At 70.8% G+C, this 56160-nt stretch carries 55 protein-coding genes (1 of these 55 only partly in view); 27 read left to right on the top strand and 28 right to left on the bottom strand.

Annotated elements, in window-relative coordinates:
• Both AVW09_RS09495 and AVW09_RS09490 read right to left on the bottom strand, forming a co-directional pair.
• Positions 1–39: the 5' end (the start) of a hypothetical protein gene (locus AVW09_RS09495; RefSeq protein ID WP_063257847.1), read on the bottom strand. 390 nt of this gene lie to the left of the window's left edge; 39 of the gene's 429 nt are visible here — the first part of the coding sequence; its start codon is at positions 37–39; the stop codon falls past the left edge of the window.
• Positions 40–113: 74 nt separating this feature from the next.
• The gene (locus tag AVW09_RS09490) at positions 114–989 is read right to left on the bottom strand and encodes an SDR family NAD(P)-dependent oxidoreductase (protein ID WP_063257846.1); all 876 of its coding nucleotides are present in this window, start codon (positions 987–989) and stop codon (positions 114–116) included.
• A 49-nt stretch (positions 990–1038) separates the two neighbouring features.
• Between AVW09_RS09490 and AVW09_RS09485 the strand changes: the two genes are divergently transcribed.
• The gene (locus AVW09_RS09485; RefSeq protein ID WP_197462602.1) at positions 1039–1617 is read left to right on the top strand and encodes a TetR/AcrR family transcriptional regulator; all 579 of its coding nucleotides are present in this window, start codon (positions 1039–1041) and stop codon (positions 1615–1617) included.
• 18 nt (positions 1618–1635) lie between these two features.
• Here the strand turns inward: AVW09_RS09485 and AVW09_RS09480 are convergent, their stop codons facing one another.
• The gene (locus tag AVW09_RS09480; protein WP_063257845.1) at positions 1636–2253 is read right to left on the bottom strand and encodes a GntR family transcriptional regulator; all 618 of its coding nucleotides are present in this window, start codon (positions 2251–2253) and stop codon (positions 1636–1638) included.
• Between the two features lie 320 nt (positions 2254–2573).
• On the opposite strand from AVW09_RS09480, the gene AVW09_RS09475 reads away from it, so the two are divergent.
• Positions 2574–2780 carry a cold-shock protein gene (locus tag AVW09_RS09475; RefSeq protein WP_022879538.1) on the top strand — a complete coding sequence of 69 codons (207 nt, stop codon included), beginning with the start codon at positions 2574–2576 and terminating at the stop codon, positions 2778–2780.
• A 73-nt stretch (positions 2781–2853) separates the two neighbouring features.
• Here AVW09_RS09475 and AVW09_RS09470 read toward each other — a convergent pair whose 3' ends face one another.
• Entirely contained in the window at positions 2854–4917 is a 2064-nt protein-coding gene (locus AVW09_RS09470; protein WP_063257844.1) for a bifunctional lysylphosphatidylglycerol flippase/synthetase MprF, read from the bottom strand.
• A 40-nt stretch (positions 4918–4957) separates the two neighbouring features.
• Here AVW09_RS09470 and AVW09_RS09465 point away from each other — a divergent pair, with 40 nt between their 5' ends.
• Positions 4958–5824 (top strand): N-acetylglucosamine-6-phosphate deacetylase, encoded by an 867-nt coding sequence (locus AVW09_RS09465; protein ID WP_063257843.1) that lies wholly within the window; start codon positions 4958–4960, stop codon positions 5822–5824.
• 9 nt (positions 5825–5833) lie between these two features.
• Here the strand turns inward: AVW09_RS09465 and AVW09_RS09460 are convergent, their stop codons facing one another.
• The 4 genes from AVW09_RS09460 to AVW09_RS09445 all read right to left on the bottom strand — a co-directional run bounded on the left by AVW09_RS09460 (position 5834) and on the right by AVW09_RS09445 (position 9865).
• Positions 5834–6991 carry a hypothetical protein gene (locus AVW09_RS09460; protein ID WP_063257842.1) on the bottom strand — a complete coding sequence of 386 codons (1158 nt, stop codon included), beginning with the start codon at positions 6989–6991 and terminating at the stop codon, positions 5834–5836.
• Entirely contained in the window at positions 6984–7685 is a 702-nt protein-coding gene (locus AVW09_RS09455; RefSeq protein ID WP_063257841.1) for an HAD hydrolase-like protein, read from the bottom strand. Before AVW09_RS09455 ends, AVW09_RS09460 begins: the two co-directional genes overlap by 8 nt.
• Before the next feature lie 233 nt (positions 7686–7918).
• Positions 7919–8614, bottom strand: coding sequence for an endonuclease NucS (nucS, locus tag AVW09_RS09450; protein WP_063257840.1), 696 nt, complete (start codon positions 8612–8614; stop codon positions 7919–7921).
• A 9-nt stretch (positions 8615–8623) separates the two neighbouring features.
• Positions 8624–9865: an MFS transporter gene (locus tag AVW09_RS09445; RefSeq protein ID WP_063257839.1), complete on the bottom strand. Its 1242-nt coding sequence runs from the start codon at positions 9863–9865 to the stop codon at positions 8624–8626.
• Positions 9866–9942: 77 nt separating this feature from the next.
• Between AVW09_RS09445 and AVW09_RS09440 the strand changes: the two genes are divergently transcribed.
• From AVW09_RS09440 to mnhG, 7 genes are all read left to right on the top strand, one after another.
• Entirely contained in the window at positions 9943–10992 is a 1050-nt protein-coding gene (locus AVW09_RS09440; protein WP_063257838.1) for a LacI family DNA-binding transcriptional regulator, read from the top strand.
• Between the two features lie 96 nt (positions 10993–11088).
• Positions 11089–14046: a Na+/H+ antiporter subunit A gene (locus tag AVW09_RS09435; RefSeq protein ID WP_063257837.1), complete on the top strand. Its 2958-nt coding sequence runs from the start codon at positions 11089–11091 to the stop codon at positions 14044–14046.
• Positions 14043–14666: a Na(+)/H(+) antiporter subunit C gene (locus AVW09_RS09430; RefSeq protein WP_063257836.1), complete on the top strand. Its 624-nt coding sequence runs from the start codon at positions 14043–14045 to the stop codon at positions 14664–14666. The genes AVW09_RS09435 and AVW09_RS09430 overlap by 4 nt, the downstream gene beginning before the upstream one ends.
• Positions 14663–16219, top strand: coding sequence for a Na+/H+ antiporter subunit D (locus AVW09_RS09425; protein WP_063257835.1), 1557 nt, complete (start codon positions 14663–14665; stop codon positions 16217–16219). Before AVW09_RS09430 ends, AVW09_RS09425 begins: the two co-directional genes overlap by 4 nt.
• On the top strand, positions 16216–16830 hold the full coding sequence (locus AVW09_RS09420) for a Na+/H+ antiporter subunit E (protein ID WP_022878546.1): 615 nt from the start codon (positions 16216–16218) through the stop codon (positions 16828–16830). Before AVW09_RS09425 ends, AVW09_RS09420 begins: the two co-directional genes overlap by 4 nt.
• Positions 16827–17093, top strand: coding sequence for a monovalent cation/H+ antiporter complex subunit F (locus AVW09_RS09415; protein ID WP_022878547.1), 267 nt, complete (start codon positions 16827–16829; stop codon positions 17091–17093). The genes AVW09_RS09420 and AVW09_RS09415 overlap by 4 nt, the downstream gene beginning before the upstream one ends.
• A 2-nt stretch (positions 17094–17095) precedes the next feature.
• Entirely contained in the window at positions 17096–17470 is a 375-nt protein-coding gene (gene mnhG, locus AVW09_RS09410) for a monovalent cation/H(+) antiporter subunit G (RefSeq protein WP_051038695.1), read from the top strand.
• 381 nt (positions 17471–17851) lie between these two features.
• Here the strand turns inward: mnhG and AVW09_RS09405 are convergent, their stop codons facing one another.
• The 7 genes from AVW09_RS09405 to AVW09_RS09375 form a co-directional block, all read right to left on the bottom strand.
• A complete protein-coding gene (locus AVW09_RS09405) occupies positions 17852–19816 on the bottom strand; it encodes an MDR family MFS transporter (RefSeq protein ID WP_063257834.1) in 1965 nt (654 codons plus the stop codon).
• A 207-nt stretch (positions 19817–20023) separates the two neighbouring features.
• Positions 20024–20566: an SRPBCC family protein gene (locus AVW09_RS09400; RefSeq protein ID WP_063257833.1), complete on the bottom strand. Its 543-nt coding sequence runs from the start codon at positions 20564–20566 to the stop codon at positions 20024–20026.
• Between the two features lie 116 nt (positions 20567–20682).
• Positions 20683–22578 (bottom strand): YhgE/Pip domain-containing protein, encoded by a 1896-nt coding sequence (locus AVW09_RS09395; RefSeq protein ID WP_063257832.1) that lies wholly within the window; start codon positions 22576–22578, stop codon positions 20683–20685.
• Positions 22575–23324 carry a hypothetical protein gene (locus AVW09_RS09390; RefSeq protein WP_197462601.1) on the bottom strand — a complete coding sequence of 250 codons (750 nt, stop codon included), beginning with the start codon at positions 23322–23324 and terminating at the stop codon, positions 22575–22577. Before AVW09_RS09390 ends, AVW09_RS09395 begins: the two co-directional genes overlap by 4 nt.
• Positions 23321–23929, bottom strand: a complete 609-nt coding sequence (locus AVW09_RS09385; protein ID WP_022878555.1) for a TetR/AcrR family transcriptional regulator — start codon at positions 23927–23929, stop codon at positions 23321–23323. The genes AVW09_RS09390 and AVW09_RS09385 overlap by 4 nt, the downstream gene beginning before the upstream one ends.
• A gap of 123 nt (positions 23930–24052) precedes the next feature.
• Positions 24053–25495, bottom strand: a complete 1443-nt coding sequence (argG, locus tag AVW09_RS09380; RefSeq protein WP_063257831.1) for an argininosuccinate synthase — start codon at positions 25493–25495, stop codon at positions 24053–24055.
• Positions 25496–25505: 10 nt separating this feature from the next.
• The gene (locus AVW09_RS09375; RefSeq protein WP_063257830.1) at positions 25506–26243 is read right to left on the bottom strand and encodes a Pr6Pr family membrane protein; all 738 of its coding nucleotides are present in this window, start codon (positions 26241–26243) and stop codon (positions 25506–25508) included.
• A gap of 114 nt (positions 26244–26357) precedes the next feature.
• Here AVW09_RS09375 and AVW09_RS09370 point away from each other — a divergent pair, with 114 nt between their 5' ends.
• Both AVW09_RS09370 and AVW09_RS09365 read left to right on the top strand, forming a co-directional pair.
• Entirely contained in the window at positions 26358–27644 is a 1287-nt protein-coding gene (locus AVW09_RS09370; protein WP_063257829.1) for an adenylosuccinate synthase, read from the top strand.
• A gap of 1 nt (position 27645) precedes the next feature.
• Positions 27646–28845: a lactonase family protein gene (locus tag AVW09_RS09365; RefSeq protein WP_063257828.1), complete on the top strand. Its 1200-nt coding sequence runs from the start codon at positions 27646–27648 to the stop codon at positions 28843–28845.
• A gap of 36 nt (positions 28846–28881) precedes the next feature.
• Here AVW09_RS09365 and AVW09_RS09360 read toward each other — a convergent pair whose 3' ends face one another.
• Positions 28882–29544 (bottom strand): response regulator transcription factor, encoded by a 663-nt coding sequence (locus AVW09_RS09360; RefSeq protein WP_197462600.1) that lies wholly within the window; start codon positions 29542–29544, stop codon positions 28882–28884.
• Positions 29525–30808, bottom strand: coding sequence for a sensor histidine kinase (locus AVW09_RS09355; RefSeq protein WP_197462599.1), 1284 nt, complete (start codon positions 30806–30808; stop codon positions 29525–29527). Before AVW09_RS09355 ends, AVW09_RS09360 begins: the two co-directional genes overlap by 20 nt.
• A gap of 46 nt (positions 30809–30854) precedes the next feature.
• Here AVW09_RS09355 and AVW09_RS09350 point away from each other — a divergent pair, with 46 nt between their 5' ends.
• Positions 30855–31625, top strand: a complete 771-nt coding sequence (locus tag AVW09_RS09350; protein WP_063257825.1) for an FtsX-like permease family protein — start codon at positions 30855–30857, stop codon at positions 31623–31625.
• Between the two features lie 128 nt (positions 31626–31753).
• On the opposite strand, the gene AVW09_RS09345 is transcribed toward AVW09_RS09350, so the two are convergent.
• Positions 31754–32464, bottom strand: a complete 711-nt coding sequence (locus AVW09_RS09345; protein ID WP_063257824.1) for an NYN domain-containing protein — start codon at positions 32462–32464, stop codon at positions 31754–31756.
• Between the two features lie 78 nt (positions 32465–32542).
• Positions 32543–33667 carry an AI-2E family transporter gene (locus AVW09_RS09340; RefSeq protein ID WP_231901813.1) on the bottom strand — a complete coding sequence of 375 codons (1125 nt, stop codon included), beginning with the start codon at positions 33665–33667 and terminating at the stop codon, positions 32543–32545.
• A 65-nt stretch (positions 33668–33732) separates the two neighbouring features.
• On the opposite strand from AVW09_RS09340, the gene AVW09_RS09335 reads away from it, so the two are divergent.
• The 4 genes from AVW09_RS09335 (at position 33733) to AVW09_RS09320 (ending at position 37571) form a co-directional block, all read left to right on the top strand.
• The gene (locus tag AVW09_RS09335) at positions 33733–34038 is read left to right on the top strand and encodes a chorismate mutase (protein ID WP_063257822.1); all 306 of its coding nucleotides are present in this window, start codon (positions 33733–33735) and stop codon (positions 34036–34038) included.
• Positions 34039–34344: 306 nt separating this feature from the next.
• Positions 34345–35682: a quaternary amine ABC transporter ATP-binding protein gene (locus AVW09_RS09330; protein ID WP_063257821.1), complete on the top strand. Its 1338-nt coding sequence runs from the start codon at positions 34345–34347 to the stop codon at positions 35680–35682.
• A complete protein-coding gene (locus tag AVW09_RS09325; protein ID WP_063257820.1) occupies positions 35682–36566 on the top strand; it encodes an ABC transporter permease in 885 nt (294 codons plus the stop codon). The genes AVW09_RS09330 and AVW09_RS09325 overlap by 1 nt, the downstream gene beginning before the upstream one ends.
• A 99-nt stretch (positions 36567–36665) precedes the next feature.
• Positions 36666–37571, top strand: coding sequence for a glycine betaine ABC transporter substrate-binding protein (locus tag AVW09_RS09320; protein ID WP_063257819.1), 906 nt, complete (start codon positions 36666–36668; stop codon positions 37569–37571).
• 24 nt (positions 37572–37595) lie between these two features.
• On the opposite strand, the gene AVW09_RS09315 is transcribed toward AVW09_RS09320, so the two are convergent.
• Positions 37596–38342, bottom strand: a complete 747-nt coding sequence (locus AVW09_RS09315; protein WP_063257818.1) for a YqjF family protein — start codon at positions 38340–38342, stop codon at positions 37596–37598.
• Between the two features lie 80 nt (positions 38343–38422).
• Here AVW09_RS09315 and AVW09_RS09310 point away from each other — a divergent pair, with 80 nt between their 5' ends.
• On the top strand, positions 38423–38650 hold the full coding sequence (locus AVW09_RS09310) for a DUF3253 domain-containing protein (RefSeq protein WP_231901812.1): 228 nt from the start codon (positions 38423–38425) through the stop codon (positions 38648–38650).
• Between the two features lie 51 nt (positions 38651–38701).
• On the opposite strand, the gene AVW09_RS09305 is transcribed toward AVW09_RS09310, so the two are convergent.
• Entirely contained in the window at positions 38702–39421 is a 720-nt protein-coding gene (locus AVW09_RS09305; RefSeq protein ID WP_063257816.1) for a hypothetical protein, read from the bottom strand.
• A 9-nt stretch (positions 39422–39430) separates the two neighbouring features.
• Positions 39431–40348, bottom strand: a complete 918-nt coding sequence (locus AVW09_RS09300; RefSeq protein ID WP_063257815.1) for a hypothetical protein — start codon at positions 40346–40348, stop codon at positions 39431–39433.
• A 186-nt stretch (positions 40349–40534) separates the two neighbouring features.
• On the opposite strand from AVW09_RS09300, the gene AVW09_RS09295 reads away from it, so the two are divergent.
• Complete coding sequence (locus AVW09_RS09295; protein WP_063257864.1) at positions 40535–41800, top strand: TrkH family potassium uptake protein; 1266 nt, start codon at positions 40535–40537, stop codon at positions 41798–41800.
• Positions 41793–42488, top strand: a complete 696-nt coding sequence (locus AVW09_RS09290) for a potassium channel family protein (RefSeq protein WP_063257814.1) — start codon at positions 41793–41795, stop codon at positions 42486–42488. Before AVW09_RS09295 ends, AVW09_RS09290 begins: the two co-directional genes overlap by 8 nt.
• 66 nt (positions 42489–42554) lie before the next feature.
• Here the strand turns inward: AVW09_RS09290 and AVW09_RS17940 are convergent, their stop codons facing one another.
• Together AVW09_RS17940 and purL are read right to left on the bottom strand one after the other, a co-directional pair.
• On the bottom strand, positions 42555–42692 hold the full coding sequence (locus AVW09_RS17940; protein WP_197462598.1) for a hypothetical protein: 138 nt from the start codon (positions 42690–42692) through the stop codon (positions 42555–42557).
• A gap of 39 nt (positions 42693–42731) precedes the next feature.
• Positions 42732–45071 (bottom strand): phosphoribosylformylglycinamidine synthase subunit PurL, encoded by a 2340-nt coding sequence (gene purL, locus AVW09_RS09285; RefSeq protein ID WP_063257813.1) that lies wholly within the window; start codon positions 45069–45071, stop codon positions 42732–42734.
• A gap of 245 nt (positions 45072–45316) precedes the next feature.
• Here purL and AVW09_RS17935 point away from each other — a divergent pair, with 245 nt between their 5' ends.
• On the top strand, positions 45317–46165 hold the full coding sequence (locus AVW09_RS17935) for a hypothetical protein (RefSeq protein ID WP_082822905.1): 849 nt from the start codon (positions 45317–45319) through the stop codon (positions 46163–46165).
• Between the two features lie 70 nt (positions 46166–46235).
• Here AVW09_RS17935 and AVW09_RS09280 read toward each other — a convergent pair whose 3' ends face one another.
• Positions 46236–47249 (bottom strand): hypothetical protein, encoded by a 1014-nt coding sequence (locus tag AVW09_RS09280; RefSeq protein WP_197462597.1) that lies wholly within the window; start codon positions 47247–47249, stop codon positions 46236–46238.
• Positions 47250–47310: 61 nt separating this feature from the next.
• Between AVW09_RS09280 and AVW09_RS09275 the strand changes: the two genes are divergently transcribed.
• Positions 47311–47889, top strand: coding sequence for a TetR/AcrR family transcriptional regulator (locus AVW09_RS09275; RefSeq protein WP_063257812.1), 579 nt, complete (start codon positions 47311–47313; stop codon positions 47887–47889).
• 265 nt (positions 47890–48154) lie between these two features.
• Here AVW09_RS09275 and AVW09_RS09270 read toward each other — a convergent pair whose 3' ends face one another.
• Together AVW09_RS09270 and fdhD are read right to left on the bottom strand one after the other, a co-directional pair.
• Positions 48155–50476 (bottom strand): FdhF/YdeP family oxidoreductase, encoded by a 2322-nt coding sequence (locus AVW09_RS09270; protein WP_063257811.1) that lies wholly within the window; start codon positions 50474–50476, stop codon positions 48155–48157.
• A gap of 57 nt (positions 50477–50533) precedes the next feature.
• Positions 50534–51412, bottom strand: coding sequence for a formate dehydrogenase accessory sulfurtransferase FdhD (gene fdhD / locus AVW09_RS09265; RefSeq protein ID WP_063257810.1), 879 nt, complete (start codon positions 51410–51412; stop codon positions 50534–50536).
• 205 nt (positions 51413–51617) lie between these two features.
• Here fdhD and AVW09_RS09260 point away from each other — a divergent pair, with 205 nt between their 5' ends.
• The 3 genes from AVW09_RS09260 (at position 51618) to AVW09_RS09250 (ending at position 53623) form a co-directional block, all read left to right on the top strand.
• A complete protein-coding gene (locus tag AVW09_RS09260) occupies positions 51618–52199 on the top strand; it encodes a hypothetical protein (RefSeq protein ID WP_063257809.1) in 582 nt (193 codons plus the stop codon).
• 72 nt (positions 52200–52271) lie between these two features.
• Positions 52272–53009, top strand: a complete 738-nt coding sequence (locus tag AVW09_RS09255; RefSeq protein ID WP_063257808.1) for a YcnI family copper-binding membrane protein — start codon at positions 52272–52274, stop codon at positions 53007–53009.
• 2 nt (positions 53010–53011) lie between these two features.
• Positions 53012–53623 carry a copper resistance CopC family protein gene (locus AVW09_RS09250; RefSeq protein WP_063257807.1) on the top strand — a complete coding sequence of 204 codons (612 nt, stop codon included), beginning with the start codon at positions 53012–53014 and terminating at the stop codon, positions 53621–53623.
• A 362-nt stretch (positions 53624–53985) separates the two neighbouring features.
• On the opposite strand, the gene AVW09_RS09245 is transcribed toward AVW09_RS09250, so the two are convergent.
• Positions 53986–54474, bottom strand: a complete 489-nt coding sequence (locus AVW09_RS09245) for a DUF1990 domain-containing protein (RefSeq protein ID WP_063257806.1) — start codon at positions 54472–54474, stop codon at positions 53986–53988.
• A 146-nt stretch (positions 54475–54620) separates the two neighbouring features.
• Here AVW09_RS09245 and AVW09_RS09240 point away from each other — a divergent pair, with 146 nt between their 5' ends.
• Both AVW09_RS09240 and AVW09_RS09235 read left to right on the top strand, forming a co-directional pair.
• Complete coding sequence (locus AVW09_RS09240; protein ID WP_197462596.1) at positions 54621–55835, top strand: molybdopterin molybdotransferase MoeA; 1215 nt, start codon at positions 54621–54623, stop codon at positions 55833–55835.
• On the top strand, positions 55832–56160 hold a 329-nt coding region (locus AVW09_RS09235), incomplete at its 3' end, for an NTP transferase domain-containing protein (protein WP_156496042.1). The genes AVW09_RS09240 and AVW09_RS09235, both read left to right, overlap by 4 nt.

The raw sequence follows: 56160 nt of genomic DNA, 5'->3' as shown, positions 1-56160 counted from the left end.
GTCGTCGTCACGGAGGTCGCGGAGTTCGATGCGGGTCATGACGTCACGGTAGCGGGAGCACCGGGGAGGACGGGATGCCTTGCGCTCGGGGCTTCGAGGCGTCGGGGGGCGGATCACTCCGGAAGGGCCTTCGGGAAGTGGGGGCGGAGGTTCGCGGCGCTGACGCGATCCAGGACGCCGTCCGGCAGGATGCGGGTGAGCCGGGTCATCATCGCGGCGTCCCGGCCGATGGTGTACCGCGCCCGCGGCTTGAGCGTCGTGGCCGCGTCGGCGATGACGACCGCGGCGGCTCGAGCGCTGACCCCACTCGTCGTGAAGGCCGTCGCCTGGTTGATGATCGCCTGCATGAGGGGTGCGTAGCGGCGCCGATGCACGGTGGTCATCTCCGCCACGAACGTCCTCGCTCGTTCGATGCCGTGCCCGGTCATCTCGGTCTGCACGCCGCCCGGCTCGACCACGACCACCTGGAGTCCGTGGGGAGCGAGTTCGCGACGGAGGGCGTCGCTGACCGCTTCCAGCGCGAACTTCGCTCCCGCGTATGCGCCGTACGTCGGCATCGCGATCCTGCCGCCGACCGAGCTGATGTTGACCACGCGGCCCGTGCTGTCGTGGAGGAACGGCAGCAGCGCCTGGGTCATCGCGATGTGTCCGAAGAGATTGACGTCGAACTGCCGCCGCCACTGGTCCAGGGGAAGCGTCTCGACGGGGGCGTTCACCGCGATCCCGGCGTTGTTGACGAGGATGCGCAGCGTGCGGCCGAGGGGGTCCGTCGCGATCCGATCGACCAGCGCCTCGATCTGTTCGGGAACGGTGATGTCGAGGAGGACCGGTTCGACGCGTTCCTCTCGGATCGCGTCGGCGTCCGCGGAGCGTCGGACGCCGGCGAGGACGTGGTACCCGCGCCGGGCGAGTTCGTGCGCCGTTGCGGCGCCCATTCCGGTCGATGCGCCGGAGATGACGATCAGTTCGTTTTCATGTGACGTTGTCATATGGGCACTGTGGACCATTCGTGTGACATTGTCAACTAGGCTTTCGGTCATGGTGACCCGTGCGGACGGTGCTGCGGCGACGCGTGAGGCGCTTTTGCGCGCGGCGGGCGATCTGCTCGACGCCGGCGGACCCGCGGCGGTCACGCTGCGGGAGGTCGGCGGGCGTGCGGGGGTGTCCCGCGGGGCGCCCTACGGGCACTTTCCGGACAAGGAGCATCTGCTGGCGCAGCTCGCCGTCGACGGATGGCGGGACTTCGCCCGGGTGCTTGACGAGATCCCCGGTGCGGGCGGGACCCCGACCGAGAAGGTCGAAGCGGCGTTGCTCGCGCTTCTCCACCTCGCCGCGACGAAGCCGCACCTGTACGCCCTCATGTGGACGCCTCCGGTGGTCGATCCCGCGCCGATCATCGAAGCGGCGGGGCGGTCGCAGGATGCGTTCCTCGCACTCGTGGGCGACGTCGTCGGACGGGAGGACGCTCGCCGGTACGGTGCGCTCCTGATGTCCAGCACCCATGGCATCGCCGGTATGGACCTGAGCGGGCACCTCTCGAAGGAGAAGTGGAGCACGGACGCGCGGACCCTCGTCGCGATGCTGGTGGAGTCGCTCCCGCGCGATCCTCGGTCCTGACGAGTCCGTGCGGCGGCCTCAATAGAGGCCGTGCAGGCGGAGCCAGAGGTGTGCAGCCAGCGCCGTGTCGCGCTCGCGGATGCCGTCGGCGAGGAGGAGGAACAGTTCCTCGCAGTCCTCCACGTGCGCGCACATCCAGCCGCGGAGGTTCCGGCGCACGAGGAACGTCGTCTGCTTCAGCGTCTCGACCAGCACGATGTTCTCGGAAGCCCGGGTGAAGTGGGCGAGGAGGGCGAATCCTGCGTCCACGTAGGCGGGGGAGGAGTTCGCGCGGGCGGCATCCATCAGTCCCGTGAGCAGTCGCGCGCCCTCGGTGACGTCCTCATCGGAGCACCGGGGGAGTGCGAGGTGCATCGTCATCGCGATCATGTGGACCGTGTAGTCCTGCATGTCCGCGATCTCCTTGTCGCTGGGCGCCGTCACGCGGGTGAACCGGTGAGGGGCGATCTCGACGAGTCGGATCGCCGCGAGACGCTGCAATGCTTCGCGCACCGGTGTCCGGGAGATGCCCATGTGGGCGGCGAGTTCGACATCACGGAGCCGGTCGCCGGGCCGGAGACGGCCGTCGACGATCGCCTCGCCGAGAGCCGAATACGCCTCGTCGACGAGGGCGGAAGGCTGGCGCCGCTCGTCCACACGCGGATTCTATGACGCCCGGTTACCACACATCCCCGTCATCCGTGAAGAATTCCCAGCTTTCGTGTCGCGCGAAGGGCATTCGCGGCGGTACAGTTATCGCCGTCACGCCTCGCGTGACATATCCGGGGGGATCCGTCGACGCCCGGGCTTCGAGCTTCTGCTCAGCCCGGGCGTCGTATGGGCTTAAGGGGAAGGATGCCCTCCGTGACGCCGTGCAACGTTTGTGTCACGGGCCGATGCGCCGCCCCGGTCCCTGCCGTTACCGTGGGCACAGATCGGCGCGCTCGGCGCCGACAAGAGCGGGAAACGGCACGTCCATGAGCACGCAGGGCACGGTCAAGTGGTTCAACTCGGAGAAGGGCTTCGGCTTCATCGCGCCCGATGAGGGCGGCCAGGACGTCTTCGCCCACTACAGCGCGATCCAGTCGGGCGGCTACCGCTCGCTCGAGGAGAACCAGCGCGTCGAATTCGATATCGCCCAGGGCCCCAAGGGCCTCCAGGCGGAGAACATCCGCCCGCTCTGACGGTCGCTGCCCCGCTCGTCGCGGCGTCGGGTCCGACGCGGTCGGGTCGCCCGCCTCGCCGCGGGCAGGCGCCTCACTTCTCGGGTCGAACCAGCTCCACGCCCGCGGCGGCGAACTGCCGCAGCGTCGCGTGCGGGAGGAACGCGCGGGTGAGCGCGGCTCCGATACGGGTGAGATCCGCTTCGTCGCGGTAGAGCAGGTACATCGTCTCGTACCGCGGGTGGAACTTCTGCTTGAAGCGGTGCAGGGACGCGAAGCCGTAGACCGGCTCGAGCATCGAGGCCATCCGATCCTGCAGATCGGCGAGGACTCCGGCATCCGCGGGGTACTCGTGCGCGAGCGGGGCGCCGGAGAGTGACATGACCTCGGCCCCCTCGACCGAGAACTGCTGCGCGGACGAACCGATCAGGTACTCCATCACGGGGCCGAAGCCGCCCTCGCGACGCCGCATGAGGTCGAGCGTCCAGCCGCGCACGCGTCCCTCGCCGTAGACCGGCAGCCAGGATAGGAATCCGTCCACGTCGCCGGCGGGCGAGACGGCCAGCGCGATCCGCACCTCCGGGTCCGCCGCTTCGTGCAGGGTGCCGAGGGTGAAGCCCATCTCGGGCAGTCCCTTGTCGCCCACCCAGCTCTCCGAAATGGCGCGCAGCTGCTGCCGCACGCCCCACGTCTCGTCGGCGAGACGCGACAGGCGGAAGGTCATGCCCTCGCGCTCGGCGCGATTGAGCGACGTGCGCACCGCGCCCCACGCCTTCCCCGTGAACTGCAGGCCCGGGAGGTCGACGATCGTGTCGTCGGCCACCACGACGCTCCGCCACCCCTCCGGCACCATCGCGCGGGTCGCCTCGCCGGCACTGAAGAAGCACGGCGCGAGCCCGGCGTTCTCCGCGCGCTCCACGAACGCGCGGACCGTCTCGACTCGCGTCTCCTCGGGCCCGAGCGGGTCGCCCAGGACGAGCGCCACGCGGGAGCGCCGCTGGAACGCCACGATCCCGCGGCCGAACCGCGCGTACGACATGCCCTCCCACGTTGTCATCCACGACAGGGTTCCGCCGCCGGTGGCGCGAAGCTCCGCCTTCACGTCATCGACGGTCGGCGCGGGCGCCTCGCCGAGGGTCGCTTTCGGCCGCGCGCGGAACGCCGCCCGCACGAGGATCAGGTACACCAGCGCGACGACCCACGTCGCCGAGGATGCGAGCGTCACCGACAGGTCGAGGTCTGCGGCGTCTTCGATCCCCCCGAGCCCCACCGCGACGAGGAGCACTGCCGCGAGCACCAGCACGAGGGCGTTCAGGATGCCATACCCCACCAGCAGCACCCACGCCCAGCGTCGACCCCGACGGATGCCGTTCGCCACCGCCAGTACGACCGCGGTGTTCACCGCGACGTCGACCCACGATCCCGACACCGGATCCGAGGAGCCGAAAGGACCTGTCGTGGGGCTGAGGTAGGTGAGGACGTCGATCGCCCCGAGCCCGCAGACCCCCACGAACGCGATGAGCCGCTGCTCGCGCACGGACACGCGCTGGGGACGCAGCGACCGGTCGACGGCGAGCACCAGGGCCACCGCGAGGACGTGCTCGAGGTCGTTGAGCGACCCCCAGTAGAGGAAGGTCACCGAGAGCACCGCGACCATCACCGTCCACGCGCGCAGACGCCACGGCGAAGGGAGCAGCGACATCGCCGCCGCCACGCCCGCGATCACCCCGGGCGACGGCCCCACGTCGAGGGCGGCAGCCTGCTCCTGGGCCCACGCCCACGGGAGCAGGGCCGCGAGCCACAGCACACCGGACGCGAGCAGCACCGCGCCGAGCTGCCCGCCCGCGAAGTACGCGAGCGCGACACGGGAGCCACGGCGGAATTCGAGGTAGCCCAGGCCCGCCAGCCCCACGACGATCGGGGCGTACAGCCACGGCACCGACACGAAGAAGGTCCCGATGACCGGGGTCCACCACCGGCCGGCCTCCAGCGCGGGAAGACCGTAGGCGACCGTGTCGTGCAGCGGCGACGCCGCGAACGGCGACCACAGACCCGCGGATGCCACGCCGACGGCGAGCAGCACCGTGACGAGCGCCGCGGTGACCGGGAGACGGCGGGCGACGGCGACGACGTGACGGAAGGTGGTTCTCTCCCCCATGCGCCTCACGATAGTGCGGAGGGGGACGACAATGAGGGCGATGGATCTCCACTGCCATGGCGCGCTCGGCCATTCCTTCGACGACGCGGATGCCGCCGGGGTGTCGGCCGCGGTCGCGTACCACCGGGATCATGGCAGTGACACGGTGATGCTCAGTCTCGTGAGCGCGCCCCTCGACCGTCTCGTGCGGCGGCTGACGGAGCTTCGCAGCATCCTCTCCGACGTGCCCGGTGCGGCGGGGGTGCACCTCGAGGGGCCGTTCCTCGCCCCCGGGCGCCGCGGCGCGCACGCCGCCGAGTCGCTGATCGCCCCGACCCCCGAGGCGGTGGGCACACTGCTGGCCGCGGGGGATGGCATCCTGCGTCAGATCACCCTCGCCCCGGAACTGCCGGGCGCGCGCGCCGCCGTGCGCACGTTCACCGAGGCCGGCGTCGTCGTGGCGGTGGGCCACACCGAGGCCGACTACGCCATCGCGGGCGCCGCGTTCGACCACGGCGCGCGCCTGCTGACGCACGCCCTCAACGGGATGCCGGGTCTCCACCACCGCGATCCGGGCCCGGTCGGGGCGGCCCTGGAGCGCGACGATGTCGTGCTCGAACTCATCGCGGACGGCGTGCACGTGCATCCGGCGCTGATCCGCACGCTGTTCGCCGCCGCCCCCGGCCGCGTGGCGCTCGTCACGGATGCCATGGCCGCCACCGGACTCGGCGACGGTGCCTTCACGCTGGGGGATCTCGCCGTCGAGGTGATCGACGGCCGCCCGGTCGTGCGCGGCACCGACACGCTCGCGGGCTCGACGCTCACGCTGGACCGCGCCGTGGAGGTGTGCCTGCGCGCGGGCGTGCCCGAGGAGCAGGTGCGCGCCGCGGTCGGTACCGTGCCGCGGCGCGTCCACGGCCTCGCCTGAGCGGGCCGTTCAGGCGTCGGTCACCGCGTGCCAGGCGGCGCGGGCGGATGCCAGGGCCTGGAATGCGTCGTGCGCGGAACGTGCGGCGGCGAGTTCGCGGCGGGCGGCGGCGAGCCGCAGACGTTCCTCGATCGTCGCGGCCTCGGCGAAAGCCTCGGCCGCGGCCACGGCGGCGCGGGCGCACGCGAGCGTTCCCGGGAGGGCGGCGCGGGCGGCTTCGAGCCGCCGTCGCGCACTCGGCGTCTCGCCGAGGACCTCGTCGCGCACCTCGCGCACGCGGGCCACGGTCTCGATCGCCGCGCTCGGGCGGGTCTCGCTCACGGCCCGCAGCTCGGCGGCGGCGACGCTCAGCCGTGCGGCGGCGTCGGGCGCGACGTCGGCGGGCCGCGCCTCCGCGGTCTCGAGGGCCGCCGCGATCTCGGCCTCCGCCGCCGTGACTTCCGCGGCGGCGTTCTCCGCCGCTTGGAGCACGAAGCGGTGCGCCTCCTCGACCGCGCGGAACAGCCGATCCGCCCGCCGGAGGGCGAGGGAGGCCTCGACCAGGTCCGCGTCGGGGGCGTTCAGTGCGGCGTCGGCGCGAGCGAGCGCCGCCCGTGCCTCGCGCGCGGCGCGGTCGGCATCCGTCCACTCCGCGTCGTCGAATCGCGACCGGGCCTCGGCGACGAGTCGGGCGGGGTCGCCCGAGGTCCGCGCGATCTCTTCGCGCCGGGCGCGGGCGGCGGCGATGCGAGACTCGACGCTCCCGTGTGAGCGACCCCAGTCGGAGAGGCGTTCACGGGTCTGCTCGGCCGCGGTGCGACGACGTTCGAGATCGTCCCGCAGACGCACGGCGTCGACCCGCCGCTGCGCCGGGATTCGCGTCGAGGTCGCCAGCGCGGCGACCTCCTCGAAACCGCGGTCGCGCCCGCGCAGTGCGGCGGCCAGCGCGCGGCGGAGGTCGGCCGGGGCCTCGCCGGCATCGGCCGCCTCGAAGGCGACATCGAGCTCGTTCACCGCGTCGTCGAGGCGTGCGAGCGCGGCTTCGGCGGCGGATCGGGCCTCGGATGCCGCAGCGGCGGCGCGCGGCGACCTCCGGCGCGCGCGCACGACGAGCGTGACGACCCCCGTGACGAGCAGTGCCGCCAGCAGGGCGATCGACGCGGGCAACGCCCAGGAGAGGTCAGACACCGTCGGCGGGACCGGAATCCCCGTCGGACACCAGCAGCAGCGCCCGCAGTTCGTCGGCGGTGTCGACCGCCGCCTGGGCGCCATCGGCCTCGTGCGGCCAGCTGAAGCCCCAGCGCACGAAGATCACCGGCACATCGGCATCCGCTCCGCCTTCGACGTCGTGGTGACGATCGCCGACGAGGACGGGGCGCGACGTGTCGTAGCCCCGGACCTCCAGGCGCCGGAGCGCCTCCCGGACGATGTCGGACTTCGCGCTCAGCGTGCGCTCGTCGGGACTCGCGCCGACGATGGCCTCGAGGTCGGGGGCGAGACCGAAGTGGTCCATGAGCGCGACGACCTGCACCTCGGGCTTCGAGCTCGCGGTCGACTGCGGGACGCCGGCGGCGTGCAGGTCGTGCACGATGTCGGCGACGCCCGGGTACAGCTGCGCGCTGCCGGTGTAGCCCTCGTTCTTGTTCAGGGCGCGATAGAACGTGACGGCCTCGGTCGCCTCGTCGGGCGTCATGCCGACGTTGACCTGGAACGACTCGAACATGGGCGGCCCGATCCACCGCGACAGCTCGCCGCGGGTCGGCGGCGTCCGCCCGAAGTGCTCGAGGGTGACGGTGAGACGGCGGAGGATGCCCTCGGATGCATCGACGAGGGTTCCGTCGACGTCCCAGAGGACGCACGACCAGGGGGAGCGTACGGGCATGGACCCCACGCTACCGGCCGTGTCGGGTGCGGGCCGTGGGCTTGCGGGTGAGGGCGGGGTCCGGCCACGCCGGGGGAGGTCGCGGAGCAGCCGAGCCGCGCCGGGGGAGGCTTTTCGCCGAGCGGAGGATCGGGAGGCGACAGGGCCTCCTCCGCTGCCCGTTTTTCCTCCGCTCTTCACGCCGAGCGACGCACAGACCCTCCGCTCTTCCCGCGGACCGACGCGTGCCCGGCTCAGAACAGCCGCGGAGCGCCCGACTCGATGCCCTTCATCTCGTCGTAGTCGAGGGTGAGGCAGCGGATGCCGCGATCGGTCGCGAGCACGCGCGCCTGCGGCTTGATCTCCTGGGCCGCGAAGACGCCGCTCACCGGGGCGAGCAGGGGGTCGCGGTTGAGCAGCTCGAGGTAGCGGGTGAGCTGCTCGACGCCGTCGATGTCGCCGCGACGCTTGACCTCGATGGCCACCGTGCCACCGTTGTCGTCGCGCAGCAGCAGGTCGACGGGGCCGATGGCCGTGGGGTATTCGCGGCGGACGAGGGTGAGACCCTCACCCACGACCGAGACCTGCTCGGCGAGCAGCCGCTGCAGGTCGGCTTCGACGCCGTCCTTGATGAGACCGGGGTCCACGCCGAGGTCGTGCGACGTGTCGTGGATCACCTCGTAGATCTTCACGACGAGCGCATCGCCCGACTTCTTGTGCGTGACGCGCCATTGCTGAGTGACGCCGACGCTCGCGGCATCCTCGTCCGGCTCCTCGACCGTGAGTGTGCACGGCGGGCTCATCCAGTTCAGCGGCTTGTAGGAGCCGCCGTCGGAGTGCACGAGCAACGATCCATCGCCCTTGTGCACGAGCAGACGCGTGGCGAGGGGCAGGTGGGCGTTGAGTCGACCGGTGTAGTCGACGGAGCAGCGGGCGATGACGAGACGCACCCGATGAGCCTAATCGCGGTGGGCGGCTCGCTCGGCCTCGGGTTCGGCGACGACGAGCGGCTTCGCCGCGCCGGAGAAGAGTCCGGATGCCACGATCAACCCGACCACGATGAGCAGCGTGTTGAGCAGGCCGATGTGATCACCGATCCAGCCGAGGATCGGCGGGCCGCACAGGAACGCGACGTACCCGATGGTCGCCGCCGCGGCCACCCGGGAGGCGGCCTTGGCGGGGTCGTCGGCCGCGGCGGACATGCCGATGGGGAAGCCGAGCGAGGCGCCGAGACCCCACAGCGCGGCGCCGAGGTACACGAGCGGGCCGAACGGCGCGACGATGAAGAGCAACAGTCCCGCGGCCGCGGTGATCGCGAGGATCCGCAGCACCCACACGCGTCCGAACCGGTCGACGACGGGACCGCCGAGGAGGCGCCCGGCGGTCATCGCGACCGAGAAGACGGCGAGCACGGCGGGTCCGGCTTCCTCCGGAGCCCCGTGTCCGAACACGACCGCTGAGGGCAGCCAGTCGTTCGCGCTGCCCTCGGCGAATGCCATGCCGAGCATGATCACGCCGAGCGTGTATGTGCGCGGCTCGCGCCACGCAGCGAGCGACGTGCCGAGGCGCTCGCGCCAGTGCGCGCGCTGTTCCGCGGCCGGGGCGTCCATCGCGACCTCGCGGGACGGGACGTTCGCGATCGCGACGAAGGCCACCACCGCGATCACGATCGCCATCGCGAGGCTGTGCGCGAAGACGGGCAGCCCGCCCCGGACGGCGAGGAACCCGATGCCCGCACCGATCACTGTGCCGAAGCTGAAGAACGCGTGCAGCAGCGGCATGACCGTGCGCCCGGTCGCCTTCTCGAGCGCGGCGCCCTCGACGTTCATCATGACGTCGACCGCTCCGTTGCCGAACCCGAACAGCGCGAGGCCCACGAGCGCGACGCCGAAGAGCTGCAGGGTGTCGGATCCGAAGCCGATGATGAACAGCCCGACGGAGACGAGCAGGAGGGCGATGAGCATGCCGCGGCGAGCGCCGACCCGCGCGATGACCGCGGGCGCGACGGTCAGACCGATGATGGATGCCACCCCCATGCCGAGCAGCAGCTGCCCGACGCCGGCGTTCTCGATGCCGAGCGACTCGCGGATCGCCGGGACCCGGGAGGCCCACGTGGAGATGCTCAGGCCGCTTGCCAGGAAGATCGCGCAGATCGCGATGTACCAGCGCACGAGGCGCGAACGGGTGAGCGTGGAATCCATATCGCCACAGTAACGAGGATTCACAAGCGAATCGAATCGATTCGAGAGATCGGTTCCACGCGGGGTACGATCAGGCGGTGAGCACGCGCCGCGCGACCATCAGCGACGTCGCCCGAGAGGCGGGCGTCTCCGTCTCGACGGCATCCGTCGTCTTCAGCGGCAAGACGCCGACGTCGGAGGCGACGCGGGCGCGGGTGCTCGCGGCCGCCGAGAAGCTCGGTTACACCGGTCCCGATCCGCGCGCCGCCTCGCTGCGCCGCGGTCGGTCGGGCATCGTCGGCGTCGTCTTCGACCAGCACCTCGGCACCGCGTTCCTCGACCCCGTGACGACGCACATGATGGACGGCCTCGCCGACGGCGTCTCGCGCCTGGGCGCCGCGCTGCTCCTCCTGCGCGACGACGGCGTGACCATCAGCGAACCGTCGCTGCACACCGCTCCGATCGACGCCGCGGTGCTCATCGGCTGCAGCCCGCGCATGGCCGACTCGCTCGAGATCGTCCGGGGGCGTGGCATCCCGGTCGTCGTCATCGAAGGGGATGCCGGGGACGGAATCCCGCGCGTGCTGCTCGACAACGTCGAGGCGCAGCGCGAAGCAGCCCGACACCTTGCCGACCTCGGGCACACCGACGTCGTGGTCGTGACGCTGCCGGTTGACGTCGAGCGGCGCCGCGGGTGGATCCCCGACGACGCCGCCGTGCACGTCGACATCACCGCCGACCGGCTCGCCGGCGTCCGCGAGGTGTTCCCCGACGCTCCGGCCCTCGCCGCCGCGGCCAGCTCGATCGACGAGGGCGCGATCGCCGGCCGCACGATCTTCGCCGACCCGTCCCGCCGGCCCACGGCCGTGATCGCGCAGAGCGATCTGCTGGCGGCGGGGGTCATCCGCGCCGCCGAGGAGGCGGGGCTCCAGGTTCCCCGCGACGTGAGCGTCACCGGCTTCGACGGCGTCGTCGTGGACGGCCTCGCGCCGCACGTCCTGACGACCCTCGTGCAGCCGGCCACGGCGAAAGGCCGCGCGGCGGGCGAGGCCGTCGCGGCGATGCTCGAGGGCTCGACTCCGGCGGGTCTCGACCTCACCTGCACGTTCCGCGTGGGCACGACGACCGCGGCGCCGCGCACATCCTGAGCATCACCCGACCGGGGAGACGAATGCTCCGGGTAGAATAGATCCGACACCCCGAGAGCCCGGGCACCTGCCCGTCGACCCCGAGGAGGCCCACTCGTGCTGGCATTCCTCGGCGCCTTCGCCCTCGTTCCTCTGCTTCTGCCCGTTCTCGTCGCGTGGATCGGCGCCCGAGCGTTCTACGTCGCCGCCGTCCTCCCCGCCCTCGCTTTCGCGCACGCCATCGTGCTCGCGCCGGCGGTGCTCTCCGGTGCCATTCCGTTCGAGGAATACGCCTGGATCCCCGGTCTCGGCGTCACGCTCTCGATGCGCATGGACGTTCTGGGCTGGCTCCTCACGCTGATCGTGACCGGCGTCGGCGCGCTCGTGATGCTCTACTGCCGCTGGTACTTCCGCGGCAAGACGACGGGCGTCGGGCAGTTCTCCGCGGTGCTCCTCGCCTTCGCGGGGGCGATGTACGGCCTCGTGCTCACCGACGACATCGTCGTGCTGATCATGCTGTGGGAGGTCACGAGCGTCCTGTCGTACCTGCTGATCGGGTACTACCACGGACGTGCCGCCAGCCGCCGGGCTGCGCTCCAGGCCCTCCTGGTGACGACGCTCGGCGGGCTCGTCATGCTGATCGGCGTCGTGCTCATGGTCGTCCAGGCCGGCACCACGAGCCTGTCCGCGATCCTCGCCGACCCGCCCGTCGGGCCCGTCGTCGACGTCGCCGTGCTGCTCCTCCTCGTCGGGGCGCTGAGCAAGTCCGCGATCTTCCCGTTCCACTTCTGGCTCCCCGGCGCGATGGCCGCCCCGACGCCGGTGAGCGCCTACCTTCACGCCGCGGCCATGGTGAAGGCGGGCATCTACCTGATCGCGCGCCTGGCCCCCGGCTTCGCCGACACCCCGTTCTGGCGCCCCACGCTCATCACGCTCGGCGTCTTCACGATGCTGCTCGGCGGCTTCCAGGCGCTCCGCGAACGCGACCTCAAGCGCATCCTCGCCTTCGGCACGGTGAGTCAGCTCGGCTTCCTCACCGTGATGCTCGGATACGGCACGCGGGATGCCGCTCTCGCCGGCATCGCGCTGGTCCTCAGCCACGCACTGTTCAAGTCGTGCCTCTTCCTCGTCGTCGGCGTGATCGACCGCCAGCTCTCCACGCGTGACATCGGCGAACTGTCCGGCGTCGGTCGCCAGGCACCCGTCATGGCGACCGCCGCGTTCATCGCGATCGCCTCGATGGCCGGTGTCATCCCGGCCTTCGGTTTCGTCGCGAAGGAGACCGCGCTCACCGCGCTCTGGCACGAGGCGACCGAAGGCGCGCCGTGGGGCATCGTCGCGCTGATCGGTGTCGTGGCCGGATCGGCTCTCACGGCGGGGTATGGCATCCGATTCCTCTGGGGGGCGTTCTGGACCAAGAAGTCCATCGAGCGCACCGAGTGGCCCGACCCGCCGATCGGATTCCTCGCCTCGCCCGTGCTGCTGTCGGCGGCGACGCTGGCGCTCGGTTTCCTCGCTCCGATCGTCGACGGATGGCTCGCGCCGTACGCCGACACCGTCCCCGAGGCGACCGCGGGCGTCCCGGCCCCGGAGTACCCCTACCACCTGGCGCTCTGGCACGGCCTCGAGCCGGCGCTGTTCCTCTCGCTCGGCACGCTCGCGCTCGGCGCCGGGATCTTCTGGCTCGTGCGCCGCACGCAGCTGCACAAGCGCAAGCGGATGCTGCCCTTCACGGCGAACGACGCGTACAACGGCGTGCTGCGCGCGATCGACCGGTCGTCGGAGTGGACGACGGCGCGGTTCCAGCGCGGTTCACTGCCGTTCTACGTCGGGACGATCTTCGTCGTCCTCGTCGTGGCCGAGGGCACGGCGCTGCTCGCGTCCGACGAATGGCGTGCGCAGCTCGACGCGTGGCAGTCGCCCGCGCAGCTCCTCGCCGCTCCGGTGATGATCGCCGCCGGCATCCTCGCGGTCCGCGCGCCCAAGCGCTTCACGGGCGTCGCACTGGTGTCGGTGACCGGCCTCGGCATGGTCGTGCTGTTCGCGACGAGCGGCGCCCCCGACCTCGCGCTCACGCAGGTGTTGATCGAGACCATCACGCTCGTCGTGTTCGCGCTCGTGCTGCGGCGTCTGCCCGCGCGCATGGGCGAGCACAACGCCTCGGTCGCCCCGATTGCGCGCGCCGCGCTCGGCGTCGGCGTCGGCCTCACGATGGCGCTCGTCGCCGTCGTCGCGACCGGCGCGCGACAGGACGCGCCCATATCGCTCGAGTGGCCGCCCCTGGCGTACGAGATCGGTCACGGCAAGAACGTCGTCAACGTCGCGCTCGTCGACCTCCGCGGCTGGGACACCATGGGCGAATTGTCGGTGCTCATCCTGGCCGCCACGGGCGTGGCATCCCTCGTCTTCATCACCGACCGCAGCGACAACCTCTCGCGCCGGCGCTCGGGCACCGCCCGCAGTCGCGTGGGCCTCGGACGTCGGCGACCGCTGGTCGAGACCGACAGCGGCGTGCGCGCGCAGCGTGCGGGAGAGACCGACGCGCCGCGGGCCTGGCTCGTGTCGGGCGCGAAGGTGCAACCCGAGAATCGGTCGATCCTGATGGAGATCATCATCCGCGTGCTGTTCCACGCGATCATGCTCATCTCCCTCTACCTGCTCTTCGCCGGGCACAACCTCCCCGGCGGCGGCTTCGCCGGCGGCCTCGTCGCGGGTATGGGCCTCGTCATGCGGTACATCGCGGGCGGACGCTGGGAGCTCGGCGCCGCAGCCCCCACCGACGCCGGACGTCTCCTCGGCGCGGGCATGTCGCTCGCAGTGCTGTGCGCGATCGTGCCGCTGTTCTTCGGCTACGCGCCGCTGCAGAGCTTCACGTTCGAGGGCGAACTGCCGCTCATCGGGCACTGGGAGTTCGTCACCAGCACGATCTTCGACGTCGGCGTCTACCTCGTCGTGATCGGTCTCGTGCTCGACGTCCTCCGCAGCCTCGGCGCCGAGGTCGACCGGCAGTCGAAGGATGCCGCCGACATCGCCGCCGACGCCGGGACCGACACCGGGACGGTGACGGTGCCGTGAGTATCTCATTCGTCCTCATCATCGTCATGGCGGTGCTCTTCGCCTGCGGCGTGTACGCGATGCTGGAGCGCAGCCTCACGCGCGTGCTGATCGGGTTCCTGCTGCTCGGCAACGCGGCGAATCTGCTGCTGCTCATCGTCATGGGACGGCCCGCGCTCGCGCCGTTCTACGACGACGGGAAGACGGATGCCGCGGACATGGCCGATCCCCTGCCTCAGGCGCTCGCGCTCACGGCGATCGTCATCACGTTCGGCATCTCCGCGTTCCTCCTCGCGCTCATCTACCGTTCGTGGCAGCTCGGCCAGGCCGACACCGTCGTCGACGACGCGGAAGACGTCGCGATCCGCGCCCGCACGGCCGCCGAGCCGGAGGATGCCATGGACGAGGAGTCGCGCTCGGACGACACCGACGTCACCACCGACTTCATCGGCGACGCCGTCTCACCGATCCGGGTGCTGCACGCGGGCGACCTCTCGCAGCTCGTCGACGACGCCCCGGTCGACCGCGTGGCCGTCGGCCGCGACCGGCCGCAGGGCGACACGCGGCGACCCGAGGGATCCGCCGAGCCCGTGGCATCCGAGGACGACACCCGAGACCCGGAAGACGGTGATCGCGCGTGAGCGCCCTGGTCCCCCTGCTCGTCGGCATCCCGCTCTTCGGCGCGGCGATCAACCTCATCTTCGGCCGCCGGAAGAAGACGCAGATCCTGGTGTCGGTCGCGTCGTTGACGACGGTGCTCGTGCTCGGCGCGATCCTGCTGGTCGCGGTGGACACGAGCGGTCCGATCGCGGTGGCGATCGCGGCGTGGCCGATTCCGCTCGGCATCGTCCTGTACGTCGACGTGCTCGCGGCGCTGCTCGTGGTGGTCACCGCGATCGTGCTGCTCGCGGTCCTGCTGTTCTCGATCGGTCAGGGCGCCGCCGACAACGACGAGGACACCCCGGTCTCGATCTTCTACCCGGCGTACCTCATCCTCGGCGCGGGCATCTTCAACGCGTTCATCGCGGGCGACCTGTTCAACCTCTACGTCGGTTTCGAGATCCTGCTCGTCGCCTCGTACGTGCTGATCACCCTGGGCAGCACCGAGTCGCGCATCCGCACGGGCGTGGTCTACATCGTCGTGTCGCTGGTGTCGTCGATCCTGTTCCTCGCGGCGATCGCGATGGTCTACGGCGCCCTCGGCACCGTGAACATGGTGCAGATCAGCGAGCGCATGGCCGAGCTGCCGCAGGACGTGCAGACGATCCTGCACCTCATGCTGCTGCTCGCCTTCGCGATCAAGGCGGCGGTCTTCCCGCTGTCGTTCTGGCTGCCCGACTCGTATCCGACCGCTCCGGCGCCGGTCACCGCGGTGTTCGCGGGGTTGCTGACCAAGGTCGGCGTCTACGCGATCATCCGCACCGAGACGCAGCTGTTCGTCGCGAACGATCTCAACTTCGTGCTGATGATGGTCGCGCTCGCGACGATGATCGTCGGCATCCTGGGCGCCGTCGCGCAGGCCGAACTCAAGCGCATCCTGTCGTTCACGCTCGTCAGCCACATCGGCTACATGGTCTTCGGACTCGCGATCAACACCCCGCTCGCGGTGGGGGCGACGATCTACTACATCGTCCACCACATCATCGTGCAGACGACCCTGTTCCTCGCCGTCGGCCTCATCGAGCGCCGCGCGGGCAGCACGTCGATCCTCAAGGTGAAGGGCCTCATGCGGGCCGCGCCCGTGCTCGCGGTGCTGTACTTCATCCCGGCCATCAACCTCGGCGGGCTCCCGCCGTTCTCCGGGTTCATCGGCAAGTACGCGCTGTTCGACGCCGCCGCGCAGGTGGGCACGCCCGTGATGATGGTGCTGATCGTCGGCGGCATCGTGACCTCGATCCTGACGCTCTATGCCCTGATGCGCGCGTGGAACCTGTCGTTCTGGCGCGAGGAGAACGACTCCGCCGAGACCACGGAACGCATCGCCTACCTCGGCAACGCGCCCGCGGCCGCGATCTCGACCGAACGGCGCACGATCCCGAAGATCATGACCGCGGCGACGGCCGGCATGGTGGTCGTCACGCTGTCGCTGACGGTGTTCGCGGGACCGCTGCTCGACCTGTGCCTGCGCGCGGGCGATCGCATCACCGAGGGAATCACGCTGGTGCAGCTGCAGGACGAGGGGGCCGAGCGATGAGCCCGTCCCGCCGGTCGCAGGTCGGCTTCTTCCTGCAGCAGCTGCCGTTCTTCGTCGTCCTGGTGGCCCTGTGGATGCTGCTGTGGGGCCAGCTCACGTGGCTCGCGTTCGTCACCGGCATCCTCGCCGCGGTCTTCGTGACCCGCGTGTTCCGCCTGCCGCCGGTCGACCTGTCGGGACGCCTGAACCTCTGGTACGGCCTCGTCTTCGTCGTGACGTTCTTCGCCGCGGTCGTGCGCGGTTCGCTCGTCGTCGCGTGGCAGGTGCTGGACTTCCGGCGCCCGCCCGGAGCGGCCATCATCGCCGTCCCGCTCCGCGTCGACGACGACGTGATCATGGCGCACACGGCGGTCACGGCATCCCTCATTCCGGGTTCGCTCATCGTCGACGTCGACCGCGAGGGACGCACGCTGTTCCTCCACACCATCGGCGTCCGCAGCGACGCGGACGCCGAGCACCAGCGCCGCGTCGTGCTCGGGTGGGAGGCTCGCATCACGCGTGCCGTGGGGTCGCGCGCGCAGCTCGCCGACCTCCGGCGGCAGATCGCGGATGCCGACGACCACGCGCACCGCGCAGCCGAGACGCCCCGCGACGGACGGACCCCGATATGACCGCCCTCATCGTCGTCATCCTGGTCGTGTTCGCCGTCGCCGCGGTGCTCGCGCTCATCCGCCTCGTGATCGGGCCGTCGATCCTCGACCGCGCGGTCGCCGCGGACGTGCTGCTGACCGAGGTCGTCTGCATCCTCGGCGCCGACATGGTCATCAACCACCACACCCGGTCGCTCCCGGCGATGCTCATCATCGCGGCGGTCGGTGTGTTCGGATCGATCGCCGTCGCGCGGTTCGTGGCGCGGAAGGAGAACCCCCGGTGACCCTGGAATCGGTCCTCGACGTCGTCGCGCTCGTGCTCGTGCTGATCGGCGCGGTGCTGTGCCTGACGGCGACGATCGGTCTGCTGCGCTGGCCCGACGTCCCCTCGCGCCTGCACGCCGCGACGAAGCCGCAGGTGCTGGGCGTGCTGCTGATCGTCACCGCGGTCGTGCTGGCGGTGCGCACGTGGGAGGCGTTGGCTTTCGGCATCCCGATCGTCCTCATCCAGTTCGCCACGGCCCCGCTGGCCGCGCACATGGTCGGCCGCGCCGCGTACCGCAACCGGACGATGGACGAAGCCGGCCTGTACGTCGACGACCTACAGCACCGCACCGAGGAGGGCGGCTCGATCGCCGCCCCGTCCCGTCCCGAGAGCTGACGCGCGGGCCGCATTGCGGCGGCGCTGCGCCGTCGCGGCCGACGCCCATGGCTGCATAAACGCTCGCGCTCGGCAGAAACGCTCGGCGAGGGCGTTTCTGCCGAGGCCGAGCGTTTACGAGGGGACCCGGATGCCACCCGGCCCGGATGCGACCGGGGCAGGGGCCGGGGCAGGGGCCGGGCGTGGGGCCGGGGACGGGCGCGGGGCCGGGGATGGGCGCGGGGTGATGCGCGCAAATCGTGCCGTGGCATCCACCGCTCCCACCCATAAACGCTCCCCCTCGGCAGAAACGCCCGGACAGAGCGTTTACGCCGAGGGGAAGCGTTTATGGAGCGGGACGGTGGGGCCGCAACGCGGGAGCGCCGCGACCCCACCCGAGCCTCAGCCGAGCGCGATGGCCTCGGCGGCCTTGCGCTCGGAGTCGGCCGACTCCTGCAGCGCCGACTTCGCACGCAGCGGGGGCGTCCGGAAGAACAGCGTCAGGACGAAGGCGATGAGCGCGACTCCCATCGCGACCCAGTACACGCTGACGCTCGACTGGTTGAACGACACCAGCAGGGGCTTCGTGAGGCGGGGGTCGGCGCCGTTCAGGAACGACGTGTCATCCATGGTGCTGTTGTCGAACGACGAGTCCGACGAGCTCGACATGTTGTCGATGATCTGCGGAACGGCCTGGTCGACGAAGGCCCGGCGCGCGGTGGCATCCGAGAAGTCCAGCGTCACCGTGCCGTCCGCCGCGATCTTCGCGACGAGCAGCTTCTCCTGGATCGCCGTGGCGGCCTGCTGGATCGCCTGCTGCTCGGCGGCGGCCGTGACCTGCGCCTGCGCGGCGGCGGGGATCGTCCCGGCCGCGACCTGCTGCGCCACGGCGGCGGAGGCGGCGTCCTTCGCCTGCTGCACGCCGTCCTGCGCACCCGTCAGCGCCGCGTCGGTGAGCTTCTCGACGAACGGGTCGTAGACCTTCGACATGATGCCCGCGTTGGCCGGAGCGGCCGCCACGGTCGGGTCGAGCGCGGCATCCAGGGCGTCCGTCAGCGTGCCCTGGTCGCGGAAGTTCGTCTGGAGGTTCAGCGGGACGAGCGTGAACAGCAGCGACAGCAGCACCGCGGTGCCGAGCGTTCCACCGATCTGACGGAAGAACGTCGAGCCCGAGGTCGCCACACCGATGTCGCGCGGACCGACCGAGTTCTGCGACGCGATCGTCAGCGTCTGCATCAGCTGGCCGAGACCGAGGCCGATGAGGAGCATCGCGCCGGCGATCAGCCAGTACGACGTGTCGTACTTGATGAAGGTGAGCGTGAAGAAGCCCAGCGCCATGAACGCCGTGCCGATGGTCGGGAAGATCCGGTAGTGGCCGGTGCGCGAGATGATCTGGCCGCTCACGATCGACGAGATCATGAGGCCGAGGATCATCGGCAGCAGCTGGAAGCCGCTCTCGGTCGGGTTCGAGCCGAGCACGAGCTGCAGGTACAGCGGGAGCGTGAGCATCGCGCCGAACATCGCGAAACCGACGAAGACACCGATGATCGTCGCCATCGAGAACGTCGAGGAGCGGAAGAGCTTCAGCGGGATGAGCGCGTCGTCCTTCATGCTGCGCTCGATGAGGATGAACGCCAGGATGCCGAGGGCCCCGACGATGTAGCAGGCGACGGCGATGGGCGAGGTCCAGCCCCACTCGCGGCCCTGCTCGGCGACGAGCAGCAGCGGCACCAGGGCGATGATGACGGTCGCCGCGCCGAACCAGTCGATGCGGACGGCGCCGTGGGGGTGACGCGGGATGTGGAGGAACCGCACCACGATGGCGAGGGCGACGAGGCCGATCGGCACGTTGATGAGGAACACCCAGCGCCAGCCGGCGAGGAAGAGGATCTCGGGCGCGCCCGCGAACAGGCCGCCGACCAGCGGGCCGACGACCGACGAGATGCCGAAGACCGCGAGGAAGTAGCCCTGGTACTTGGCGCGCTCGCGGGGAGCGAGGATGTCGCCCATGATGGCGAGCGGCATCGACATCAGGCCACCGGCGCCGAGGCCCTGGATCGCACGGAACGCGGAGAGCTCGATCATCGAGGTCGAGAAGCTCGCGGCGATCGAGCCGACGATGAAGATCACGATCGCGATGATGAACAGCGGACGGCGGCCGAAGATGTCGGAGAGCTTGCCGTAGATCGGCGTCGCGATCGTCGACACGATGAGGTAGGCGGTGGTCACCCACGCCTGCTGGCTGAGTCCGTTGAGGTCGTCACCGATCGTGCGGATCGCGGTTCCGACGACGGTCTGGTCGAGCGCGGACAGGAACATTCCCGCCATGAGCCCGAAGATGACGAACAGGATCTGGCGGTGAGTCATCACCGGGGTGCTTCGAGTGGTCGGGGTCGACACGGCAGCAGTGGTCACGTTTCCTCGATACAGAGAGGGCCGAACAGAGAGTGCCGCGTGAAGGGTCATACGCGGCGCGAGGCGGGTCGGCGGACGGGCGTCGCCGACACCGGAGAAAGTTGTGTTTTGTCAACTATAAGGCCGTCGAGCGGCTTCGCATTCCCGTTTGCCGCAGGTTCAGATATCCGATTCCTGTGCGTCGCTCTCGGCCTGCGGCGACGCTGCGCCGTCCGCGGGGTCGGGAGTCACCGGCCGCGCTTCGAGCTCGCCCCGCTCGCGCTCCTCCCGTCGGCCCTCCGCGAGGAACGCGAGGCGGTTCAGACATTCGTGGTTGCGCAGGACCAGCAGGGGGCGCCACAGGATGCCAGGGAGCACAGCCGGCAGCCCCGACACCGGTTCCTCGGCGATCGTGACGGCGATCCCGTCCCCGTGCGGGCGCACGTCGAAGCGGATCACGCCGCGGCCGAGCGGCCCTGCCTTGGGTCGCAGTCGGACGCGGCGCGGCGGGTCCCACTCGACCATCTCGGTGGTGTCGTGCACCATCACGGGCCACACGCCCAGCGAGTGGTGGATCCGGGCGCCTTCTTGCGGCCACTCCGGGTCGACGTCGCGCATCCGCGCGGCCCCCACGACCCACACCGGGTACAGCCAGCCGTCGGCGAGCACGGCGAACAGGTCGTCGGGCGTGCAGCGCATCAGGCGGGTGTTGCGGGCGGCCATGGCATCCCTTCGCGATCGTCGTGGAACGACCCTACGGCGCGGTGCGTGCGGGCGCACGGTCTTGACGCTGCGCGAGCCGCCCGCGACCGCGCCGAGAAGGAGGCCGCCCGCCCGCGTCAGCCGATCAGGCTCGGTTGCAGGTCGCGGAGCGTGCGGTGGTGCGTCATGCGCGTGACGCCGATCGCCGCGAGCAGCACACCGCCCACCAGCCACGCGCCGAGCACGGCGAGGTCGGTCCCGACGCGGCTGATGTCGCCTCCGTACATCACCTGCCGCATGGCATCCACGACGTATCCCATCGGCAGCACGTGGTGCAGCGCCGCGAGCGGCCCGGGCAGCGTCTGCCACGGGAACGTGCCGCCGGCCGTGACGAGCTGCAGCACCATGAGGACGAGCCCCAGGAACTGGCCGACGGATCCGAGCCACACGTTCAGCGCGAGGACGATCGCCGCGTACGTCGCCGAGGCGAAGATCAGGATGCCGAGGGCGGCCCACGGATTCGCGAACGAGAACTGCAGTGCGAACGCGAGGATCGTGAACAGCCCGACCATCTGGACGGCGCCGAGGCCCGCAGGGGTCAGCCACCCCGCGAGCGTCACGCGGAACGGCGACCGCAGCGCCGTGACCGCGCGCTTGGACACCGGCTTCACGATGAGGAACAGGGCGTAGATGCCGATCCAGCCGGCCAGCGCCGCGAAGAACGGGGCGAGGCCCGCGCCGTAGTTCTGCGCCTTGGTGATCGAGGTCGACCCGACGTTCACCGGGTCGGAGATCGTGTCGGCCTGCGCCTGCCGGGTCCGGTCGTCGGAGTCGGGGATCTGCTGCACACCCGACGCGAGGCCGTCGCGCAGCTTCGTCGCTCCGTCCGACAGCTGCCCGAGGCCGCTGTCGAGCTGGCTCGCGCCGTCGCGCAGCTGCGCGGCTCCGGTAGCCGCCGACGCGGCGCCGTCCGCGAGGGCCGACGCGCCATCCGCGGCGGTGGAGGCTCCGGATGCCACCTGCGCGCTGCCGGAGGCGACCTGACGCGCCCCGTCGTCGAGCGTGTTGATCTGCTGGACGGTGTCCTGCACGCGCGTGTTCGCCGCCTGCAGCCGGTCGCCCACCGGGTCGAGGCGCGAGAGGATCTGGTCGATCTGCGCCTGCGTGAGCCCGGCGTCCGCCAGAGCCTTCGCGATGTCCGCGCGAGCCTGGGGCAGCTGGGCCGCGGCATCCCCGGCGATCGAGCCGACCTGTCGCGCGGCGGCGTCGATGCGATCCACGCCGCCCGCGACCTGCTGCGCGCCGTCCGCGACGCGGGCCGAGCCGTCGCGCAGCTGGGCGGTTCCGTCGCGCAGCTGCGCGGCGCCGTCCGACAGCTTCGCGGTGCCGTCGGCGAGCTGTGCCGAGCCCGAGGCCAGCTGCGACGACCCGGACTTCGCGGTGCCGAGGCCGTCGACGAGTTGGGTCGCCCCGGTCGTGGCATCCACGAGGTTCATCCGGATCGTGTGCAGCGCATCGAGGAGCGTGAGGCCGGCCTCGTCGGTGACCTTCTTCGCCACCGATTCCTGGATGCGCGCGACGGCCTGCGAGCCGATCGTCGAGGCGAGGTAGTTGTTCGCGTCGTTCGTGCGCAGCTCGATCGAGGCCTGCCGAGGGGAGTCGCTCGAGAGCGAGGCGACGGCGTCGCTGAAGTCGGCGGGGAGCGTCACGATGAAGTCGAAGTCGCCGCGCTCGAGTCCGGTCGCGGCCTGGTCGGCGTCGACGCGATGCCACTCGAACGTGTCGCTGTCGAGCAGTTGGTCCGCTGCCTCATCGCCGAGGTTGCGCTGTTCGCCGTTGATCTGGGCGCCGCGGTCGTCGACGACGAGCGCGACGGGGACCTGTGACAGGTTGCCGTACGGGTCCTGGTTCGCCCACAGATACAGCCCGCCGTACACGATCGGCACGGCGAGAAGCGCCACGAGGGCGAGGATCGACATGCGGGTCGACGTGAGGCGGCGCAGCTCCGCCGCGATCATCTGCGGGATCTTCACCGGGCGTCCTCCTGACGGGTGTCGGCCTCGGGGGCGGGGTCTTCGGCGGGGTCGGGGTTCTCGACGGGTTCCGCGGCCGGGTCGTCGGCGGGTGCCGGCTCGAGCGCGGGTTCGGCGGCGACCACCGGCTCCAGCGCCCCGTCGCCCTCGATCGCACCCTGCGCCTCGAGCGCCGTGAGCGAGGCGTGCCCCGCGATCACGAGCACCGCGTACCCGCGCTCGGCGAACTCCTCGGCGATCCGCCACCAGGCGGCCGGTTGGCCGCCGTGCCGGTCAGGCGCGACGAGCACGAGCCCGTCGACGCCTTTCCGCAGCGCCGCGAGTTCGAGCAGCAGGCGGATCCGCTGCGGCGCATCGACGTTCCCGATCGGGAGGGATGCCACCGACTCCAGCCCGAGTCCCTCGAGCCACCGCTGCGCGGCGAAGGGCGTGGGCGCCTGTCCGGCGAACATGAGCTCCTCGGCGACCACGCCCGTGACGGTGACGTTCGACGAGGGTTCCGACACGACGGGCGCATCGACGAGGGCGACGCGGCGGCGGAGCTGACCGGCATCCGTCCGTCCGTCGATCGTGACGGACCCGCCGTCGATCTTCATCCGACCGGATGCCACGAGCCCGAGGACCGTGGGACGCTGCTCGGTCTCCGCGACGACGAGCGTCGCCCGCCCGGTCTCGAAGGAGGTGGAGGTCTCGGGGAGGGCGCGCTGCGCGCGTCCTTTCGTGACCGCGTCGAGGACGATTCTCACTGCGCCTCCAGGTCGGGGTGCTGAGCCATGAGCTGCCGGGCCTCGGTCCACGAGAGGCCGGCGATACCGAGGACCGCCGTGACGGCGATCTCGCGGGCCGCGGTCGATTCGGCGTCGACGCGGGTCACGACCATGCGTCCGGTCTCTTCGAGGAGGCGCGACAGGGTCGGGGCGGAGAGGTCGGTCCGCAGCTCGCCGGCGTCCTGGCCGCGGCGGACGATCGCGTCGATGCGGCGGCGGAGGGGAGCGAGGGATGCCGCGGTCTCGGACACGTGTGCGTCGTCGAGCGCAAGGGAGGCCGCGGCCTGCACGTGCGCGGCCTCGCGCCACAGCTCGGACACGAGGCGCGCGAGCGCGAGCCGCGAGTCGGGGTCGTCGATGCGGTCGGCGATGGCGTTGAAGCGCGCGGCGCCCGCGGCGATGACCTCGCGGACGATGGCATTGCGGTCGTCGAAGTGGCCGTACAGGGCGCGGCGCGAGAGGCCGGCGCGCGCGGCGATCTCGGCGATGGAGGCGTGGGGGTCGTGGCCGATCGCCGCGGTGGCGGCATCGACGATGCCGGCGCGGTTCTCCACGGCGTCACGACGGGTGGCGGGCGTTCTCACGTCACCCGACTATACGCCTATCTTGCACGCCCGTGTGCACTTTCCGTTCGTGTGAGGGGTCAAAAAGTGTCGCCTACGGCCGGAAGAAGCGACAGAAATTGACCCCTCGCGCGCTGGGCTGGGTCAGTCGGTGCCGGCGTCGAACGCGGCGGACTCTCCGGCGGCATCCGTTGCGTCGGCGAGACGCTCGTCCGCGGCGCCGACGGGAGTCGCGGGCTCGATGATCTCGCGGGCGCCGCCGACGGCGACGTCGCCGACGAGCTCACCGGTCGGGCCTCCGATGAGGCCGAGTCCCGCGTACTGCTCGAGGCGGGCGCGCGAGTCGGCGATGTCGAGGTTGCGCATCGTGAGCTGGCCGATGCGGTCGACGGGGCCGAATGCGGCGTCGCCGACGCGCTCCATCGAGAGCTTCTCGGGCGAGTACGACATCCCGGATGCCACGGTGTCGAGGATCGTGTAGTCCTCGCCACGGCGCAGGCGCAGGGTGACCGAACCCGTGATGGTGGAACCGACCCACTTCTGGATCGACTCGCGCAGCATGAGCGACTGCGGCTCGAGCCAGCGGCCCTCGTACATGAGGCGCCCGAGGCGGCGACCCTGCTCGTGGTAGGTGGCCAGGGTGTCCTCGTTGAGGATGCTGTTGACGAGGCGCTCGTACGTGATGAACAGCAGCGCCATGCCGGGCGCCTCGTAGATGCCGCGCGACTTCGCCTCGATGATGCGGTTCTCGATCTGGTCGCTCATGCCGAGACCGTGACGGCCGCCGATCGCGTTCGCCTCGCGAACGAGCGCCACCGGGTCGTCGAAGCGCGTGCCGTTGATCGCGACCGGGCGACCGGCCTCGAACTCGACCGTGACGTCCTCGGTCTCGATCTCGACCGCCGGGTCCCAGAACCGCACGCCCATGATGGGCTCCACCGTCTCGAGCGAGACGTCGAGGTGCTCGAGCGTCTTCGCCTCGTGCGTGGCGCCCCAGATGTTGGCATCCGTCGAATAGGCCTTCTCGGCGGAGTCGCGGTAGGGGAAGTCGTGCGCGACGAGCCACTCGCTCATCTCTTTGCGGCCGCCGAGCTCGGTGACGAAGTCGGCGTCGAGCCACGGCTTGTAGATGCGCAGCGCCGGGTTGGCGAGCAGTCCGTAGCGGTAGAACCGCTCGATGTCGTTGCCCTTGTACGTGGAGCCGTCGCCCCAGATGTCGACGCCGTCCTCCTTCATCGCGCGGACGAGGAGGGTGCCGGTGACGGCGCGGCCGAGGGGCGTGGTGTTGAAGTAGGTGCGTCCGCCCGAGCGGATGTGGAACGCGCCGCACGCGAGGGCGACGAAGCCCTCCTCGACGAGGGCGGTCTTGCAGTCGACCAAGCGCGAGATCTCGGCGCCGTACTGCGTGGCGCGACCGGGGATCGAAGCGATGTCGTCTTCGTCGTACTGCCCGAGGTCACCGGTGTAGGTGCAGGGGACGGCGCCCTTGTCGCGCATCCACGCGACGGCGACCGAGGTGTCGAGACCCCCCGAGAAGGCGATGCCGACGCGCTCGCCGACGGGAAGGGACTGCAGGACCTTGGACATGCCCTCGATTCTATTCGGGACGGATGCCGGCCCCCGAAACGCCCGAACCCGGGGCCACCGCCCGGCGTCGCCCGCGGAGGCGCCCGACCCCGATCGCGATCGCGCCGAGTCCGAGGATGGCGATCGCGATGCCGACGGAGTAGAGGGCGACGCCGCCGTAGCCCCACGGCTGCACGTGGGGGTTCAGGAACGGGTACGGGTACCACCACGCGTTGCCGGTGCGGAAGTCGAGGGTCAACGGTCCGCGCACGAGCGTGTAGACGAGCCACACGATGGGGAAGACGGCGATGGTGCCGATGGTCGTCCAGGGCAGGGCCCGTCGGCGCGGGGCGAGCAGAAGGTCGAGCAGGAAGAACAGCGGTGCCCAGACGTGCAGGATCTCGTTCGACCACGGCACGGTCGACCCCTGGGGGAGAGGGATGTTCCGCAGCAGCAGGTTGTAGACGATCCCGGTGATCAGCATGTAGGTCGTGACACTCACGAGGACCGTCGCGAAGACGCGGGAGTCGACCGTTCCGGGCCGCAGCAGGAGGACGGCGCCGATCACGAGCACCACCATCGAGGTGGCGTTGGACAGGATCGTGAAGAAGCTGAAGAAGTCGACCACCGTCTGGGCGATCGGCCAGCCCTTCTCGGCCGAGATGCTGATGGATCGGACGAGCTGGCCGATGATCGCCGCGGCGATCGCGCCGGCCGCGCCGAAACGCAGGATGCTCCAGACGATCGTGCCGGCCCCGGTGTCGCGCATGAGGAGAAGATATCGGGCGCTGCGCGCGAGGGCCACGGGGCGGAGCCGGACGGTCGTGTCGTACCCCCCTCGATAGGATGGGGTGTACCGCCGGATAACACGCGAGGAGCGCACATGCCCGGAATCGTGATCGTCGGCGTCCAGTGGGGCGACGAAGGCAAGGGCAAGGCCACCGACTTGCTCGGTGAGCGCACCGACTGGGTGGTGAAGTTCAACGGCGGCAACAACGCCGGTCACACCGTCGTCATCGGCGACGAGAAGTACGCGTTGCACCTGCTGCCCAGCGGCATCCTGTCTCCCGGGGTGAACCCGGTCATCGGCAACGGCGTCGTGATCGACCTCGAGGTGCTCTTCAACGAGCTCGAGGCGCTGAACGCCCGTGGCCTCGACACGAGCCGGCTGCGGATCAGCGCGAACGCGCACATCATCACGCAGTACCACCGCACGCTCGACAAGGTCACCGAGCGCTTCCTCGGCAAGCGCATGATCGGCACGACCGGTCGCGGTATCGGCCCGGCCTACGCCGACAAGATCAACCGCGTCGGCATCCGCGTGCAAGACCTGTTCGACGAGAACATCCTGCGGCAGAAGGTCGAGGGCGCTCTCGACCAGAAGAACCACCTGCTCGTGAAGATCTTCAACCGCCGCGCGATCACCGCCGACGAGATCGTCGACGACCTGCTGTCGTACGCCGACCGCGTCCGCCCCATGGTCAGCGACACCTCGCTGCTCCTGAACGACGCCCTGGATGCCGGCGACGTCGTCGTCTTCGAGGGCGGCCAGGCCACGATGCTCGACGTCGACCACGGCACCTACCCGTTCGTCACCTCGTCGTCCGCCACCGCGGGTGGCGCCGCGACCGGATCGGGCGTCGGACCCAACCGCCTCGACCGCATCGTCGGCATCGTGAAGGCGTACACGACCCGCGTCGGCTCCGGCCCGTTCCCGACCGAGCTGTTCGACGAGAACGGCGACTACCTGCGCTCGCGCGGCTTCGAGTTCGGCACGACGACGGGCCGCCCTCGCCGCGTCGGCTGGTACGACGCCCCCATCACGCGCTATGCCACGCGCATCAACGGCATCACCGACCTCGTGCTGACGAAGCTCGACATCCTCGGCGGTCTCGAGCAGATCCCGGTGTGCGTCGCGTACGACGTCGACGGGGTTCGGTTCGACGACCTGCCGGTGAACCAGACCGACTTCCACCACGCCAAGCCGATCCTCGAGTACCTGCCCGGGTGGAGCGAAGACATCTCGACCGCGCGCACCTTCGAGGAGCTGCCGCAGACGGCGCAGGACTACGTCCTCGCTCTCGAAGAGATGAGCGGCACGCGCATCTCGGTCATCGGCGTCGGTCCGGCCCGTGACCAGGTCATCGTCCGTCACGACCTGATCGACTGACGTGCGGTTCTGGGTCGGCGCCTACGCCCCCGACGCGGGCTCGGCCGAGGGCATCGGCATCCTGCAAGCGGGTGACGTCGACTCGGTCTGGGCGTCCGGTCCCCTCGGCATGGTCGGCACCGCCGTCGCAGCTCCCGGTTCGCCGTCGTGGGTCGCGTCGCACCTACAGCTCGACGTGCTCTATGCCGCCCTGGAGTCCGAGGGCACGGTGCAGGCGTACCGCCGCACCGGCGAGACGAGCCTCGCGCCGCTCGGCGCCCCGGTCCCGGCCGGTGCCGCCGTCTGTCACGTCGCCGTCGCCCCCGACGGAACGTTCCTCGTGGCGAGTTGCTGGGGCGACGGTCGCGTCGTCCGGATTGCCCTGGATGCCACCGGCCGTCCCTCCGCTCCGGTGATCGCCGCGGCAGCGAACGACCCGTACGGCTCCACCGACGATCCGTTCGTCGTCGACACCGGCGCGGCCGTCTCCGGCGCTGCGGTACCCGACCTCGCGGCCGCCGCGCGGGCGCTGCGCGAAGCCGCGGGCGAGGAGTACGGGCACCTCGTGCCGGAGTACGACGCTCTGCCCGAGACCGACGCCGAGTCCGAGGAAGCCGTCGTCGGCGCCCGCGTCTCACGCGCGCACGAGACGATCGTGCTGCCGCGCGGCCTCCTCGCCACGACCGACATGGGACTCGACCTCGTCCGCTTCTGGCGCTCGACGGATGCGGGTCTGCGCCTCACACAGGAGGTCGTGCTGCCGAAGGGCAGCGGACCGCGGCACGGGGTGTGGCATCCGTCCGGCCATCTCTACGTCGTGACCGAGCTCAGCCGCGAGGTCTTCGTCCTGACCCCGGATGCCGAGGGCCGCTGGCGCGTCGTCTCCGGTGAGCCGCTGCTCGGCACACTCGAGGGCGACACCGCCGCCGAGCTGAGCACGAGCCGCGACGGCACGACGCTCTACGCGGGCGTGCGGGGCAGCGACACGATCGGCGTGCTCGCCGTCCGCGGTGCGGGCGAGGCGCTGCAGTTCACCGCGCTCGCGGAGGCCGGAACGCACTGGCCGCGGCACCACGTCGTGGTCAACGACACGCTGCTCGTGGCCGGTCAACTCGCCGACGAGATCGTGTCGCTCCCGCTCGACGCCCGCACGGGCGTCCCGGGCCGCGTGCGCCACCGCACCGCGTCCCCCTCCCCGACGCGCCTGTTGCCGATGCGCTGAGCGGGGTGCGGACGGCCGAGCCGCGGTCGCGCGGTGTCACGGTCGTGCAGCCTGGAGATAGGTCAGGACTGCTCGGACGCGGCGGTTCTCCTCGACCGGGCCGAGGCCGAGCTTGGCGAAGATGTTGCCGATGTGTTTGCTCACGGCGGCATCGGTGAGGAAGAGAACGCCGGCGATATCGGTGTTCGACCGTCCGTCGGCCATGAGCGCGAGCACCTCCCGTTCCCGCGCTGTGAGGCCGTCGAGCGGTCCCGCGAGGGATTCGCTGAGAAGGTGCTGCACCACATCGGGGTCGATGACCGTTCCACCCGATGCGACGGTCTCGAGCGCGGACGCGAAGTCCCGGATGCGGTTCACGCGGTCTTTCAGTAGGTAGCCGATCGCGCCTTCGGGGAGGGTGAGGAGCTCGCGGGCATAGGTGTCGGCGATGTACTGCGAAAGAACCATGACGGGCTGGGACGGATGAAAGGTCCTGATCTCGAGAGCGGCGCGGAGCCCATCGTCGCCGTGGCCCGGTGGCATCCGCACATCGGTGAGGACGAGGTCGGGCGGTTCCTCGGATTCGGTGAGCTGGTCGAACGCCTCGAGGAGTCCAGGCGCGCTCTGCGCCGTTCTGGCGATGGTGTGGCCCAGCCGTTCCAGGAGAGCGATCAACGCTTCGCGCAGCAGCGCGGAGTCCTCAGCGAGCAGAAGACGCACGCTGCTCACCGCTCTCGGTGAGGACCGGGAGCCTAGCGTTCAGAGTCGTCGGTCCTCCTTGTGGGCTGACGATCGTGAACTGTCCGCCGAGGGTGTCGGCGCGCTCACGCAATCCGCGGAGTCCGGTACCGGCTTGCTCGTCCGCGCCGCCCTGCCCGTCGTCGGTGACGGTCACGGTGAGCGTCTCCTCCTCGACACGGGCGTGGACGATCAGCCGGGTCGCATCGGTGTGCTTGGCGGCGTTGCTGATCGCCTCGGTGACGAGGTAGTACGCGGCAGTCTCCACCGACGACGGGAGCCTGCCGAAGTCCGCAACGTCGAGGCTGAGGGGGACCGGGGTGCGGTCGGCCAGTTCGGCCAGGGCGGGGCGGAGCCCGTGATCGGTGAGGATGGCGGGATGGATGCCGCGCACGGTGTTGCGCAGTGTGGCCATCGCGCGCTCCGCTTGGCCCTGCGCCGCGTCGAGGGCATCGCGGGCCGAACCGGTGGCCGTGCCACGCGCGGCGAGGTCGTCCAGTTCGAGGCTGACCATGCCGAGCCGGGCGGCGAGGGTGACGAGCTCCTGCTGCACGCCGTCGTGCAGGTCCCGTTCGATGCGTCGGCGCTCGGCCTCGAACGCTGCGACGAGCGTCGACCTCGACTGGACGAGTCGTTCCACGTTGCGGGCGAGTTCCCGGTGGCGGGGACCGCACAGCATCCGGAGGAGCGTTGCCTGCGCGGCGGCGAGCACCGCATTCAGATAGGCGAACACGAACAGGGCGAACAGAGCGATCGGGACGACCAGCCACCAGTTGTCGGGTCCCACGACGATGCGCACATCGGCGAACAGGGTGATGCGGTTGGGGCCACGGGCTCCCGAAAGACCGACGAAGACGAAAACGACCAGGCACACTCCCTGAACGAACAGAACAGCCAGTGCCACCCAGCCGAGCACCAGATCGATCACCAGCCCGGCTGACTCCCGCCAGGTGGCCCCTTCGTTCACGCGCACGGCGAGCCAGATGTGACGTTGCTCGCGCGTGAGAGGCACGTGCCCCGACGTCTGGCGAGGGAAGCCGAGGAGGCGGGTGCGGCGGCGTTCGAGCGCACCGATGGCGATACCCCACAGCGGCAGGAGCAGGAACGTCGCGATCATCGCGGGCAGCAGGACGACACCGATCGCCGCGCTCGCCAACAGGTAGACGAACGCGAGCCACGGCCATCGGCTGAACAGAAAACGCCACGGCCGACGCATCAGCGCGTGCCACGCGTTTCCGTGTCTCACGCCGCCGATCACGGCGCTGCGCGACCCGGAACCCCCACGAGTCACGATGGGATGGCCCCGCGTCGTCCTCACCGCTGCTGCCCTCGGCGGCACGATCACACTCGCGGTGAACCTCGACGGCGACGCCTCCCTCTCGGCGTTCTCCGGCCAGGCCATCCTGCTGACCCCTCTCATCGCCGGCACTCTCGCCGCAGCCGGACCGCTCGTCTTCCCGTCGGTGCTCCGCGCGTGGACATCGCTCATCCCGCCGAGCGCATCGGCATCCTGGTTCTTGGCTCGCACTTCCGCCCGATATCGACTCAGTCAGTCCAGCGCGGCGGTCGGACCGCTCATGGTGGCGATCGCCCTCGCCGGCGGTCTCTACACCACGGGTGCGACACTCGCGGCGGCCCAAGCCGCGCGAACCGGTAGGAGTGAGGGATTCGACTTGGCTCCCGAGAGCGTCGTGATCCTGCTGGGCGGTCCGCTGCTGCTCTCGGCGGTCACGGCCGCGGCGACCGTGTTCATGTCTGCACACGCCCGCGAGCGGGAGTTCGCCCTCATCCAAGCAGCCGGTTCTACCCGGGGCGCGATACTCCTCACGGCGCTCTGGGAAGCCATGATCTACGCCGTCACCGCCGCGTTGCTCGGCACCGTCGCGACGATCCTCGGTGGCTTCGTCATCGCCGCCGAATTGTCTCTTCCGTTCTCGACGGTGTCGTTCGCGACGATCGGCTGGGTCGCGGGTGGAGGCTTCGTCCTCATCCTCGCCGCAATCGTCGTTCCGACGACGGCGGCCCTGCGGCACGAGTTGCCCCGCACGCTGGCGACCGAGTAGGCCTACGGGGCCCCGGTGGTATCGACGCGGCTGCTCCCGATGCGCTGAGCGTATTGCGGCGGCAGGGAAGTCGCCGGAGATTTGATCGCCGCGATGCTAGCCTGGTGCGACACCCCCGGACGCTTCGGCTACCGGTTAGAAGGCCCCGCTTCCGCGGGGCCTTCGGATTTTCTGCACCAATGCTCCGGGCGATGCAGTGTCTGACGTCCTTGTGTGATCACATCGGGCAGTTGGCTGGACGTCAGCGCATCCTGGGTCACGCAGGCTACGAGGGCGGGCTCGGTGTGTTTCAGCGCCTTGCTCTGGCGCGCCGTCGGCAGGGGACTGATCCACCCGACCGAGACGCCCAACTCTTCCTGGAGCGTCCGGATGGTTGTCACTTGGTCGGAGTCGTTGGTCAACAAGCAGTACAGATCAGCTGCGCCGCGGTGAGCGTCGAGAATCATCCGCACCGCGAGGTTGACGTCAGAGCCCTTCTCCTCCGTCTTCCTCACGGGCACACGAACGAGGGCTCCGTCCGGGCCGAGTTCCGCGGGGTGCTTGGGCATCAAGCGCTGATCAACGCGATACATGCCGTAGTGAGAAGTGACGCGTCCTGTCGCCTCCAGCGCCCGGATGTACGTCTGCTGGCGAATGGGTCCCTGCGGGTCGTCGCCTACTCCCGCGCGGACCAACGCGGTGAAGGAGTGAACGTGTAGAACGCGGTGCTCAAGCAGAAGCCGGTCGATCAGAGCCGGAATGTCCAGCCATCTGGCCTCTGGGTATCGCTCCAGGCACTGTCGGTAGAGGTTGAATTCATCGACATAGACGATGGCGGTGGGGCGTTCCGGGGCTGGCATGCGGCGGAGTCTAGGGTCGGCTCATCCTCGAGATCCGTTCCTGTGGATAACCCTGTCCAGGCCCGATGCGCTGAGCTCCTACTTCTTGGCATCCTGTCGCGGGATGATGATCTGCTTCACGATCAGCAGCAGCGAGGCCGTCACGGGGATCGCGACGAGGGCGCCGAGGAGGCCGAGCAGCGTGCCGCCGACGAGCGCGCCGATGACGACGAGCGACCCCGGGACCGAGATGGTCCGGCTCATGACGCGCGGCGTCAGCACATATGCCTCGACCTGCATGTAGATCAGGTAGACCGCGGCGAAGATGAGGCCGGCCGTCGGATCGACGATGAGCGTGAACACGGTGGCGGTCGCCCAGAAGAGCACAGAGCCGACCAGCGGGATCAGCGTGATGCCGAAGGCCAGCGCCGCGAGGAGCGCCGCGAACGGCTGTCCGACGATCGTCAGGACGATGAACCCGAACACGGCGTTGATCAACGCCAGAACGACCATGCCCGACAGGTAGCCGCCGACCGAGTCGGTGATCTGCCCGGTCATCTCGGACACCGTCTCGCGATTGCGGGCCGGGGTCAGGCGCACGAGCGAGTTCTTCATCGACGGCAGGGATGCCAGGAAGTACAGGCTCAAGACGAGCACGATGATCGCTCCGGAAATGCCCGTCGCGATGTCGATCCCGACGTGGAGCAGTCCGCCGCCGATCGCCGTCAGGTTGGCCGGGTTGGTGAAGAACGTCTGCACCTCTTTGAGGATGTCGCCGAGGCTGTCGCCGAAGTTTGTCTCGACCCACTTCACGGCATCGCTGTTGATGGCGTCGTTGATGAAGTTCGGAAGATCCGTGATGAACTGGGAGATCTGCCGTACGACCGGGGGAATCAACAACCACAGGGCCCCGGCCAGAACGACCGCGAGCCCGCCGAACACGATGACGATGGCCCACGCCCGCGAGATGCCGCGTCGCACGAGTCGCCGCACGATCGGGTCGAGCGCGAGCGCGATGAACAGCGCGATCGCGATGTAGATGAGCACGGTCGACAGGTTCGACAGCGCCAGCCCCAGGAGGATCGCCGTCAGCCCGCCGAGGGTGAGGAAGAACCCGGCGGCGTAGGGTCGGGCGATCGCCGACCACACGGGGCGGTCACGCGACGTGACCTCGCCGGCGTTGGCGCCGACGGCGGAAGGATCGGGGTGCGACGAGCGGCTCATGGTCACACTGTAGGGGTCCACGGTCGCGCACCGCGGGGCGCGATAGGGTCGCATCCGGAGGAGCCATGACCGACGCCGACCCGACCACGATCCTGCAGGGCCTGCGGGGCAGCATCGACAACATCGACGCCGCGCTGATCTTCCTGCTCGCCGAGCGCTTCCGCTGCACCAAGCAGGTCGGCGTTCTCAAGGCAGAGCACGGGATGCCGGCATCCGATCCGGCCCGCGAGGAGCAGCAGATCGCGCGGTTGAAGCGTCTGGCCGGCGAGGCCGACCTCGATCCCGAGTTCGCGGAGAAGTGGTTCAACTTCGTCGTCGCCGAGGTCATCCGGCACCACCGGTCCGCCGCGGGCGCACCCTCCGACGACTGACGCGACACGCCCGGGCAACCCGACGCGGGCGCCTCTGCGCCGCGCCGAGCCACGCGCCCGCGCGTGCCATGGGCAGCCGCAGAACGCAAGCCGAGGCCCGGTTTGCCAGGCGATCCATCAGCGTGAAACGGTAGAGGAGGCCCCTTGCGGGGCCGCTCACCCGACCAGTCCGCGGTCGCCGGTGCCGACTCGGGGGAGTCGCGCCGCGAGCGTACGGTCGGCGGCCAGGACCCGGATCCGACATCCGGTGTCGGAGCGCTCGCACCCCCCGGTGAGCGCCGGACGGCTGCCACCCGGGCGTGACCGATGCGGCCACCCGAGGCCGCCCAGGTGCACACAGTGACCCCTCCGCATGCTCTCGCGGCGAAGAACCTCTTCAAGGTCTTCGGCCGCTCCCCACAGTCCGCCGTCGAGAAGCTCCGCGCCGGCGCGCGGCGCGACCAGCTCGGCGACACCGGAACCGCCGCCGTCATCGACGCGAGTTTCGACGTGAAGCCCGGCGAGATCTTCGTGATCATGGGCCTTTCCGGCTCCGGGAAATCCACCATCATCCGCATGCTCAACGGTCTGCACGACGCCACGGCCGGCACCGTCGAGGTGCAGGGCGACCCGCTCACCGGCGTGAGCCCCGCCCGCCTGCGCGCGCTCCGCCGAGAGCGCATCGCGATGGTGTTCCAGCGCTTCGCGCTGCTGCCCCACCGCACGGTGGCAGCGAACGTCGCGTACCCGCTCGAGATCCGCGGCGTCGGCAAGGCCGAGCGCCTCGCGAAGGCGAACGAGATCCTCGCGCTCGTGGGGCTCGAGGGCTGGGGCGAGAAGCTCCCCTCGGCCCTGTCCGGCGGGATGCAGCAGCGCGTCGGCATCGCCCGCGCGCTCGCCGCCGACACCGACATCCTGCTCATGGACGAGGCGTTCAGCGCACTCGATCCGCTCATCCGCCGCGAGATGCAGGAGCAGCTCCTCGAGCTGCAGCGGACGCTGAAGAAGACGATCGTCTTCATCACCCACGACCTCAACGAGGCGATGTTCCTCGGCGACCGCATCGCGGTCATGCGCGACGGGCGGATCGTCCAGATCGGCACCCCCGAGGACATCCTCACCGACCCCGCCAACGACTACGTCGAGCAGTTCGTGCAGGACGTCGACCGTGCCCGCGTGCTCACTGCGGCGAACGTCATGGAGCGTCCCCGTCCCCGGGTGGATGCCGCCGCCGGACCGCGCACAGCCCTGCGACAGATGCGCGACGCCTACATGTCGGCCGTGTACGTCACCGACCGCGACCGGAAGCTCCTCGGCATCGTCACCGACCGGGACGCCGTGAAGCTCGTGCGCGCGGGGGAGAGCTCGCTGCTCGGACGCCTCAAGCCCGTGCCCCACAGCGTCCGCGAGGACGAGGTGCTCATGAACCTGTTCGTGCCCGCCGTCGAATCGCCGCTGCCGCTGGCCGTCGTGGATGCCGAGGGGCGCCTCACCGGCGTCATCCCGCGTGTCACGCTCCTTGCCGCGCTCGGCCCCGGACCCACCGCCACCGAGGAGATCACCGTGCTCCCGCAGCCCGTGCCCTCCGCCGAGATCGATGCGGTGCTCGCCGATGCGGGTGATGCCTCCCACCCGGTGGCATCCGGAATCGAGGGGGTGCGCTGATGGACGGGTTCCGTATCCCTGTCGGCACCTGGGTCGACGCGGGCGTCGACTGGCTCCGCGACAACCTCTCGGGGCTGTTCGACGTCATAGCCGTGGTCGTCCGCTTCCTCGTCGTGGGCCTCAGCGACGTGCTGCTGGCCGCGCCGATCATCGTCGTGATCGTCGTCGCCGCGCTGCTGGCGTGGCTCCTCCGCTCGTGGAAGCTCGCGCTCGGCACCGTCGTCGGCTTCGCGCTGATCCTCGCCATGGGGCAGTGGGTGACCGCGATGCAGACGCTCGCGCTCGTCGTCGTGGCGGCGGCCGTCGCCGTGGCGATCTCGGTGCCGCTCGGCATCTGGTCGGCGCGCAACCCCGCGGTCCGGGCCGTGATGAAGCCGGTCCTCGACTTCATGCAGACGATGCCCGCGTTCGTGTACCTCATCCCCGCGATCACCTTCTTCAGCATCGGCGTCGTCCCCGGCGTCGTCGCGACGGTGATCTTCGCGCTTCCGCCCGGCGTGCGGCTGACCGAACTCGGCATCCGGGGAGTGGATGCCGAGACCGTCGAGGCCGGACACGCGTTCGGCGCCACGCCCGGGCAGATCCTCCGTGGCATCCAGCTCCCGCTCGCGATGCCGACGATCATGGCCGGGGTCAACCAGGTCATCATGCTCGCGCTGTCGATGGCGGTCGTGGCCGGCATGGTCGGCGCCGATGGCCTCGGCAAGGAGGTCGTGCAGTCGATCTCGACGGTGAACCTGCCCAAGGGCGTCGAGGCCGGGCTGAGCGTCGTGATCCTCGCGGTGTACCTCGACCGCCTGACCGCCGCCCTCGGCACGCGCGCCGCGAACACGTCGTCGCTTCTGGCCGCGCTGTCCCGCCGTCGCACGCTGCTGCCGGCCTAATCCTGCCTGCGTGAGGGGTCAAGAAGTGTCGCCACGGAGCCCTCGAAGCGACAGAAATTGACCCCTCACGCGCCGAAAAACCAGAAAGAGAGCACTCCCATGAAGAAACAGCGACACCTCGCAGCAACCCTCGCGCTCGGCGCGGCAGCGGCCCTCGCGCTCGCGGGCTGCACCAGCGGCAACCAGGCCGAGGGCGGCTCAGGCGAAGGAGGGGGCAAGGGCACGATCACGCTCGGCTTCCTGCCCTCGTGGACCGACGGCCTCAGCACCGCGTACCTCCTCGAGGATCAGCTCGAGAAGCTCGGCTACACCGTCAAGATGCAGACGCTCACCGAGGCCGGCCCGCTGTACGCCGGACTCGCGCAGGGCGACGTCGACATCTACCCGTCGGCGTGGCCCGAGCTGACGCACAAGTCCTACATGGACACGTACGGCGATTCGATCGAAGACCTCGGGTCGTACTACGACAATGCGAAGCTCACGATCGCGGTGCCCAGCTACGTCGACATCGACTCGATCGACCAGCTTCAGGCGAACGCCGCGCGCTTCGACGGCAAGATCTACGGCATCGAACCTGGTGCGGGTCTGACGAAGCAGACGCAGGAAGTCGCGATGCCGGGCTACGGTCTCGACGGCGACTTCGAACTCGTGACCTCCTCGACCGCGGCGATGCTCACCGAGCTCGACAACGCGATCGCGGCGCAGAAGGACATCGCGGTGACCCTGTGGCGTCCGTTCTGGGCCAACGACGCGTACGACGTGAAGGACCTCGCCGACCCGCAGGGCCTCATGGGCGACCCGGAGAAGCTCCACTTCCTCGGCACGGCCGGCTTCGCCGAGAAGTACCCGGATGCCGCTGACCTCATCGCCGGCATCCAGCTCGACGACGCCCAGTACGGCTCGCTCGAAGACCTCGTCGTCAACGAGTACGGCGAGGGTCGCGAGGCCGACGCCGTCGACGCGTGGCTGGAGCAGAATCCCGCGGCGTACCCCACGCAGCGCTGATCCTCCTCGAAAGCCCCTTCCGCTTCAGGCGGAGGGGGTTTTCGCGATCGCGCGCGCGGCGGTGAAGCGGGTGCGGAAGCCCGGGTGTCCGGCGGGCATCGCGAGCACCGAGTCGGGGGTGCGTCCGCGCAGCCGCGGGAAGCCGGCATCCGCCACGAGGTCGTCGTCGAGCACCTCGAGATCGGCCGTGACGAGCGGCCACGGCTCGTGGGTGTTCGCGGCCCAGATCGTGCGGCCGAGGTGCCGCTCGTGGAAGCCCCAGCGCGCGGTGAGGAAGCGCGACAGCGCGGTGTCGACGGGGTCGGTGCCGAGGCGCGCCCGCAGGCGGGTACCCGGATGCCGCCCGCCGTGGCGCCGCGACCGGTATTCGATGAGCGGCCCGTCGGTGCGCACCCCCGCCCGCGCCCAGCGGTACGGCAGCCCGAACAACGCGCGCGCCGCGAGCACGGGCGCGAGGTGCTCGGCCTCGAGCGTGCGGAAGACGACCCCTCGTCGGCCGGCCTCATCCACGGCGTAGGTGCGGACGTTGATCTCGGTGAACGTCCCGAGCAGCGGCACCGGCGGGAGTGGCAGGAACCGGAACTCGCTCAGCACGAACGGCACCAGCCCCACCCACGCCGACCCGTCGTGCACGTCGGGTCGTGTCCCGGCGGGGAGCATCGGCGCGACGTCGGCCGGATCGACGCGCCAGTGCACGAAGACCGCACGGTTCCATCGCTGCTCGATGACGGCGCGGCCGGGGAGGGCGGGGGCATGGCGTTCGAGAGGCACGGCCCGATTCTGGCCCCCACGCCCGCGCGCGGAGGGGCACTGGACACATGCCCCCCTCGTCTGCTGCGGACCCTCGGCTCGTGGCATCCATCCGCTCCCTGCTCGCGCAGCGGGCGGACGGCGCGACGATCTGCCCGTCCGAGGCGGCGCGCGCGGTCGGCGGCGACGAGTGGCGCGACCTCATGCAGCCGGCGCGCGATGCCGCGCGCGAGCTGGTCGAGGCGGGGGAAGTCGAGGTCACGCAACGCGGCGAGATCGTCGATGTGACCACGGCGCGGGGGCCCGTGCGCATCCGCCGCGCGCGCTGAGGCGGCGTCGCGTCGAGGTTCGCGGATCGGCGTCCGCGACGAACGGTGGCGTCAGACGGCGGGTTCGGGCGGCGTCGGTGAGGCGGGACGCGGCAGTTCGAGCGCGACCTTCTTCTCCAGGTTCTCGACGGCCTCGTCGCTCAGCCAGATGAGTCCGTCGAGCTCCTGCCGGACGCGGCGGTAGGCGACCTGCCGCTCGTTCGGGGTCGCCGCCTGGTCGACCGCGACGCCGAGCAACTGCTGAGCGGTCTCGAGGCGCTTGCGCTCCTCGGGGGTGAACGCCGCCGCCTTCACACGCCGTGCGTCGCGCTCAGCCACCTCGAACGCGACTTCGTAGTCGGTCACGGCGTCGCGGTACTCGGCGAGACGCTCGGGCGTCGGCTTCTCACCCGCGGCGGGGCGAAGGTTGTCGGCGACCTTCTTCGCGCGCAGGAATGCGGCGGTGAGGGGCTGGCGGCCGTCGCTCATCGCGGGGTAGGAGATGAGCTTCGAGACGTCGAGTTCGTAGTCGAGCCAACGATGCGTGATGTCGTCGTGTCGCGCCTGCGCTCGGGCCAGGTCGTCGCCCACTGCAGGGGCTTGGACGACCGGGGAGGGCGCCGATGCCGTGACCCCGCTCTGCACCCGCATCAGTTCGAGCTGCTCGCGGTGGCGGCGTCGGGCGGAGAGCTCGCGCTGCTTGTTGACGGTGCCGATCGCACCCATCGTCATGCCGAACAGCGGGAACACGAGCCACCAGTAGTGCCCGGCGAACTGCAGGAATTCGTTCACATCGCCACGCTACGCGTCCGGGTCGTTCTTGCGCGCACGCTTGGTGTGGCGCTCGTTCCACGACTTGGATGCCGCCTTCCCCATGTTCTCCATCGACCAGGCCAGAGCCCGTTGCGCCTGCTCGGCCCAGTCCGACGCCATCCGCCCCCACGCGTCGGCGGGATCCACCGGGGGACCGTCGTCTCGCCCACGGCGCGCGGCGCGTTCGGCCCGCTCGAACGCGTGGGTCAGCGCGCGGACGGCGTCGCGGTAGGCGAGGAAGTCGGCCGGTTCGAGCCGCGAGGTCGTCGACGCCGGGCGCAGCCACTGCGCTCGCTCGTGAGCGCGGAGGAACTCCGCCAGGAGCGGCGACGTCGGATCGCTCATCACCGGGAAGTCGATCGCGAGCGCCGGGTCGGTCTCGTACGCCATCCAGCGCACGAGCACCGCGTCGTGCTCGGCGAACAGCCGCTCGACGGGCAGCGGAGCACTGCCCGCGCGGATCGCGGGCAGCATCGCCTTCGCCGCGCGTACGGCGGCGCGACGCGCCCGGATCTCGGCCGAGGCCGCCCGCAGTTCGCGTTGCGCCGCGGTGAGGCGGGCCCGCGCCGAGGAGACCGCGTCGGAGGAGACTCGCGATGCCGCCCGCTCGGCCTGGGCGCGCATGACCTCGGCATCCGCGATCTTCACCTCGGCCCGGCCGCGGGTGACGGCGTGGCGCGACCTCTGCAGATCGAGAAGGGCCGCGTCGAATTCGAGGCGCCGGGCGGCGGACTTGCTGAGCGGGCGATTCGCCCACGCCCGCGCGGAGCGATCGGTCGTGGAGGCACCCGCGGGGAGAGCGCGCCGGCGCGTGCTGCGCACGCCGATCCAGCCGACGGTGCCAGCACCGGCAGCAGCGGGGCCTATCCACCACCAGTCGGCGATCAGCGCCAGGAGCGGTTCCACGCCCTCATGCTACGACGGTGTGCCGACAAGCGCCTGAGTCGCCCGGTCGGCCGCCGAGCGGGGGTGTGAGATCGTTGCTCGGTGAGATTCCGGCGATCCGCGGGGCGCGGCAGCGTGGGCGCCGGCGTGCTCTGGCGACTCACGCCCGGGCGGGCCATCGTCCTCGCGTTCGGCGGTGTCCTGGCCATGGGCACGGGTCTGCTGAGCCTTCCCGTCTCGACTCAGGGGCGCGGGGCGACCTTCATCGAGGCCCTGTTCACCGCCACCAGCGCGCTGTGCGTCACGGGGCACATCATCGTCGACACGGCGACCTTCTGGTCGCCGTTCGGTCAGGTCGTGATCATGGTGCTCATCCAGATCGGCGGCCTCGGCGTCATGTCCCTCGCGACCCTGCTCGGGTTGCTCGTGGCTCGGCGGCTCGGCCTGCGTACGCGCCTGACGGCGGTGAGCGAGACGCACACCGTCGCGGTGGGCGATGTGCGTCGGGTCCTCCTCGGCGTCGCCACCATCACCGTGATCGCCGAGGTCGTGGTGGCGATCCTGCTCGCGGGACGATTCGGACTTGGGTACGGCGAGCCCCTCGGTCGAGCGCTCTGGCTCGGCGCGTTCCACGCCGTGTCCTCCTTCAACAACGCGGGCTTCGCCCTCTTCAGCGACAACCTGATGTCGTTCGCGACCGACCCGTGGATCTGCCTGCCGATCTGCGCCGCGATCATCCTCGGCGGTCTGGGGTTCCCGGTGATCATGGAGCTGCGTCGGCGGATCCGCTTCCCGCGTCGGTGGACCCTGAACACCGTGACCGTCGTCACCGGCACCATCGTCCTGCTCGTGGCCGGGGCGGTCGCCCTCACGGCGCTCGAGTGGTCGAACCCGGCGACTCTCGGGCCCATGGACCCGGCCGGGCGCGTTCTCGCCGGGTTCACGATGTCGGTGATGCCGCGCACCGCGGGATTCAACTCGATCGACGTGTCGCAGATGCACGGGGCCAGTTGGTATGTGACGGACATCCTCATGTTCATCGGCGGTGGCCCGGCGGGAACGGCCGGCGGACTCAAGATCACGACGTTCGCCGTCCTGCTGTTCATCATCGTGGCCGAGTTGCGCGGCGACACGGCGGTCAACATGTTCGGCAAACGTCTCCCTCGGTCCACCCACCGCGAGGCGCTCACCGTGGCGCTGCTGTCCCTGGCGTTGGTGGTCGGCTCGACGCTCGCCATCATGGTGATGAGCCCGTTCGGTCTCGACCGCGTCCTCTTCGAAGTGATCTCCGCGTTCGCTACCGTCGGGCTGTCGACGGGCATCACCGCAGACCTTCCCGCCGTCGCCCAGCTCATCCTCATCGTGCTGATGTTCATCGGCCGACTCGGCCCCGTCCTGCTCGGCACCGCCCTCGCGTTGACCCGAGAGAAGCGCATGTACGAACTCCCGAAGGAGCGTCCGATCATTGGATAACGCAGCCCCCTTCTTCCGTCGCCGCCGCACACGTGAGAACGCATCCTCCATCGCGGTCATCGGTCTCGGGCGCTTCGGCGGAGCGCTCGCGATCGAGCTGGCCCGCTCGGGCACCGAAGTGCTCGGCATCGACACCGACGAAGACATCGTCCAGTCCATGAACGGCGTGCTCACCCACGTCGTGCGCGCGGACTCCACGAAGCAGGTGGCCCTGGAGCAGCTGGGTGTTCTGGACTTCGACCGGGTCGTGGTGGGCATCGGCACAGACATCCAGGCCAGCATCCTGACGACGTCTCTGCTCAAGCGGATGGGCGTGCGGTCGATCTGGGCGAAGGCCATCAGCGAGCAGCACGGACTGATCCTCGAGCAGCTCGGTATCGAGCACGTCGTCTATCCCGAGGCGGACATGGGCCGACGGGTGGCGCACCTCGTCCGCGGCGCGATGCTCGACTACGTCGAGTTCGACAAAGACCTCGTGGTCGCGAAGACCGTCGCGCCCCGGGAACTGGAGGGGATGACTCTCCAGCAGGCCGGTGTGCGTCGTCGCCACGGTGTGACGATCGTGAAGATCAAGGGCGCCGATGGGGAATGGCGTCCCGCCGGCGCCGACTCGGTGGTGTCGGCCGGTGATCTGCTCATCGTCATCGGCCCGGTCGAGCAGACGGAGCGGTTCGCCGCCCTCCTCTGACCCGGGGGGTGCCTCGCGGCCGGGCGCCGAGGTGTCGCGTCGTGACCGGCGGGGCCGTCGGACGCGTCAGCCGAACAGCAGCGTCAGCACCGTCGCGCCGCCACCCGTCAGGATCAGGGCGCCGATCACCACCCACGCGGTGATCTTGACGCGGTGCTGACGGCGCGCGTCGAAGTCCGCCATGTCGTCGTCGTGATCGGCCATCGGCGACTCCTTCTCGTTGGGCGGGTTCCCCCGGACGGCTCAGGCGACGGGCTCGGTGACCGTCGGACCGAAGACGCCCGGAAGGGTCTCGGTCGACAGTCGACGCAGCTCCGACACCGGAACCGTGAACACGTCCTGGATCTCCAGCGTCGCCTCGGCGCCCGGCTCGACGTCGGTCACGCCGATGCGCAGCACCGGGTAGCCGCGGCCGTCGCACAGGCCACGGAACTTCACGTCCTCCTCGCGCGGCACGCTCACGAGCACGCGGCCCGTGGACTCGCTGAACAGGGCGGCGGTGGCATCCACTCCGTCGCGCTCCATGAGCTCGGTGAGCCAGACGCGCGCGCCGACGCCGAAGCGCATCACGCCCTCGGCGAGGGCCTGCGCGAGACCGCCCGACGACAGGTCGTGGGCGCTGGAGACGAGCGACTGCGAACCCGCGGCCTGCAGCAGCTCGGCGAGCTTGCGCTCCTGCGCGAGGTCGACCTTCGGCGGGCGGCCGCCGAGGTGGTCGTGGATGGTCCCGGCCCACTGCGAGCCGTCGAGCTCATCGGCGGTGACGCCCAGCAGGTACAGGTTCTCGCCGGCATCCTGCCATCCACTCGGGATGCGCGCGGCGACGTCGTCGATGATGCCCATGACGCCCACCACGGGGGTCGGGTGGATCGGCTGGTCGCCGGTCTGGTTGTAGAACGACACGTTGCCGCCCGTGACCGGGATGCCGAGTTCGAGGCATCCGTCGGACAGACCCTCGACGGCCTGGCTGAACTGCCACATGACCTCGGGGTTCTCGGGGCTGCCGAAGTTCAGGCAGTCGGTGACGGCCGTCGGTACGGCGCCGGTGACGGCGACGTTGCGGTATGCCTCGGCGAGGGCGAGCTTCGCGCCGGTGTACGGGTCGAGCTGGCAGTAGCGGCCGTTGCAGTCGGTGGCGATCGCGAAGCCGAGGCCGGTCTCCTCGTCGACGCGGATCATGCCGGCGTCGTCGGGGAAGCTCAGCGCCGTGTTGCCGAGCACGTAGTAGTCGTACTGGTTCGTGATCCACGAGGTGTCGGCGAGGTTGGGGCTCGCGACGAGGGTCGTGAACTGCGCGCGGAGGGTGTCGGCATCCGTCGCCCGGGGGAGCTTCGCGGCGGAGTCTTCGTTCAGCGCGTCGATCCAGGTCGGGTACGCGACCGGACGCTCGTACACGGGGCCGTCGACCGCGACGGTCGAGGGATCGACGTCGACGATGCGCTCGCCGTACCAGTCGATGACGAGGCGGCCGTCACCGGTGACCTCGCCGAGCACGCTCGTCTCGACGTCCCACTTGCCGACGACGGCGAGGAACGCGTCGAGCTTCTCGGGAGCCACGATCGCCATCATGCGCTCCTGGCTCTCGCTCATGAGGATCTCCTCGGGCGTGAGCGACGGGTCGCGCAGCAGCACCTTCGACAGCTCGACCTTCATGCCGCTGTTGCCGTTGGCGGCGAGCTCGCTCGTGGCGCACGAGATGCCCGCGGCACCGAGGTCCTGAATGGCTTCGACGAGGTCGTCGCGGTACAGCTCGAGGCAGCACTCGATGAGCACCTTCTCGGCGAACGGGTCGCCCACCTGCACCGCGGGACGCTTGGTGGGCCCGCCGTCGGCGAAGGTGTCGGATGCCAGGATGCTCGCGCCGCCGATGCCGTCGCCGCCCGTGCGGGCACCGAACAGCACGACCTTGTTGCCCGCGCCGGACGCGTTGGCGAGCTTGAGGTCTTCGTGGCGGAGGACGCCGACCGCGAGGGCGTTGACGAGCGGATTGCCCTGATACACCGAGTCGAACACCGTCTCGCCGCCGATGTTCGGCAGGCCCAGGCAGTTGCCGTAGAAGGAGATGCCGCTCGTGACGCCGTGGACGACGCGCGGGGTGTCGGGGTGGTCGATGGCGCCGAAGCGGAGCTGGTCCATGACCGCGACCGGGCGCGCACCCATCGAGATGATGTCGCGGACGATGCCGCCGACGCCGGTCGCCGCACCCTGGAAGGGCTCGATGTAGCTCGGGTGGTTGTGCGACTCGACCTTGAACGTGACCGCCCAGCCGTCGCCCACGTCGACGACGCCGGCGTTCTGGCCCATGCCGACCATGAGGCGCGTCTTCATCTCGTCGCTGACCTTCTGGCCGAACTGGCGCAGGTAGATCTTGCTCGACTTGTACGAGCAGTGCTCGCTCCACATGACGGAGTACATCGCCAGCTCGCCGCTCGTGGGGCGGCGGCCCAGGATCTCGCGGATCTTCGCGTACTCGTCGTCCTTGAGGCCGAGGGCGCCGTACGGCTGGTCCTTCTCGGGGGTCGCGATCGCGTTCTCGACGGTGTCAGCGAGAGCTGTACGGGCGGCGGGGTTCGGGGTGGTCACGCGGCTGAGCTCCAAGAATCGCAGGGGCCGGACGGGGACAGTCTAGTTGCGCGTGTCGGGCGGCGCGGCGGGCGGGCGCAGCGCGCAGGGGGGGCGGGCCGCCCTGTCGCGTTGGCTCGGTGATTCGCGCAACCTCAGTCGGTCTGCGGGAATCGGACTGAGGTCGTGCAGATCACTGAGGTTGCGCAGCGCGGCGGGGCGACGGCGGCGCCTCCCGCCGCCCCGCGGCCTGATTGGATGGGCTCGTGCGCCTCTCCCCCCGCCGCGTCTGTGCCGTTCCGTCGATCGGCGTCGCCCTCGCGCTCGCGGGCTGCGCGGTCGTCGCGGCACCGTCCTCCTCGCCGTCGCCGAATCCCTTCGTCGCGCTGTGCGCGGAACCGGTCGTCAAGACGTGCGGCACCGACCCCGTGCCCGCGGGGATCACGATCACCGACGCCGCCGCCGCCGCCGATGTGCTCGCTTTCGCCGACGAGGTGCAGGAGGCGATCGCCGATGGGACGAACGAGCTCACCCTGCACGCCGATGCGCCCGATGCGCCGCGGATCGACCCCGAGGTGTCGCCGGAGCCGAAGTGGCAGTACACGCTGCGGCCGGGCGGCCGCACCGATGGGCTGGCCGACATCCTCGCGGCCGCCGCTGTGCCCGGCGCTCTCGGGATCTCCGCCGACGAAGGGTGGCCCTCGGCTGTCGCGGCAACCCTGGACGATGTGGAGCCGCTCATCGTCGCGCTCTCGCAGACACGGCTGTTCTCCGACGGCGGCACGTTCACCGTGCCGTCGACCGACGAGCACTTCCGCATCGTCTACGTCCCGTCGCGCACCTCCATGGACGGCGTGCGCGCGATGATCGCGATCGCCCGGGACTACCCGGATGCCGAGGTCCTCCTCGAGGCGCCCACGATCGGTCCCCAGCACCCCACGTTCTACGTCTCGCGGTTGACGGCCGAGCAGGTGTCCGCGGTCGACGCGCGGTTGCGCGACCCGAAGCTGGCGACGGCGAGCGCCGATGGCATCCCTCTGGAATACGTCCTCGGGTCGGCCGGCGAGCAGGGCACGACCTACGTGAGCGGCACGTTCGGCGGCGTCACCGGCTGAGCGGGGCCGCGCCACCGGCCGGCCGCGCCGACGCCCGCGGCGCGTCACCGCGGGGCCGGGCGCCGTGGGGTCACTCCGGGAGGTGGACGACCTCGCGGCTGCGCCAGTGGCCGATCGCGCTCAGCACGACACCGATGAGCGCCCACGCCGCGAGCACGAGCCAGGGCTGGGTCGTGTCGGCCGCGGGGAAGTAGCCGAGGTCACGGATGAGCGTTGCGGAGGCGCCCGGTACGAAGAACTGGCCGACCCCGCCCCACGGCGCCGCGAGGAACTGGACCGGCATGCTCGCCGCCGACAGCGGGTTGCCGATCAGCATCGTCGTCACGGCACCGACTGCGATGCCGGGAGGGCCGATGAGGGCATTGAGCCCCACGATGAACGACGCCGTGCCGAGCATGGCGAGGGCGACGCCTGCGATGAGGGGGAGAGCGTCGCCCGGCAGGATGCCGAACCACGTGTGCGCGATGAGGGTGACGGCGGTCCCCGCGACGGCCGCGTACACGACGAGGGCCGTGATCCGTCGGGCGACCCCGGTCACGAGCAGGGAGATCAGGATGCCACCGGCCAGGCCACCCAGGACGAGCGGGAAGCCGATCGCGACGATGCCCGCACCGTTGGGGTCAGCGTCCACGAGGGGGACGACGTCGGTGACGGTGACCGTGACGGCCGTGGGGTTCTGCCCCATCGCCGCGAGTTGCGCGGACACCTGCGCCTGCAGGCCTTGCGCGACCCCGCGGAGCGCGGTGGCCACCGCCGGACTCGCCGCCGTCGCGAGGAGCACTTCGGGCTGCTTTCCGGCAATGACCGCGCCGTAGACCTCCCGTCGCTCGATCGCGTCGATCGCGGCATCCCGGTCGTCGTAGGTCGTGGGTGCGAACACGCCGTCGGCGTTCTTCGCGAGGCCGTCCTCGACCTGGGCGATCGCGGCGGGGTCGCCGACGACGGCCAGCGGGATGTCCTTGGCGGATGCCGTGGCCACCGGCCACAGGAACGCGAGGACGATCAGCGTGACGGCGACGGCGGCGCCGACGGCGATGGCGAGGGAGCGGGCCCAGTGGGTGGGCGGATCGACGCGGGTCGACATGGGGCCTCCAAAAAGAATGAGCGTTCTGTGTGGCACTATACAGAACGGGTACTCTGTTTGTATGCCCAGGCTCACGGAAGCGTCCTCGCAGGCCCGCCGCGACGAGATCGTGGCCGCCGCGATCCGGGTCATGGAGCGCAAGGGGCTCACGCGCACGGCGATCGCCGACATCTCCGCCGAGTCCGGGCTCTCGACCGGCTCGATCTACTCGCACTTCGAGAGCAAGGGGCAGATCGCGCTTTACGCCGCGAACACCGTGATCGGGGCCCGCGAGGCGAACATCGCGGCCGCAGGCACCGTGCCGCGCTCGCCGCGGGACCTCGTGGCCGGCTTCCTCCGCGGATTCGACGAGGACGGTACCCCCGCCTCGGTCGTCCTGCAGATGTGGGCGGAAGCCGCGGTCGACCCCGAGATGAAGGAGCTGATCACCCACATCGTGGGACGCATCCGCCGCGCCTACGAGGAAGCCCTCGGTCCGTGGGTGGCCGAGCATCCCGGCACGGATGCCGCGAACCTCAGCCTGCACATGGTCGCGCTCGCCCAGGGGTACATCGTGCAGCGCGCGTTCGGGGTGAGGCTCACGTTCGAGGAGTATTGCGCCGGTCTGCGTGCGGTGCTCGGGGCCGAACCCCTGGCGTGAGACGGCGTAGGCGCTCGCTCGGTGATTCGCGCAACCTCAGTTGCGTTGCCGGGATTCGCGCTGAGGTGGTGCGGATCGCTGAGGTTGTGCGGCATGCGGTGCGGGTCGTCTCGACCCTGGATGCCGAGGGACTGCGGCCCGCGCTCGCTCAGTGATCCGCGCAACCTCAGTCGCGATGCCGGGATTCGCGCTGAGGTGGTGCGGATCGCTGAGGTTGTGCCGGGCGCACAGAGGCGCGGCACGCGTCACGCGGCACGGGATCCGGTCAGGCGGTCTTCGCGACGCGCACGCGCAGGCTCTTCATCAGCGGCTGATCGCTCTGGCGGCTGTAGTCGTCGGGGCCGAGGAGCACGTTCATCTCGGGGAAGTACCCGGCGGCGCTGCCGCGCGGGGTGTCGTACTCCAGCGCGCGGAACGCCGTGATGCTGCGCACCGAGCCGTCGCGCGAGGTGGCCACGATGTCGACGAGGTCGCCCTCGGCGATGCCGCGGTCCCGCATGTCCTTGCGGTTCATGAAGATCAGCTCGCGGATGTTGCGGACGCCGCGGTAGCGATCGTCGGCCGAGTAGATCGTGGTGTTCCACTGGTCGTGCGAGCGCATGGTCTGCAGCACCAGCACGTCGGAGTCGGCCGGGATGACATCGGGCAGCTCGGCGGTCGAGAACTCCGCCTTGCCCGACGGCGTGCGGAAGTCGCGCTCGCGCGCGGGCTGCGGGATGCGGAAGCCCCAGTGCTGGCGGACGAGTTCGTTGAAGCCCTCGAACCCGGGCAGCACCTTCGCCATCGTGTCGCGGATACGGTCGTAATCGCCGACGTACCACTCCCACGGCGTCTTCGAGTCGGGCATGGCCGCGCGGGCCATCCGCGCGATGATCGCCGGCTCGCTGAGGAGGTGCGGTGACGCGGGCTTGCGCGACCCGAGCGAGAGCATGACGGAGCTCATGGCATCCTCGGTCGAGATCGACTGCGGACCGGACTCCTGCTCGTCGCGCTCGGTCCGGCCGAGGCACGGGAGGATCAACGCGGCCTTGCCGTGCGTGAGGTGGCTGCGGTTGAGCTTGGTGCTGACGTGCACGGTGAGTTCGCAGCGGCTCATGCCTTCGGCCGTGAGTTTCGTGTCGGGAGCGGCCCGCACGAAGTTGCCGCCCATGCCGACGAACACCTTGAGGTCGCCGCGGTGGAGGGCCGCGACCGTGTGCACGGTGTCGAGTCCGGGATCGCGGGGCGATCGGATGCCGCAGACCTCGTCGAGCTTCGCGAGCCACTCCTCCGTCGGCTTGTGGTTGATGCCGCACGTGCGGTTGCCCTGCACGTTGCTGTGGCCGCGCACCGGCGACGGCCCGGTGCCGAGGCGCCCGACGTTGCCGCGCAGGAGCAGGAGGTTGACGATCTCGCGGACCGTGTCGACACCGTGCTCGTGCTGGCTGACGCCGAGGCACCAGCTGATCACGGTGCGCTCCGACGCGAGGTAGATGTCGGCGGCGGCGCGGATCTCGGTCTCGGTCAGGCCGGCCTGCGTGACGAGGGCGTCCCACGGCGTCGCCTCGACGAGCGCGCGATACGCCTCGGAGTCGTGGGTGTAGCCGTCGAGGAAGGCCTGGTCGAGCACCGACGGGTCGCGGTCCGCCGCCTCGAACACGACCTTGGCCATTCCGCGGATGAGAGCCAGGTCGCCGCCCGGGCGTACCTGCAGGTTGAGGGTGCTGGTGGGGTGGTCGTGGAACGTCGCCATGTCGACGATCTCGTGCGGCACGATCGTGCGGGTCGCGGCGACCTCGCGCAGCGGGTTCACGTGCACGACCTGCGCACCGCGCTCGACGGCCTCGGCGAGGCTCGTGAGCATGCGCGGAGCGTTCGAGGCTGCGTTGACCCCCAGCACGAACAGCGCGTCGCAGTTCTGCCAGTCCTCGAGGTCGGCCGTGCCCTTGCCGGTGGCGAGGGATGCCGTGAGCCCGCGGCCCGAACCCTCGTGGCACATGTTCGAGCAGTCGGGAAGGTTGTTCGTGCCGAGCTCGCGCGCGAAGAGCTGGTACAGGAACGACGCCTCGTTGCTCAGGCGCCCCGAGGTGTAGAAGGCGGCCTGGTCGGGGCTGTCGAGACCCTGCAGGTGCTGCGCGATGAGGCGGAACGCGTCGTTCCACGAGATCGGCACGTAGTGGTCGGTTGCGGCGTCGTATGCCATCGGACCGACGAGGCGACCGGCATCCTCGAGGGCGAAGTCGGTCCATTCGGCGAGCTCGGACACGGAGTGCTCGGCGAAGAACTCCTTGCCGACGCGCTTGTGGGTCATCTCCCACGTGACGTGCTTGATGCCGTTCTCGCAGATGTCGAGGGCGACGCCCTTGTCGTCGGGCCACGCGCACCCGGGGCAGTCGAAGCCGCTCTTCGGGTGGTTCATCGTGAACATGGCCTTGGTGCCGGCGATCGGCTGACGCTGCTCGAGCAGGACCTTGCCGACCGTCATCGCCGCGCCCCATCCGGCGGCCGGATGCGTGTACTCGCCGGTGCTCGCCCAGTCGCCTGTCACCGCGGGGCCGAGGCCACCCTGGCGCGGTGCATCCTTCATCAGCCCGAACGCGTCACCCATGTGCACCCTCCGATGGTTTCGGCGCCGAGTCGGTGGCATCCATCCGCGCGCCCTCGGTCAGCGTACGCCGGAGGTCTCGGCGAGAGCGGGGGTTGTGGATGGAACGAGGATGCGATCCGGACGTGTGTAGAGATTCATGCTGCCGCCGCGGACGAACCCCGCGACGGTGAGTCCCGCGCGTTCGGCCAGTTCGATCGCGAGCGACGACGGCGCGGACACCGCGGACAGGATCGGGATGCCGGCCATCACGGCCTTCTGCACGAGCTCGAAGCTCACGCGGCCCGAGACCTGCAGCACGGTTCCGCGCAGCGGCAGTCGGTCGTTCAGCAGCGCCCAGCCGACGACCTTGTCGACGGCGTTGTGGCGCCCGACGTCCTCGCGCACGACGAGCAGCTCGCCGGACGCGACGTCGAAGAGCGCCGCCGCGTGCAGCCCGCCGGTCTTCTCGAAGACCTTCTGCCCCTCGCGGAGCCGGTCGGGGAACCCCGCGAGATCGACGGCCTCGACCTGGATGCCATCCCCCGACACGTCGTAGCACGACACCTTCTCGACGGCCTCGATGGATGCCGTGCCGCAGACGCCGCACGAACTCGTGGTGTAGAAGTTCCGGGCGATGTCGGGGGAGGGGAGCGTCACGCCGGGAGCGAGCGTGAGGTCGAGGACGTTGTACGTGTTGCCGTCCGCGCCGCCGGTTCCCGGCCCGCCGCAGTGGATCGCCCGCGCGAACTGGTCGCCGCGGTGGATGACGCCCTCCGACACCAGGAATCCGGCCGAGAGTTCGACGTCGTGCCCGGGCGTGCGCATCGTCACGGACAGCGGGGAACCTGCGACCCGGATCTCGAGCGGCTCCTCGACGGCGACGGTATCCGGTCGCTGTCGGTTCACGCCGTCGAGCGTGATGCGCGTGACGCGACGCGAGACGGTCAGGCGGCCCATGTCAGGACCGGCCGGGCGAGGAGGGGGTCATGGGTCGAGCGTACGCCCGGGGTCCGACATCGAGGCGGGCTTGTCGGCTCCGCGCGGCCACGTCGGGTGCGAGCGGCGTCGCGCCGTCCGGGATCGCCACCCGCGACCCGCTCCCGGCGGCTCGGTGTCCGACCCGTGTGGTGGAATGGCGGGGAACGTCTTCGAGAGGACCGGCATGTCGGCGAGAGCGGGGCGCGCCCGTCGCGCGGTACGCGGCGTTTCCGCCGCCGTGCTCGCGACGTTCGTCGCGACGCTGTCGCACTCCGTCGCCGCCGGCAATCTCCCCGCGGTGCTCAACGTCGTGCTGGCCCTGAGCCTGGCTTCGCCGCTGTGCATCGCACTGGTCGGTCGCACCGCCTCGTGGTGGCGGCTGTCGGTGGCGATCACCGCCAGCCAGCTGCTCTTCCACACCCTGCTCGCGCTGGACCTCAGCGGGCCGGTCGCGGTCGCGCACCAGCACGGGGCCGTCGCGCTCGCGGCCTCCGGGCACGCGCACGGCCTGACGGGCACCGAATCGCCCTGGATGTGGGTCGCGCACGCGTTCGCCGCGGCCGTGACGGTTCTGGCGCTCGGTTCGGGCGAGCGCGCGCTGCGCGCGGTCGCGGGGCTCCTCTCCGACACGTTCCGCGCGCTCGTCCCGTTCGCGGCGCCGCGCCCCCGCGTGGCGCCCCGGGTGCGTCCGGAGCCGCCGCTGCTCACGGTCGGCATGACCGTGCTGTCGGTGATGAGGCATCGGGGTCCGCCGCTCGCGGCGTAAGACCCTCTCCTCTTCACCCTTCGCGCTTCGGCGTGCGATCACGCCTGCGCACATTCGCAGAAAGCAGCATTCATGTCCCGTACCCTTTCGCGCGCCCTCGCGGGCGCGGCCGTCGGCCTCGCCCTCGTCCTGGGCGTTCCCCTCGCGGCATCCGCACACGTCACCGTCAACCCGAACACCGCCACCCCGGGCAGCTACGCCACGGTCAACTTCCGCGTCCCGACCGAGTCCGAGACGGCCTCGACCGTGAAGGTCGAGGTCATCCTCCCGACCGACACCCCGTTCACGGCGGTGCTCGTCCAGCCGGTTCCCGGCTGGACCGCGACCGTCGAGAAGGGCGCTCTCCCCGCGCCCGTCGAGGTCGACGGCAACACGATCAGCGACGGACCGCTGAAGATCGTCTGGCAGGCCGACCCCGGAGTGGGCATCGGCCAGGACCAGTTCCAGAACTTCTCGGCCGTGCTCGGCCCCGTGCCCGACACCGGCCACGTCGTTCTGACCGCGGTGCAGACGTACTCCGACGGTGAGGTCGTGAACTGGTCGGCCACCCCCGACGAGGTCGCCGCCGACGACACGCTCGAGCCCGCTCCGGTGCTGTACATCAACGACGCTCCGCCGGCCACGGGCCACGGCGCCTCGCACGACACCGCCACGGCGGCCCCCGCCGACGACCACGACATGGCCGCGGCGTCGTCCACGGACGGTTCCGCCGGCGCGGCGCTGGGCCTCAGCATCGCGGCGCTCGTCATCGGGATCGGTGGCGCGGTGCTCGGGGCGCTGGCGTTCGCCCGTCGCCCGAAGAAGGCCTGATCGTGCGCGCGCTCACGGCGCCTCGGCGTCGAGTCGGCGTCCTCGGCCTCATCGTCGCCGCGGCCGCCGTGGGCGCTGCGCTCGGCGGGGCGCAGGCCGCGTCGGCGCACGACAGCCTGGTCTCGGCGACCCCGGCGGCGGACGCGACGGTCTCGGCCGCCGCGGACGTCACGCTCACCTTCAGCGCCAACCTCCTCGGCGCTGACGGCGGGAACGAGGTCATCGTGGTCGGACCCGACGCCCGCCACTACGAGACCGACTGCACCGCGTTGGCCGGGCCCACGCTCACGACCCCGGTCGAGCTCGGGCCCGCGGGCGACTACCAGGTGACCTGGCGGGCGGTGTCGTCCGACGGCCACCCCGTCTCGGGCACCTACCGGTTCACCTACGCGCCCGCCGCGGGCGCGCCCGTCGCCACCGGATCCGAGGCCTCTCCCTGCGCGAGCGTCGCCTCGCAGCAGGCGGAGGCGGCCCCGGATGCCACGGCCCCCGCGGCCGCGCCCTCCGGTCTGGTCATCGGCCTGTCGGTCGGCGGCCTCGCGGTCATCGTGGTCGGCGTCGTCGTGGTGCTGCTCGTCCGGCCGCGCCGGAAGGACGACGCGGGCGACGAGTGACGCTGGGCGGGGAGGGGCTGTCCGGCTCCTCCCCGCTGGCGTCGGCCGGTGGCATCCGGTGTGCACAACTCCTGCGCATTCGTGCGGGACAGGGGGTGGACGTGGGTCGGTGTCGGGTTTGCCGGAGTTGTGCGCGGTGTCGGCCGGTGGCATCCGGTGTGCGCAACTCCTGCGGGCTCGCGTGGGACAGGGGGTGGACACGGGTCGGTGTCGGGTTTGCCGGAGTTGTGCGCGGCCCGTGGCATCCGGTTCCGGTGCACGACGAAGGAAATCCGTGTCCCGGGGCAGCCCTCGGCGGCCCGAAAGGGTCGAATGTCCTTCGTTGTGTCCGCGCCGCCCGGCGTGCGGCGGGGCGCGGTGCGTCAGCGCGTCGGGGAATCCAGGGTGCAGAGGTACCGTGCCGTCATGCGCCGCTGGATCGCGCGGTTCAGCGGCCATGCCAGTCGCGTGAACCAGCGCCCCGGACGCGAGAACGCCGTGATCGTGAAGGTCACCTCGCCCGTCGGGGCCAGGGCCAGCTCGAAGCGTTCCTCGCCGCTCTCGGGGTGCCCCGGCAGCGAGCCGTACGCGAATCCCGCGTGCTGATCGTCGCGCTCCGCCCACACGACCAGACACGGGATGCCGAACGGGCCGAGCCGCATGTCGATGCGGGTTCCGACGCGCAGGGGCGTCTCCGACATCCGCACGGTCGCGCCTGCCCGTCGCTGCACCGCGCCGCACAGCAACGCATCGGCCGCCTGTTCGAACGCGAAGCGGCCTCGCCCGATCACGCGTTCCGCGCGCACGTGGTGGTACCCGGGCGGCAGCACCCCCGCCGTCGCCCCGATCTCGGGGTAGGTGAGGTCGCTCATGCCGCACACCGTACTCGCGCGCGGGCCAGCGGCGGCACGGCTTGTGCCAAGGGGAGGACCCGGGGCGAAGGGAGGACCGACGCACCCCGCTCTCCGCTCGTCACGCGCCGAACCGGATGCCACGACCCGACGCCTACGCTGAGGGAATGCCTGTGATCGCGGTCTCCACGCACCTCGCCGCGATCCTCTCGGCGGTCGAGCCGCTCGCCCCGGAGCAGCGGCCCCTGGAGCGTGCCCGCGGCCGCGTGCTGCGGCATCCGGTGCACGCCGCCGTCGACGTGCCGGGGTTCGACAACTCGGCCATGGACGGCTTCGCCGTGCGGATCGACGACCTCGCGACCGTTCCCGTGACGCTGCGGGTCGTGGCGGACCTGCCCGCCGGGGCGTCGCAAAACCCCGCCCTGCGACCGGGAGAAGCGGCCCGCATCATGACCGGTGCCCCCGTACCGACGGATGCCACGGTCGTCGTGCCGTTCGAGGACACGCGCGACGGCCTCGTCGGCTCGCTGTCCGAGACCACCGTGCTCGTGGCTCCGCGCGGGAGCGGCGCGCACATCCGCCGCCGCGGGTCGGACACGCCCGCGGGGGCCGCGGTCGTCCCCGCCGGCGTGCGGCTGACGGCCGCGCGGATCGCCGCGATCGCGGCATCCGGAACCGCTTCCGTCGAAGTCGCGCGGGCACCGAGGGTCGCCGTGGTGTCGACCGGGTCCGAGCTCGTCGCCCCCGGGATGCCGCTGGGCCACGGACAGATTCCGGAGTCGAACAGCTTCCTGCTCGCGGGCCTCGCCGAGGAGGCGGGGGCCGAGGTCGTGCTGCGCGCGAGCGTCGGCGATGAGGGCGACGGACCGCGGGCGTCGATCGCCGAGGCCGAGCGCCTCGGGGCGGACGTCGTGGTCTTCTCGGGTGGGGTGAGCGCGGGCGCGTACGAGGTCGTGAAGAACAGTCTCGGCGACCTGCTGTCGTTCGTGCAGGTCGCGATGCAGCCCGCGCGACCCCAGGGTTTCGGACGCACCCCGGCGGGCACGCTCGTGTTCGGCCTACCCGGCAACCCGGTGAGCGCTGCGGTGTCGTTCGAGGTGTTCGTCCGCCCCGCGCTGCGGGAGTTGGAGGGCGAGGTCGACGACGTTCGCGCGGTCGTCCGGGTCCCGCTCGCCGAGGGATGGCGCGTGCGCGTCGACCGCCTGCAGTACGTTCCCGTGCGGCTGGACCGGACGGATCCCGCCGCGTGGCGCGCCGTCCCACCCGCGCCCGGAACCCGCGGATCCACCCGCGGCCTCGGTGACGCGGACGGCTACGCCGTGATCCCGCCGGGCGACCGCGACCTCGAACCCGGCGACCTCGTGGAGGTGAGGATCGCGTGAGGCTCGACGCGATCCTGCTCGCCGGGGGCCGCGGCGCGCGCGTCGGCGGGGCCGTGAAACCGCTGTTCCGCCTCGACGGCGAGACGCTCCTCGCCCGCGCGGTGGCGGCGGCCCGGAGCGTCGGGGCGGCGCGGATCGTCGTCGCGGCCCCCGTTCTCGCGCCCGACCTCGACGTGACCTGGGTCCGGGAGGACCCCCCGTTCGGCGGCCCCGTCGCCGCGGCCGTCGCTGCGCTGGCCCTCGTCGAGGCCGACGAGACGTTGCTGCTCGCGTGCGACCTCGTCGATCCCGCGACAGCGGCGGGCGCGCTGCCGCCGATCCCCGC

Origin of the sequence: Microbacterium sp. T32, assembly GCF_001619615.1 — a bacterium.
Taxonomy (GTDB): domain Bacteria; phylum Actinomycetota; class Actinomycetes; order Actinomycetales; family Microbacteriaceae; genus Microbacterium.
The sequence above is the reverse complement of the archived record's forward strand: the minus strand, read 5'-3'. Positions and strand labels throughout refer to the sequence as shown.

Coding starts and splice junctions, on each gene's coding strand:
- AVW09_RS09320 (WP_063257819.1), top strand. CDS start 36,666: ATGAAGAAACAGCGACACCTCGCAGCAACCCTCGCGCTCGGCGCGGCA.
- AVW09_RS09405 (WP_063257834.1), bottom strand. CDS start 19,816: ATGACTCACCGCCAGATCCTGTTCGTCATCTTCGGGCTCATGGCGGGA.
- AVW09_RS09240 (WP_197462596.1), top strand. CDS start 54,621: ATGCCTGTGATCGCGGTCTCCACGCACCTCGCCGCGATCCTCTCGGCG.
- AVW09_RS09445 (WP_063257839.1), bottom strand. CDS start 9,865: ATGGATTCCACGCTCACCCGTTCGCGCCTCGTGCGCTGGTACATCGCG.
- argG (WP_063257831.1), bottom strand. CDS start 25,495: ATGTCCAAGGTCCTGCAGTCCCTTCCCGTCGGCGAGCGCGTCGGCATC.
- AVW09_RS09330 (WP_063257821.1), top strand. CDS start 34,345: ATGCGGCCACCCGAGGCCGCCCAGGTGCACACAGTGACCCCTCCGCAT.
- fdhD (WP_063257810.1), bottom strand. CDS start 51,412: ATGGGCCGCCTGACCGTCTCGCGTCGCGTCACGCGCATCACGCTCGAC.
- AVW09_RS09485 (WP_197462602.1), top strand. CDS start 1,039: ATGGTGACCCGTGCGGACGGTGCTGCGGCGACGCGTGAGGCGCTTTTG.
- AVW09_RS09280 (WP_197462597.1), bottom strand. CDS start 47,249: ATGTCGACCCGCGTCGATCCGCCCACCCACTGGGCCCGCTCCCTCGCC.
- AVW09_RS09370 (WP_063257829.1), top strand. CDS start 26,358: ATGCCCGGAATCGTGATCGTCGGCGTCCAGTGGGGCGACGAAGGCAAG.
- AVW09_RS09325 (WP_063257820.1), top strand. CDS start 35,682: ATGGACGGGTTCCGTATCCCTGTCGGCACCTGGGTCGACGCGGGCGTC.
- AVW09_RS09420 (WP_022878546.1), top strand. CDS start 16,216: ATGAGCCCGTCCCGCCGGTCGCAGGTCGGCTTCTTCCTGCAGCAGCTG.
- AVW09_RS09270 (WP_063257811.1), bottom strand. CDS start 50,476: ATGGGTGACGCGTTCGGGCTGATGAAGGATGCACCGCGCCAGGGTGGC.
- AVW09_RS09245 (WP_063257806.1), bottom strand. CDS start 54,474: ATGAGCGACCTCACCTACCCCGAGATCGGGGCGACGGCGGGGGTGCTG.
- AVW09_RS09490 (WP_063257846.1), bottom strand. CDS start 989: ATGACAACGTCACATGAAAACGAACTGATCGTCATCTCCGGCGCATCG.
- AVW09_RS09470 (WP_063257844.1), bottom strand. CDS start 4,917: ATGGGGGAGAGAACCACCTTCCGTCACGTCGTCGCCGTCGCCCGCCGT.
- AVW09_RS09260 (WP_063257809.1), top strand. CDS start 51,618: ATGTCGGCGAGAGCGGGGCGCGCCCGTCGCGCGGTACGCGGCGTTTCC.
- AVW09_RS09455 (WP_063257841.1), bottom strand. CDS start 7,685: ATGCCCGTACGCTCCCCCTGGTCGTGCGTCCTCTGGGACGTCGACGGA.
- AVW09_RS09275 (WP_063257812.1), top strand. CDS start 47,311: ATGCCCAGGCTCACGGAAGCGTCCTCGCAGGCCCGCCGCGACGAGATC.
- AVW09_RS09465 (WP_063257843.1), top strand. CDS start 4,958: ATGGATCTCCACTGCCATGGCGCGCTCGGCCATTCCTTCGACGACGCG.
- AVW09_RS09400 (WP_063257833.1), bottom strand. CDS start 20,566: ATGGCCGCCCGCAACACCCGCCTGATGCGCTGCACGCCCGACGACCTG.
- AVW09_RS09295 (WP_063257864.1), top strand. CDS start 40,535: ATGGGCACGGGTCTGCTGAGCCTTCCCGTCTCGACTCAGGGGCGCGGG.
- AVW09_RS09335 (WP_063257822.1), top strand. CDS start 33,733: ATGACCGACGCCGACCCGACCACGATCCTGCAGGGCCTGCGGGGCAGC.
- AVW09_RS09475 (WP_022879538.1), top strand. CDS start 2,574: ATGAGCACGCAGGGCACGGTCAAGTGGTTCAACTCGGAGAAGGGCTTC.
- AVW09_RS09375 (WP_063257830.1), bottom strand. CDS start 26,243: ATGCGCGACACCGGGGCCGGCACGATCGTCTGGAGCATCCTGCGTTTC.
- AVW09_RS09340 (WP_231901813.1), bottom strand. CDS start 33,667: ATGAGCCGCTCGTCGCACCCCGATCCTTCCGCCGTCGGCGCCAACGCC.
- AVW09_RS09350 (WP_063257825.1), top strand. CDS start 30,855: ATGGGATGGCCCCGCGTCGTCCTCACCGCTGCTGCCCTCGGCGGCACG.
- AVW09_RS09415 (WP_022878547.1), top strand. CDS start 16,827: ATGACCGCCCTCATCGTCGTCATCCTGGTCGTGTTCGCCGTCGCCGCG.
- AVW09_RS09345 (WP_063257824.1), bottom strand. CDS start 32,464: ATGCCAGCCCCGGAACGCCCCACCGCCATCGTCTATGTCGATGAATTC.
- AVW09_RS09255 (WP_063257808.1), top strand. CDS start 52,272: ATGTCCCGTACCCTTTCGCGCGCCCTCGCGGGCGCGGCCGTCGGCCTC.
- AVW09_RS17940 (WP_197462598.1), bottom strand. CDS start 42,692: ATGGCCGATCACGACGACGACATGGCGGACTTCGACGCGCGCCGTCAG.